The organism is Collimonas sp., assembly GCF_035566375.1.
Classification (GTDB): domain Bacteria; phylum Pseudomonadota; class Gammaproteobacteria; order Burkholderiales; family Burkholderiaceae_D; genus Collimonas.
In genome coordinates this window covers 56,727-113,006 of record NZ_DATMRK010000037.1, presented here as the reverse complement: position 1 = coordinate 113,006, position 56,280 = coordinate 56,727, and the positions used below count along the sequence as shown (strand labels likewise).

At 57.1% G+C, this 56,280-nt stretch carries 59 protein-coding genes and 1 other RNA gene (1 of these 60 cut by a window edge); 10 read left to right on the top strand and 50 right to left on the bottom strand.

Annotated features, from left to right (window positions below; genetic code table 11):
- The 3 genes in view from VNZ60_RS12280 to VNZ60_RS12270 are tightly spaced (at most 7 nt apart) and all read right to left on the bottom strand, a layout consistent with a single transcriptional unit that may run on beyond the window.
- Positions 1–801, bottom strand: the 5' portion of a protein-coding gene (locus tag VNZ60_RS12280; protein WP_325659500.1) for a COX15/CtaA family protein. Its footprint begins 360 nt before the window's first position; only the first 801 of its 1,161 coding nucleotides appear in the window; it begins with the start codon at positions 799–801; its stop codon lies beyond the left edge, outside the window.
- 7 nt (positions 802–808) lie between these two features.
- Complete coding sequence (locus VNZ60_RS12275; protein WP_325659498.1) at positions 809–1,450, bottom strand: SCO family protein; 642 nt, start codon at positions 1,448–1,450, stop codon at positions 809–811.
- Positions 1,404–2,180, bottom strand: coding sequence for an SURF1 family protein (locus tag VNZ60_RS12270; protein ID WP_325659497.1), 777 nt, complete (start codon positions 2,178–2,180; stop codon positions 1,404–1,406). The genes VNZ60_RS12275 and VNZ60_RS12270 overlap by 47 nt, the downstream gene beginning before the upstream one ends.
- A gap of 193 nt (positions 2,181–2,373) precedes the next feature.
- Here VNZ60_RS12270 and VNZ60_RS12265 point away from each other — a divergent pair, with 193 nt between their 5' ends.
- The gene (locus tag VNZ60_RS12265; protein WP_092394731.1) at positions 2,374–2,574 is read left to right on the top strand and encodes a twin transmembrane helix small protein; all 201 of its coding nucleotides are present in this window, start codon (positions 2,374–2,376) and stop codon (positions 2,572–2,574) included.
- 140 nt (positions 2,575–2,714) lie between these two features.
- Here the strand turns inward: VNZ60_RS12265 and VNZ60_RS12260 are convergent, their stop codons facing one another.
- From VNZ60_RS12260 to rnpB, 11 genes are all read right to left on the bottom strand, one after another.
- The gene (locus VNZ60_RS12260) at positions 2,715–3,581 is read right to left on the bottom strand and encodes a cytochrome c oxidase subunit 3 (RefSeq protein ID WP_414648823.1); all 867 of its coding nucleotides are present in this window, start codon (positions 3,579–3,581) and stop codon (positions 2,715–2,717) included.
- A gap of 51 nt (positions 3,582–3,632) precedes the next feature.
- Positions 3,633–3,848, bottom strand: a complete 216-nt coding sequence (locus VNZ60_RS12255; protein ID WP_092356017.1) for a DUF2970 domain-containing protein — start codon at positions 3,846–3,848, stop codon at positions 3,633–3,635.
- A 55-nt stretch (positions 3,849–3,903) separates the two neighbouring features.
- Positions 3,904–4,482 (bottom strand): cytochrome c oxidase assembly protein, encoded by a 579-nt coding sequence (locus VNZ60_RS12250; RefSeq protein WP_325659489.1) that lies wholly within the window; start codon positions 4,480–4,482, stop codon positions 3,904–3,906.
- Between the two features lie 159 nt (positions 4,483–4,641).
- Entirely contained in the window at positions 4,642–6,240 is a 1,599-nt protein-coding gene (ctaD, locus tag VNZ60_RS12245; protein ID WP_325659487.1) for a cytochrome c oxidase subunit I, read from the bottom strand.
- A 14-nt stretch (positions 6,241–6,254) separates the two neighbouring features.
- Positions 6,255–7,427, bottom strand: coding sequence for a cytochrome c oxidase subunit II (coxB, locus tag VNZ60_RS12240; RefSeq protein ID WP_325659485.1), 1,173 nt, complete (start codon positions 7,425–7,427; stop codon positions 6,255–6,257).
- A 176-nt stretch (positions 7,428–7,603) separates the two neighbouring features.
- Entirely contained in the window at positions 7,604–8,077 is a 474-nt protein-coding gene (locus tag VNZ60_RS12235; RefSeq protein ID WP_325399891.1) for a DUF2244 domain-containing protein, read from the bottom strand.
- A gap of 358 nt (positions 8,078–8,435) precedes the next feature.
- The gene (locus tag VNZ60_RS12230; protein ID WP_325659483.1) at positions 8,436–9,614 is read right to left on the bottom strand and encodes an enoyl-CoA hydratase/isomerase family protein; all 1,179 of its coding nucleotides are present in this window, start codon (positions 9,612–9,614) and stop codon (positions 8,436–8,438) included.
- A gap of 14 nt (positions 9,615–9,628) precedes the next feature.
- The gene (locus VNZ60_RS12225; RefSeq protein ID WP_325659481.1) at positions 9,629–10,423 is read right to left on the bottom strand and encodes an enoyl-CoA hydratase; all 795 of its coding nucleotides are present in this window, start codon (positions 10,421–10,423) and stop codon (positions 9,629–9,631) included.
- The gene (locus VNZ60_RS12220; protein WP_325659479.1) at positions 10,420–11,580 is read right to left on the bottom strand and encodes an acyl-CoA dehydrogenase family protein; all 1,161 of its coding nucleotides are present in this window, start codon (positions 11,578–11,580) and stop codon (positions 10,420–10,422) included. Before VNZ60_RS12220 ends, VNZ60_RS12225 begins: the two co-directional genes overlap by 4 nt.
- A gap of 172 nt (positions 11,581–11,752) precedes the next feature.
- Positions 11,753–12,337, bottom strand: coding sequence for a fasciclin domain-containing protein (locus tag VNZ60_RS12215; RefSeq protein ID WP_325659477.1), 585 nt, complete (start codon positions 12,335–12,337; stop codon positions 11,753–11,755).
- A 143-nt stretch (positions 12,338–12,480) separates the two neighbouring features.
- Positions 12,481–12,806, bottom strand: an RNA gene (rnpB, locus tag VNZ60_RS12210) — RNase P RNA component class A.
- A 218-nt stretch (positions 12,807–13,024) separates the two neighbouring features.
- On the opposite strand from rnpB, the gene VNZ60_RS12205 reads away from it, so the two are divergent.
- The 6 genes from VNZ60_RS12205 (at position 13,025) to VNZ60_RS12180 (ending at position 17,554) form a co-directional block, all read left to right on the top strand.
- A complete protein-coding gene (locus tag VNZ60_RS12205) occupies positions 13,025–14,293 on the top strand; it encodes a D-amino acid dehydrogenase (RefSeq protein ID WP_325659475.1) in 1,269 nt (422 codons plus the stop codon).
- Positions 14,294–14,316: 23 nt separating this feature from the next.
- The gene (locus VNZ60_RS12200; RefSeq protein WP_325659473.1) at positions 14,317–15,234 is read left to right on the top strand and encodes an ornithine cyclodeaminase family protein; all 918 of its coding nucleotides are present in this window, start codon (positions 14,317–14,319) and stop codon (positions 15,232–15,234) included.
- 132 nt (positions 15,235–15,366) lie between these two features.
- A complete protein-coding gene (locus VNZ60_RS12195; RefSeq protein WP_325659471.1) occupies positions 15,367–16,038 on the top strand; it encodes a MarC family protein in 672 nt (223 codons plus the stop codon).
- Between the two features lie 69 nt (positions 16,039–16,107).
- Positions 16,108–16,257: an entericidin A/B family lipoprotein gene (locus VNZ60_RS12190; protein WP_414648822.1), complete on the top strand. Its 150-nt coding sequence runs from the start codon at positions 16,108–16,110 to the stop codon at positions 16,255–16,257.
- 290 nt (positions 16,258–16,547) lie between these two features.
- Positions 16,548–16,832 (top strand): HU family DNA-binding protein, encoded by a 285-nt coding sequence (locus VNZ60_RS12185; RefSeq protein ID WP_325659470.1) that lies wholly within the window; start codon positions 16,548–16,550, stop codon positions 16,830–16,832.
- Positions 16,832–17,554: a septal ring lytic transglycosylase RlpA family protein gene (locus VNZ60_RS12180; RefSeq protein WP_325659468.1), complete on the top strand. Its 723-nt coding sequence runs from the start codon at positions 16,832–16,834 to the stop codon at positions 17,552–17,554. The genes VNZ60_RS12185 and VNZ60_RS12180 overlap by 1 nt, the downstream gene beginning before the upstream one ends.
- A gap of 45 nt (positions 17,555–17,599) precedes the next feature.
- On the opposite strand, the gene VNZ60_RS12175 is transcribed toward VNZ60_RS12180, so the two are convergent.
- The 7 genes from VNZ60_RS12175 to VNZ60_RS12145 all read right to left on the bottom strand — a co-directional run bounded on the left by VNZ60_RS12175 (position 17,600) and on the right by VNZ60_RS12145 (position 26,227).
- Entirely contained in the window at positions 17,600–18,364 is a 765-nt protein-coding gene (locus tag VNZ60_RS12175) for an enoyl-CoA hydratase (RefSeq protein WP_325659466.1), read from the bottom strand.
- A gap of 136 nt (positions 18,365–18,500) precedes the next feature.
- Positions 18,501–19,697 carry an acetyl-CoA C-acyltransferase gene (locus VNZ60_RS12170; protein WP_325659464.1) on the bottom strand — a complete coding sequence of 399 codons (1,197 nt, stop codon included), beginning with the start codon at positions 19,695–19,697 and terminating at the stop codon, positions 18,501–18,503.
- Positions 19,698–19,711: 14 nt separating this feature from the next.
- On the bottom strand, positions 19,712–22,099 hold the full coding sequence (locus tag VNZ60_RS12165) for a 3-hydroxyacyl-CoA dehydrogenase/enoyl-CoA hydratase family protein (RefSeq protein ID WP_325659462.1): 2,388 nt from the start codon (positions 22,097–22,099) through the stop codon (positions 19,712–19,714).
- Positions 22,100–22,185: 86 nt separating this feature from the next.
- The gene (locus VNZ60_RS12160; protein ID WP_325659460.1) at positions 22,186–23,976 is read right to left on the bottom strand and encodes an acyl-CoA dehydrogenase C-terminal domain-containing protein; all 1,791 of its coding nucleotides are present in this window, start codon (positions 23,974–23,976) and stop codon (positions 22,186–22,188) included.
- Between the two features lie 39 nt (positions 23,977–24,015).
- Entirely contained in the window at positions 24,016–24,678 is a 663-nt protein-coding gene (locus tag VNZ60_RS12155; RefSeq protein WP_325659566.1) for a TetR/AcrR family transcriptional regulator, read from the bottom strand.
- A gap of 340 nt (positions 24,679–25,018) precedes the next feature.
- Positions 25,019–25,405, bottom strand: a complete 387-nt coding sequence (locus VNZ60_RS12150) for an RNA-binding S4 domain-containing protein (RefSeq protein WP_325659458.1) — start codon at positions 25,403–25,405, stop codon at positions 25,019–25,021.
- Between the two features lie 45 nt (positions 25,406–25,450).
- Positions 25,451–26,227 carry a Nif3-like dinuclear metal center hexameric protein gene (locus VNZ60_RS12145; protein ID WP_325659456.1) on the bottom strand — a complete coding sequence of 259 codons (777 nt, stop codon included), beginning with the start codon at positions 26,225–26,227 and terminating at the stop codon, positions 25,451–25,453.
- Positions 26,228–26,323: 96 nt separating this feature from the next.
- Here VNZ60_RS12145 and VNZ60_RS12140 point away from each other — a divergent pair, with 96 nt between their 5' ends.
- Positions 26,324–27,490, top strand: a complete 1,167-nt coding sequence (locus VNZ60_RS12140; RefSeq protein ID WP_325659454.1) for a Do family serine endopeptidase — start codon at positions 26,324–26,326, stop codon at positions 27,488–27,490.
- Between the two features lie 44 nt (positions 27,491–27,534).
- Positions 27,535–28,221, top strand: coding sequence for a DUF2461 domain-containing protein (locus VNZ60_RS12135; RefSeq protein WP_325659452.1), 687 nt, complete (start codon positions 27,535–27,537; stop codon positions 28,219–28,221).
- A gap of 45 nt (positions 28,222–28,266) precedes the next feature.
- Here the strand turns inward: VNZ60_RS12135 and tatC are convergent, their stop codons facing one another.
- The 27 genes from tatC to VNZ60_RS12000 all read right to left on the bottom strand — a co-directional run bounded on the left by tatC (position 28,267) and on the right by VNZ60_RS12000 (position 53,269).
- Complete coding sequence (tatC, locus tag VNZ60_RS12130) at positions 28,267–29,052, bottom strand: twin-arginine translocase subunit TatC (RefSeq protein WP_325659450.1); 786 nt, start codon at positions 29,050–29,052, stop codon at positions 28,267–28,269.
- A 78-nt stretch (positions 29,053–29,130) separates the two neighbouring features.
- Entirely contained in the window at positions 29,131–29,628 is a 498-nt protein-coding gene (tatB, locus tag VNZ60_RS12125; RefSeq protein WP_325659448.1) for a Sec-independent protein translocase protein TatB, read from the bottom strand.
- A 61-nt stretch (positions 29,629–29,689) separates the two neighbouring features.
- Positions 29,690–29,905: a Sec-independent protein translocase subunit TatA gene (gene tatA / locus VNZ60_RS12120; RefSeq protein WP_325659447.1), complete on the bottom strand. Its 216-nt coding sequence runs from the start codon at positions 29,903–29,905 to the stop codon at positions 29,690–29,692.
- Positions 29,906–30,025: 120 nt separating this feature from the next.
- Positions 30,026–30,397: a histidine triad nucleotide-binding protein gene (locus VNZ60_RS12115; RefSeq protein WP_325659445.1), complete on the bottom strand. Its 372-nt coding sequence runs from the start codon at positions 30,395–30,397 to the stop codon at positions 30,026–30,028.
- A gap of 56 nt (positions 30,398–30,453) precedes the next feature.
- Entirely contained in the window at positions 30,454–30,831 is a 378-nt protein-coding gene (locus tag VNZ60_RS12110) for a phosphoribosyl-ATP diphosphatase (RefSeq protein WP_325659443.1), read from the bottom strand.
- A gap of 23 nt (positions 30,832–30,854) precedes the next feature.
- Positions 30,855–31,253, bottom strand: a complete 399-nt coding sequence (hisI, locus tag VNZ60_RS12105; protein WP_325659441.1) for a phosphoribosyl-AMP cyclohydrolase — start codon at positions 31,251–31,253, stop codon at positions 30,855–30,857.
- Complete coding sequence (gene hisF, locus VNZ60_RS12100; protein ID WP_325659439.1) at positions 31,250–32,014, bottom strand: imidazole glycerol phosphate synthase subunit HisF; 765 nt, start codon at positions 32,012–32,014, stop codon at positions 31,250–31,252. The genes hisI and hisF overlap by 4 nt, the downstream gene beginning before the upstream one ends.
- Positions 32,011–32,847, bottom strand: a complete 837-nt coding sequence (gene hisA / locus VNZ60_RS12095) for a 1-(5-phosphoribosyl)-5-[(5-phosphoribosylamino)methylideneamino]imidazole-4-carboxamide isomerase (RefSeq protein ID WP_325659437.1) — start codon at positions 32,845–32,847, stop codon at positions 32,011–32,013. Before hisA ends, hisF begins: the two co-directional genes overlap by 4 nt.
- Before the next feature lie 76 nt (positions 32,848–32,923).
- On the bottom strand, positions 32,924–33,562 hold the full coding sequence (gene hisH / locus VNZ60_RS12090; RefSeq protein ID WP_325659435.1) for an imidazole glycerol phosphate synthase subunit HisH: 639 nt from the start codon (positions 33,560–33,562) through the stop codon (positions 32,924–32,926).
- A 171-nt stretch (positions 33,563–33,733) separates the two neighbouring features.
- The gene (gene hisB / locus VNZ60_RS12085) at positions 33,734–34,330 is read right to left on the bottom strand and encodes an imidazoleglycerol-phosphate dehydratase HisB (protein WP_211460997.1); all 597 of its coding nucleotides are present in this window, start codon (positions 34,328–34,330) and stop codon (positions 33,734–33,736) included.
- Positions 34,331–34,530: 200 nt separating this feature from the next.
- Positions 34,531–35,319 carry a DNA-methyltransferase gene (locus tag VNZ60_RS12080; protein ID WP_414648826.1) on the bottom strand — a complete coding sequence of 263 codons (789 nt, stop codon included), beginning with the start codon at positions 35,317–35,319 and terminating at the stop codon, positions 34,531–34,533.
- A gap of 31 nt (positions 35,320–35,350) precedes the next feature.
- Positions 35,351–36,676: a histidinol dehydrogenase gene (hisD, locus tag VNZ60_RS12075; RefSeq protein WP_325659429.1), complete on the bottom strand. Its 1,326-nt coding sequence runs from the start codon at positions 36,674–36,676 to the stop codon at positions 35,351–35,353.
- A gap of 43 nt (positions 36,677–36,719) precedes the next feature.
- The gene (gene hisG / locus VNZ60_RS12070) at positions 36,720–37,367 is read right to left on the bottom strand and encodes an ATP phosphoribosyltransferase (protein ID WP_325659427.1); all 648 of its coding nucleotides are present in this window, start codon (positions 37,365–37,367) and stop codon (positions 36,720–36,722) included.
- Positions 37,364–38,614: a UDP-N-acetylglucosamine 1-carboxyvinyltransferase gene (murA, locus tag VNZ60_RS12065; protein WP_325659425.1), complete on the bottom strand. Its 1,251-nt coding sequence runs from the start codon at positions 38,612–38,614 to the stop codon at positions 37,364–37,366. The genes hisG and murA overlap by 4 nt, the downstream gene beginning before the upstream one ends.
- A 98-nt stretch (positions 38,615–38,712) precedes the next feature.
- The gene (locus VNZ60_RS12060) at positions 38,713–38,964 is read right to left on the bottom strand and encodes a BolA family protein (protein ID WP_325659423.1); all 252 of its coding nucleotides are present in this window, start codon (positions 38,962–38,964) and stop codon (positions 38,713–38,715) included.
- A gap of 58 nt (positions 38,965–39,022) precedes the next feature.
- The gene (locus tag VNZ60_RS12055) at positions 39,023–39,778 is read right to left on the bottom strand and encodes an ABC transporter permease (RefSeq protein ID WP_325659565.1); all 756 of its coding nucleotides are present in this window, start codon (positions 39,776–39,778) and stop codon (positions 39,023–39,025) included.
- The gene (locus VNZ60_RS12050) at positions 39,778–40,731 is read right to left on the bottom strand and encodes an ABC transporter ATP-binding protein (RefSeq protein ID WP_325659421.1); all 954 of its coding nucleotides are present in this window, start codon (positions 40,729–40,731) and stop codon (positions 39,778–39,780) included. The genes VNZ60_RS12055 and VNZ60_RS12050 overlap by 1 nt, the downstream gene beginning before the upstream one ends.
- Positions 40,732–40,906: 175 nt before the next feature.
- Positions 40,907–41,200, bottom strand: a complete 294-nt coding sequence (locus tag VNZ60_RS12045; RefSeq protein ID WP_325659419.1) for an STAS domain-containing protein — start codon at positions 41,198–41,200, stop codon at positions 40,907–40,909.
- 17 nt (positions 41,201–41,217) lie between these two features.
- A complete protein-coding gene (locus tag VNZ60_RS12040) occupies positions 41,218–41,847 on the bottom strand; it encodes an MlaC/ttg2D family ABC transporter substrate-binding protein (protein ID WP_325659417.1) in 630 nt (209 codons plus the stop codon).
- A 120-nt stretch (positions 41,848–41,967) separates the two neighbouring features.
- A complete protein-coding gene (locus VNZ60_RS12035) occupies positions 41,968–42,696 on the bottom strand; it encodes an MlaA family lipoprotein (protein WP_325659415.1) in 729 nt (242 codons plus the stop codon).
- Positions 42,693–43,166: an outer membrane lipid asymmetry maintenance protein MlaD gene (gene mlaD, locus VNZ60_RS12030; protein WP_325659413.1), complete on the bottom strand. Its 474-nt coding sequence runs from the start codon at positions 43,164–43,166 to the stop codon at positions 42,693–42,695. Before mlaD ends, VNZ60_RS12035 begins: the two co-directional genes overlap by 4 nt.
- Before the next feature lie 140 nt (positions 43,167–43,306).
- Positions 43,307–44,107 carry a lipid asymmetry maintenance ABC transporter permease subunit MlaE gene (mlaE, locus tag VNZ60_RS12025; RefSeq protein ID WP_325659411.1) on the bottom strand — a complete coding sequence of 267 codons (801 nt, stop codon included), beginning with the start codon at positions 44,105–44,107 and terminating at the stop codon, positions 43,307–43,309.
- On the bottom strand, positions 44,107–44,910 hold the full coding sequence (locus VNZ60_RS12020; RefSeq protein ID WP_325659409.1) for an ABC transporter ATP-binding protein: 804 nt from the start codon (positions 44,908–44,910) through the stop codon (positions 44,107–44,109). The genes mlaE and VNZ60_RS12020 overlap by 1 nt, the downstream gene beginning before the upstream one ends.
- A 238-nt stretch (positions 44,911–45,148) precedes the next feature.
- Positions 45,149–46,612, bottom strand: a complete 1,464-nt coding sequence (locus tag VNZ60_RS12015; protein ID WP_325659407.1) for a glutamate synthase subunit beta — start codon at positions 46,610–46,612, stop codon at positions 45,149–45,151.
- 113 nt (positions 46,613–46,725) lie between these two features.
- Complete coding sequence (locus VNZ60_RS12010; protein ID WP_325659405.1) at positions 46,726–51,414, bottom strand: glutamate synthase-related protein; 4,689 nt, start codon at positions 51,412–51,414, stop codon at positions 46,726–46,728.
- A 179-nt stretch (positions 51,415–51,593) separates the two neighbouring features.
- Positions 51,594–52,316, bottom strand: a complete 723-nt coding sequence (locus tag VNZ60_RS12005; RefSeq protein WP_325659403.1) for a transposase — start codon at positions 52,314–52,316, stop codon at positions 51,594–51,596.
- Between the two features lie 77 nt (positions 52,317–52,393).
- A complete protein-coding gene (locus tag VNZ60_RS12000; RefSeq protein WP_325659401.1) occupies positions 52,394–53,269 on the bottom strand; it encodes a LysR substrate-binding domain-containing protein in 876 nt (291 codons plus the stop codon).
- 129 nt (positions 53,270–53,398) lie between these two features.
- Between VNZ60_RS12000 and VNZ60_RS11995 the strand changes: the two genes are divergently transcribed.
- A complete protein-coding gene (locus VNZ60_RS11995) occupies positions 53,399–54,478 on the top strand; it encodes an NAD(P)H-dependent flavin oxidoreductase (RefSeq protein WP_325659400.1) in 1,080 nt (359 codons plus the stop codon).
- 55 nt (positions 54,479–54,533) lie between these two features.
- Here VNZ60_RS11995 and VNZ60_RS11990 read toward each other — a convergent pair whose 3' ends face one another.
- Both VNZ60_RS11990 and VNZ60_RS11985 read right to left on the bottom strand, forming a co-directional pair.
- Entirely contained in the window at positions 54,534–54,764 is a 231-nt protein-coding gene (locus VNZ60_RS11990; protein ID WP_325659397.1) for a hypothetical protein, read from the bottom strand.
- Positions 54,765–54,774: 10 nt separating this feature from the next.
- Complete coding sequence (locus VNZ60_RS11985; protein WP_325659395.1) at positions 54,775–56,268, bottom strand: AMP nucleosidase; 1,494 nt, start codon at positions 56,266–56,268, stop codon at positions 54,775–54,777.
- Positions 56,269–56,280: the final 12 nt, after the last annotated feature.

Sequence of the window (56,280 nt, the reverse complement as noted above, 5' to 3'; positions counted from 1 at the left end):
GGCAGTCATGCCCAGATGGCGCCATAGGGTGAAACCGTTGGCAAAATCCATCTGCGGCACCAGCTTGCCATGGCACAACGGGAAATCGGTACAGGCAAGCGCGGCATAGTTAGTACTTACCCATCCGCCCAGAGCAATCTGCAGAACCAACAGCAGCAGGCCGATCAGGGCCGGTTTCACCAGAGCGGCGGCGCCGGCTGCTACCGGGGCATGCTCGCTTTGCCGGGCGCCGAGCCAAGTCAGCATCGCCAGCAAGGTCAGGCCAAGCAACAAATGAGTAGTCACGATCACCGGCTGCAGTTTTTGCGTCACGGTCCAGGCGCCGAAAGCGCCTTGCAGGCAGACGAATAAAAACAGCAAGGTCGGATAGCGCGGCGAAAATCTGCTGTCCTGCTGCGTCGTCGACTTCCTGCCGGTAAACCAGCGCAGCCAGGCAATCGCCATCAAGGCAACGATCAGTACCCCGACTCCCATCGCAAAATATCGATGGGTCATTTCGATCCAGGCCTTCATTACTGTCACCGGGCCAGTCGGCATGGCTTCCTGGGCTGCGCTGATATGCGCATGTGCCTGCAGCGGATTGGCGTGTCCGTAGCAGCCCGGCCAGTCTGGGCAGCCGAGACCGGAATCGGTCAGCCGCGTGAAAGCGCCGAACATGATCAGGTCAAAGGTCAGGAACAGCGTCACCCATACCAGCTTGCGATATTTATTGGTATCGCTGGAAGCCCAGACCACGCAGACCGCCAGCAAGGCAACCAGCAATCCCATGCCGCCGAGCTGGATTAACAATGGGGTAGTCATGGCAAACTCATCCTATGGCCGAAGCCCGCAATAACTTGGACAGGTCTTTTTTGACTTTATTTGGGTCGGCGTCCTTGGGGAAACGCATCATCAGATGACCGAGCGGATCGATCAGGTAAATATGATCGGCAGCGCTGGTATCGGCTTCGGTCGGCAACCAGGCTTTCAGCAGTGCCGGCTTGACCCGCAACAGCCTGGTGCCGTCATATTCGCGCATCACCATGGTTGGCAAAGGTTGATCGTCGGTAATCAGCCAGACTCGCTCCACCCGCTCCATTTCCTTGCCCTGCATCAAACGCAGCTGGCGCATTTCGAACAGCTTGTCCTGGCAAGCCTTCAGGCAATCGCCGCCGTCGGCCTGCACCATCAGCCATTTGCCTTTGTAGTCATCCAGGGTGGCTGGCTTGCCATCCAGCGTGGTGCTACCCAGTTCAGGGACGGGATAGTCGCGCGGATCGAGCAGCGCGCCGTAGTTGTTGCGGCTTTGCGGCTTGATCACGTAATACGTGAAATAGGAGGCAATCATGGGCGCAGCGCATACTGCAATCACCGCGAACAATTTCCAGCGGCCGCTCTGGCGCTGCGGGTTATTGGCCGGACTATTAGCCGGATTGCTGGCCGGCTGGCTTGTTGGTGTTTTCTGATCCACGTCTAAATCCTGTCACAACAAAAAAAATGAACGCCATCACGGCCAGCGCATACCACTGGAATGCATAGCCGCGATGCTTTTCGATACCGAGCGAGGGCCTGGGCCAAGTGCGCAGCAAATGGTCCTCGGTGTTGCTGGTTTGCTCGATCACGAACGGCTGCAGCTTGAATTTACTGGCTGCGGCGAATTCGCCTATCGCCAGATTTTGCACAATTGCCTGGGGTCGCAACGAACCGGCGTCGCCTAACTGCAGGACATGGCCGAAATCGCGCCTGACCAGCCCTTCTATCTCGATCACGCCGGCCGGCGTCGGGTAGGACGGCAGCTTGCTGCGATCGGCCGGATCGCGCGGCAACCAGCCGCGCGCTACCAGCACGTAACTGTCCGCCCCCGTGACCAACCCCGGGGCGGGCGCCGCAAGCTTGAACGGCATTAGCACATAAAACCCGGCGACGCCGTTCAAGGGACGATTGTCGAGATAGACCGGCCAGCCGGGAATAAATTCACCGCGCAGCACCATACGCCTGAATTCGAGTTGATCGACATCCTGTACCTGTAAGGCAGCGCCGAGTTGCACGGCGGCATCGGCCTCACGTTGCAATAATTTGCTTTCGAGCGCCTGCTTTTGATCGCCGCGCCGCGTTTGCCATTGTGCCAACGCTACGCCTAGCACCACCAGCAACACAGTCACCACAAACGGAATCAGCCGAAACCGGAATCTGATTGGCATTACAATATCGCCTTAGTCAATATTAGTGTCCTGAGTTAGAAATTCGTCGAAGAAAAGCGATGAAACCGGCGCCATGCGTCGTTGCAAATACTCGCAAGGGACCGCACCCTTGCTCCGTTTTGCGCCTAGCCTGACACCGATTTCATCACTTTTCTCATTCAACGAACCTCTAACTCAGGACACTAGCCCAAAAATGAAAATCGTCGTCGCCATTGCCTTCATCCTGATTATCGGCAGCCTGGCCTCCGCACTGATATTCCTGATGCGCGATAAAGGTAAAAGTAACCGTACGGTGCAGGCGCTAACCATGCGCGTCGGCTTTTCGGTGGCCCTGTTCATCCTGCTTTTGGTCTTGTACAAACTCGGTTATATCCAGCCGACCGGGTTGCACTAAGCAAAGCGCTACAACTATCAAGCAGAGCGCTGCTGCTGAGCTTACAGAAAAAAAGGCCGCACCGAAGTGTGGCCTTTTTTATGTGCTCAATTATGCGCTCAATTCGGCGCTGATTTTATGCGCCGTCGCCGCTTTTGCTATTACAGCCAATACACCACGACGTACAAGCCGAGCCAGACCACGTCCACAAAGTGCCAGTACCAGGCCGCGCCTTCAAATGCGAAGTGGTGGTCTGGAGTGAAATGGCCCTTCAGCACACGGAACAGCACCACTGACAGCATGATGGCGCCGATGGTGACATGGAAACCATGGAAACCAGTCAACAGGAAGAATGTCGAACCGTAGACGCCGGAAGTCAGTCTCAGGTTGTAATCGTTATACGCTTCGATGTATTCAGCAGCCTGGAAGCCCATGAAAGTCGCGCCCAGCACAATAGTCGCGAAGAGCCAGAATGCAGTCTTGGCGCGATGGCCGGAGCGCAGTGCGTGGTGGGAAATTGTCAGGGTTACGCCGGAGGACAGCAGCAAAGCGGTATTGATGGTCGGGATCGGGAATGGTCCCATGGTGGTGAAGGCTTCAACCGTGCCGGCCGGACCGGCATTGCCCCAATGCGCGGCAAAGTCTGGCCATAGCAGCTTGTTGTCGAGATCGCCCAGCCATGGCATTGCAATGCTGCGGGCGTAGAACAAAGCGCCAAAAAACGCCGCAAAAAACATCACTTCGGAGAAGATGAACCAGCTCATGCTCCAGCGGAACGAGGTATCGATGCGCGCGCTGTACAAGCCGCCTTCGGATTCACGGATGGAATCGCTAAACCATTTGTACAGCACAATCAGGAACGACAGGATACCGATCCCGCACAGCTCAGGTCCCCATGCGACACTATTGACCCATGCGGCAGCACCAGCCATTGTCGCCAGTAGCGATACACCTCCCAGCACTGGCCACTTGGACGGGCCAGGGACGAAATAGTAAGGTGCATTACCTTGTTGAGAACTCATTTCCATCTCCCGATACAAATTTAGTTAGTTACTTGCTGTGAGTTACTGTACTGCATTTTATTTCGCGACGACCAGTTTCACGATGGTGATCAGGATCGCAATAAAAATCAAGGCGCCGAGTATTCCGGCTATCACTACATGCACCGGATTCAAGCCGGCTGCATCGCTTTCGTAATCTTTCCTTTTGCGCACCCCGAAGAACGACCAGAATACCGCTTTCATGGTGGCGCCGAATGAGGCTTTACGGCGGCTTGCTTCCTTCAGATCCGACATTGAGTACCCCAGGTTACGCTGCTAATCACGCTGTAATCAGCCGCGTTGAGTTGGTTTATCCGGCTGGCTTATCCGGCTGTCCCGCAATTTCAAAAAAAGTGTAGGACAGGGTGATCACCTTCACATCTTTAGGTATAGCAGGATCTATGTAAAACACCACTGGCATTTCCTTGGCCTGGTTCGGACCAAGGGTTTGCTGGGTGAAACAGAAACATTCGACCTTCTTGAAAAAAGCTGCCGCCTGCTGTGGCGCATAACTTGGAATCGCCTGTGCATCCATCTTGCGCGATTGCTTGTTCACCACCTCATACACCACTTGCGTCATTTCACCAGGATGCACCTGCAGACTGCTGACCGTCGGCCTGAAACGCCAGGGGCCTTGCGAATTGCCGTCGAATTCAACGGTAATCGTGCGGCTCTTGTCGACCTGGGTATTGGCCGGCGCTTCCACCGTTGCGTCTTTCGGTGTCAGGTAATTGACGCCGGTAATCTCGCAAATCTTTTTATACACCGGCACCAGGCCATAGCCGAAGCCGAACATCAGCACCGCGATCACCAGCAGCTTGCCCAGCATCTGCCAATTCAATTTTCTTGATTCGGCCTTCGCATCATTATTATCTGCAGGATCGCTCATCTACTTGAACCACAACATCTTGACGAAGATCGCAATGAAGAAACTCAAGGCAAGCAGACCTACCAGCAATCCGGTACGTACGTTATTAGGCTTTTTCGGCTGACTCATTTTGCTCAATCGCACAGAGTTGGCGGGCTTTATTACCACCCTCCGTTCCCATTATTTAAAGGTCGGTGGCGTTTCAAAGGTATGGAAAGGTGCTGGGCTAGGCACAGTCCATTCCAGGCCTTCGGCGCCATCCCATGGCTTGTCGGCTGCTTTCTTGCCGCCCTTGATCGATGGAATGATCACGAAGAACAGGAAGTAGACCTGGCTCAGGCCGAAACCCAGAGCGCCGATCGAAGCCAGCATGTTGAAGTCGGTGAACTGCGCCGGGTAATCGGCGTAGCGGCGCGGCATGCCGGCCAGGCCCAGGAAATGCATCGGGAAGAAAGTCACGTTGAACCAGATCAGCGAATTCCAGAAGTGGATCTTGCCGCGGGTTTCGTTGTACATGAAACCAGTCCACTTCGGACCCCAGTAGTAGTAACCGGCGAACAGCGCGAACAGGGAGCCGGCCACCAGTACATAGTGGAAGTGCGCTACCACGTAGTAGGTATCCTGCATCTGGATGTCGATCGGGGTGACCGCCAGGATCAGGCCGGTGAAGCCGCCCATGGTGAACACGAAGATGAAGCCGATGGCGAACAGCATTGGCGTTTCGAAAGTCATCGAACCGCGCCACATGGTAGCGATCCAGTTGAAAATCTTGACGCCGGTAGGCACCGCGATCAGCATGGTGGCGTACATGAAGAACAGCTGTGCAGTCACTGGCATGCCGGTGGTGAACATATGGTGCGCCCAGACGATGAACGACAGGATCGCGATCGAGGCAGTGGCGTACACCATCGAGGCATAACCAAACAATTGCTTGCGGGCGAAAGCCGGGATGATCTGCGACACGATGCCGAACGCCGGCAGAATCATGATGTACACCTCTGGGTGTCCGAAGAACCAGAAGATGTGTTGATACATCACAGGATCGCCGCCGCCGGCAGCGTTAAAGAACGATGTGCCGAAATGGCGATCGGTCAATGTCATGGTGATCGCGCCAGCCAGCACAGGCATCACGGCGATCAGCAGGTAAGCGGTAATCAGCCAGGTCCAGCAGAACATCGGCATCTTCATCAGCGTCATGCCAGGCGCGCGCATGTTGAGGATGGTGGTGATGATGTTGATCGAGCCCATGATCGATGAGGCGCCCATGATATGGATGGCGAAAATCGCCATGTCCATGCCTGGCCCCATCTGGGTCGACAGCGGTGCGTACAGGGTCCAGCCGGCAGCAGTTGCGCCGCCAGGAACCAGGAACGACGTCGCCAGCAGCAAGGCAGCCGGCGGCATCAGCCAGAACGAGAAATTGTTCATCCGCGCAAAAGCCATATCGGATGCGCCGATTTGCAATGGAATCATCCAGTTAGCAAAGCCGACGAAAGCCGGCATGATGGCGCCGAACACCATCACCAGGCCGTGCATGGTGGTTAGCTGGTTGAAGAATTCCGGCTTGAAAAATTGCAGGCCGGGCTGGAACAGCTCGGCACGGATCAGCAGTGCCAGCACGCCGCCTGACAGCAGCATGGTGAAAGAGAACCACAGATACAAGGTACCGATGTCCTTGTGGTTGGTTGCAAATAACCAGCGACGCCAGCCGTGTGGGTGGTCATGCGCGTGGTCGTCGTGAGAATGATCGTGTGCGTGATCGACTGCGGTAGTGCTCATCTCAATCTCCTAATTTACTTACGCGCAGCCAGCACTTCAGCTGGTTGGACAATATTTTCCTGGGCCTTGTTGGACCAGTTGTTACGGGTGTAGGTAATCACCGCAGCAATTTCGGTATCCGACAACAGGGCTTTCCATGGCGGCATTGTCAGGTTGCCGGTGATCTTGCCGTTCAACACAACATTGATCTGTTCAGCACGCGGGCCGTTGACGATCGGGTCGCCATCCAGTGCTGGAAATGCGCCGGGCACGCCCTTGCCGGTAGCCTGGTGGCAGACTGCGCAATTTGCTGAATAGACTTTTTCGCCGCGTTGTTTCAACTCGTCGATGGTCCAGGTCTTGGTTGGATCGTCCGCCTGTGCAGCCATTTCCTTTTTCTTGCCGTCAACCCAGGCCTTGTAATCGGCTTCGCTCAGGACGTTGACCACGATAGGCATGAAAGCGTGATCTTTGCCGCACAGCTCAACGCATTGGCCGCGGTAACTGCCGACCTTCTCTGCCTTGAACCAGGTATCGCGCACAAAACCGGGAATCGCATCTTGCTTGACGCCGAATGCAGGAATGCCCCAGGAGTGAATCACGTCGTTAGCCGTAGTGATGATGCGGACTTTCTTGTTGACCGGGACCACCATCGGATTGTCGACTTCGATCAGGTAGTTGTCGTTCTTGACCTTGGTCGAGTCAACCACCTGCTCATGCGGCGTCGACAGATTGGACAGGAAGGAAATGCCTGAACCTTCGCCGCTCAAGTAGTCATAGCCCCATTTCCATTGCATGCCGGTGACTTTGATCGTCAGGTCGGCATTGGAAGTGTCCTTCATCGCCACCACGGTCTTGGTGGCAGGCAGGGCCATGCCGATAACGATGAGGAAAGGAACCACGGTCCAGGCGATTTCGACGCCGGTGCTTTCGTGGAAGCTGGCCGACTTGTGGCCGAGCGATTTGCGATGCTTGAGGATGGAGTAGAACATCACCCCGAAAACGGCCAGGAAAATCACCAGGCAAATAATCAGCATCAAGTGATGCAGATCATAGATTTGCTGAGCAATTTGCGTCACCGGTGGTTGAAAGTTCATCTGCAGTACCGCTGGACCGCCCGGACTATCTACCACCGCCCATGACGGCATAGCTGCCGACAAGAGCGAGGCACCGAGCATCAACGATATAAGGCGCTTCGCATATTCCATGATTTCCTCAAAAGCCCAAAATTATAATTATGTCAACCGCCAGAGGCTTGTGTAGTGTTTCGTAAATGGGGGAGCCGCAGAAGTGCTGATTTTTTGTGTCAGGCTAGGCGCAAACCGGAGCGATAGCTAGACTATCGCGAGGATTTGCAACAACGCCTGGCGCGAAAAAGCAGCGCTTATGTGGTTTCATCATTTGCGAAGCACTGCACTAAGTTGCGCTGTAGCTCCTGCCGCAGCTCCAGAACAAACTCGCGCCGCTTTCGTTCCGTCAAAAACTGCCCTACTTCGACCCTGGCGCCAAGCGCCTCGATGTCTATGAGGCCCTTGTTCGTCTCTTGCACCGCAATCCGGATCGAACGTAAATCCAGCTTGAATTGTCGAATTTCCTGTGCCTGTATCAATTCCACAAGCAGATAATCGTCCAGCATCGCTATGTGCTCGCGGTCCGTGGCGTGCCGTGCATAGATCAGAAATGCGATCGCTACCGCAGACATTTCCAGAACCGCAAACAGTAATACAAACCAGGCGCCGCGCAAGGTAAAGCCGATTGCCACGGCAAACGATGTGGCGCAGAGGATCGCATAGAAAAAACCAAGCTGGCGCGGCGCAATTGCGCAGTTACGCCTCAAGTTCCATTCTCGCTTAATCATGTTGCACAATCGACACCTAGCAAGTGGTCCTACTCACAAGCTAAAACCTTCGAAGTATAAGGGGTAACTGAATATGTTATCAAGGAGAATCAAATGCCGGATACAGGCCGCTCGCTGGCCTGCAAAACTGCGTTTTTCCCCCTGTACGACGCCAGTTAGCCTCCTAAGAAACCACTAGATTATGGTCATCCCCATATGTTTCATATGGGAAATTTCTTATATTGACGAAGGGGTAGGACAAGCTGCAATGTAGTAAATTGACAACGCATGGCGAATTTCCACCGCCGCGTTTTGTCCTTATCAAACAAGACGTTGCCGCTGATTCTCTCTGCTCTGCGCTGATTGGCTGACTGGATAACTACCGCAAATCAGCCAAAGGATGTGACGCCGCAGTCCACGGGTCGTCGAAAAATCCATTTCCCCATTTGCTGTCCACCGCTGCCAGCGTTGCCGGCTGCCATTTCGGCTGGCGATCCTTGTCGATGATCAACGCCCGGATGCCTTCGGCAAAATCGGCGCGGGCGGCGCAATGCAAGGAAACCACATATTCCAGCCGAAAAATTTCCGCCAGCGACATATGCCGCGCCCGTTTTTGCAACGCGTGCGATAACCAGGCCGAACCCGGACTGCCTGCCGCCAGCGTAGCGATGCCTTTTTGCAGCCATGGATCATCAGTTTTTAATTCGACGATATTGCCCACAACTTCAGCCAGGGTCGGCGCACTGCACAGGCGGTTGATCAATTCAAAATGTTGCTGCAACGGTGTGCCTGCCGCCGCCCACGCCTCGGCGTCGGCCTCGGCGCCCAGACGTTCGGCATTTTGCAATACCCGGCTTAGTAAAACATCGTCCTGCTGCCCGTCCCACGGCTGGCTTAACAAGGTCGCCAGCACGGACTGCTTTTGCGCATGATTGATCTGGTAATCGGCCAGCCGGGCAAAGATGGCGTCGGCAGCACCTATGGAGGCGCCGCTCAACGCCAGGAACAAACCGAGCTGCCCCGGCATGCGGTTCAGAAACCAGGTGCCGCCCACGTCCGGATACAGGCCGATGGTAATTTCCGGCATCGCCAGCCGCGATTTTTCAGTCACCACGCGATGGCTGGCGCCCGCCATCAAGCCGATGCCGCCGCCCATCACGATGCCATGCGCCCATGCCAGGATCGGCTTGGGATAAGTATGAATCAGGTAATCCAGCCGATATTCGCGCTCGAAAAAATCGCAGGCGTAGCTGTTGCTGCGGATATCCTCTGGCCCACCGGCGGCATGCTGATCCAGCATGGTGCGATACAAACCCTGTAAATCTCCGCCGGCGCAAAAAGCCTTTTCTCCGGCAGCCTGCAACACCACCATCGCTAGTTGCGGATCAGCGGCCCACAGCCGTAATTGCTGGTCCAGCAAATCGACCATTTCCAGCGATATCGCATTCAGCGTCTTTTCGACATTCAGCGTGGCGACGCCGATGCGCTTGCCATTAGCGGCGGTCAGTTCTTCGAACAATGCGGGCGCCGCAGCTGCCGCCAAATTTGCTTCTGTCATCGTTGCTTCTATCTTCATTGGTTACCCCACACAGCGGGACGTTTTTGCAAGAAAGCATTCACGCCCTCCTTTTGATCCTGGGTATCAAACAGATCAAGGAACAATTCGCGCTCCACCGGCAGCAAGTTCGCCAAGGGATTGCTGCGCGCGCCCTGGATCAGCTTCTTGCAGGCGCTGATGCTGGAAGGACTTTGCCTGGCGACTTGTGCGGCCAGCGCCAGGGCGCGTTGCCTGGCCTCGCCTTTTTTTACCACTTCCTCGACTAGGCCGATGCGTAATGCGGTTTCGGCATTGACGCGCTCGCCGCACAAGATCATGCGCTTGGCCCAGCCTTCGCCCACCAGCCACGGTAGATTCTGGGTGCCGCCGGCGCACGGCAGCAAGCCGACCGCGGCCTCCGGCAACGCCATTTGCGCATGCTCCTCGGCGATCCGCAAATCGCAAGCCAGCGCGCACTCCAGGCCGCCGCCCATGGCGTAACCGTTGATGGCGGCGATCGAGACGCCGCGAAAACCGGACAGCGTTTCGAAGGCTTCGCCAAAACGACGCGCCATTTCCCGCGCCATGACCTTGTCGCCGTCGGCAAACAGTTTCAGGTCGGCGCCGGCGCTAAAGAATTTTTCGCCTTCGCCGGTGAGTACCAGGCTGTAAATATTCTTGTCCGCTTTGAGCGTTTGCACCAGCCGCGTCAGATCGCGCAAGGCCTCGCCGGTCCAGGTATTGGCAGGTGGATTAGCCATCGTGACGACGGCGGTATGGCCGATTATTTCCAGCCGCAGGTTGGTGTAGGTGGTGCTGTCGTTATTCATCGGATGTCCTCGTTGGTTGCGTTGCTCAGCAATTGGCGGGCAATGATCACACGCATGATTTCGTTGGTGCCTTCCAGGATCTGATGTACGCGCACATCGCGGAAATGGCGTTCCAGCGGGTACTCGCGGATATAACCGTAACCGCCGTGGATTTGCAGCGCTTCGTTACAGATTTGAAAACCGATGTCGGTGGCGAAGCGTTTCGCCATCGCGCAGTAGGTGGTCGCATTCGGATCCTTGGCATCCAGTTTGCAGGCAGCCAGGCGCACCATCTGGCGCGCCGCCACCAGTTCCGTCTGCATATCGGCCAGCTTGAATTGCAGCGCCTGGAAATCCGACAGCGGCCGGTTGAACTGGCGGCGCTGGCCCATATACGCATGTGCTGCATCCAATGCCGCCTGGGCAGTGCCGACCGAGCAGGTGGCGATATTGATGCGGCCGCCATCCAGGCCGCGCATCGCCAGACGGAAGCCTTCGCCCTCTTGTCCCAGCAGGTGATCGGCGGGAATCCGTACATCGTCGAAACTGATAGTGCGTGTCGGCTGGCTGTTCCAGCCCATCTTTTCTTCCTTGCGGCCATAGCTGATGCCGGGCGTATGGGCCGGCACCACGAACGCCGACACGCCATGCGCGCCGCCGGCGCCGGTGCGTGCCATCAAGACCAGGACATCGGTGGCGCCGGCGCCGGAAATAAACGCCTTGGAGCCGTTGATCACATACTCGCCGCCATCCAGCTGCGCGCTGGTTTTCAAGGATGCGGCGTCCGAGCCTGCGCCTGGCTCTGTCAGGCAGTAGGAGCCCAGCTTCTGGCCGCTCGCCAGCTTGCCGCACCAGCCCTCGCGCACTGCCGGCGTGGCCCAGTTGGCGATCATCCAGCTCACCATGTTATGGATCGTCAGGTAGGCCGTGGTCGAAGTGCAGCCGCGCGCCAGTTCCTCGAATACGATAGTGGCGTCGAGCCGCGACAATCCCAGGCCGCCCACTTCTTCCGGCGTATACAAGCCGCAGAAACCCAGCTCGCCGGCCTTGGCGATGACGTCGGTCGGGAAGATGCCTTCGGCGTCCCATTTGGCAGCGTGCGGCGCCAGCTCTCCGGCGGCAAAATCACGCGCGGTCTGCTGAAATGCGCGTTGATCTTCTGATAGTTCGAAATCCATGGTGGTTTGTCTCCAATGCGATGGGGGTGTCTGTTATTACTGCTGTCGGTAATATCTATCTCCGCAGAATAGCAATAATTGACGTTAACGTAAACGTCACCCAACCCATTGAGGCGAAAAAAAGGGCGACCTGCCGTCGCCCTTCCCCCTGCCACGCTGATGCGGCCTGTAGTTACTTAGGCAACAACACGGTGTCGATAACATTGATCACGCCATTCGACTGATAAACGTCGTAGGTGCTGATGTTGGCAACATGGCCGCCATCGTCCGTGACGTAGATGTTGTGCGGACCGTTTTGTGCAAAGCTCAGCATGCCGCCGCTGGCGGTTGGCAGTTCAGCCTTGCCATTGCCTTTTTTAATGGCGCTTTCCAGCTTGGCAAAGTCATATCGGCCTGGCACTACGTGATAAGTCAGGATTTTGGTCAAGGTAGCCTTGCTTTCCGGCTTGACCAGGGTTTCCACCGTGCCAGCCGGTAGTTTGGCAAAGGCGGCGTTGGTCGGTGCAAATACGGTGAACGGGCCCTTGCCCTTGAGGGTTTCCACCAGGCCGGCAGCCTTTACTGCGGCCACCAAAGTGGTGTGATCAGCCGAATTGACAGCGTTGTCGACGATGTCCTTGCTGGGCAACATATTCTGGCCGCCGACCATCACGGTATTTTCTGCGTAAGCCGAACTGGCGGCTAGCAAGGTCAGGGCTGCAGATAGGGTTGCAAATGAGGTTGCAAATAAGGTGAAAGCATAGCGAAGTTTGCGCATGATGATTCCTTTGAAAAAAAACCAGTTTTCGGAGCCTGCACAGTCATATACGCAACTGTCCCGAAACTGGATTCGCCGGATTCAAAAAATCATGCAAGAGGTTTGATGGCGATGCTGCCGCCAATACTGCATCTGCCGAAAGAAAATGAAGTAAGCCGATAGGCCGGATTCTGTTACGACGTTCAGGCTTGCGCCCTTGCGTTATGACAACCATTCCTCTAGGCGCTGGATTACTCCAGCGCTCAAGCTTCCTACCCGCACGCTCCGCGAGCAACATCAACGCGTGCCTATTTGGAATTGCTCCGAGTGGAGGTTACCGCGTTTCACCGTAACTTAATACGCTCGTCTCTGTGGCCCTATTCCTCGCCTCACGGCGGACGGCCGTTAACCGTCACCCTGCTCTATGGAGTCCGGACCTTCCTCCCGCCAACGCATTGCGGCGTCGGCCAGCGGCTGTCTGGCTTACTTCAGGCGGCATTCTACCGCAACGAGAGCGACAACTCGCGACATTTCACAACCCCCAGCCCGTCGGAGCCGTCCGACGATGCCAAAACGGCATGAGACAGAATATCCTTCGATACGTATAGTATTTAGAGATTTTTGCGCTGCAATATCGCAATGCCAGCGCTCCGGCTGCGTCGCCAAGCGCCATCATTGATCAGACACTATCGCAACAGGACAGAACAAATGCACATCTGCGTATTAGGTGCTGGCGTCATCGGCGTCACTTCCGCCTATCGGCTGCTGGAAGCCGGTCATCAAGTCACGCTGGTCGACGCTGCAGCGCTGCCGGGCAGCCAGACCAGCTTCGGCAATGGCGCGCAATTGAGTTACTCCTATGTCGCGCCTCTGGCTGATCCATCGGTCTGGCGCCATTGGCCGGAATACCTGTTCAGCGCCGACTCACCGCTGACGCTGCGGCCGAAAATGGATCTCGCGCAATGGCGCTGGCTCCTGAAATTCATGACGGCCTGCAATACCAAACGCGTCAGGCAAACCACCATCGATTTGTTGCGGCTGGCTTTCTTCAGCCGCGCACAATTGCAACAACTGCGACAAGCCGTCCGGCTCGACTTCCAGCACCGCAGCGCCGGCAAGCTGGTGATGTACGGCGACGCCAAAGGTTTGCAGGGCGCCCGCAAGCAAATCGAATTCCAGGCCCGCCATGGCTGCCAGCAGGAAATCGTCGACACCGCGCGCTGCATGCAAATCGAACCGGCGCTGGCCAATTCCAAACGCGACTGGGCCGGCGGCGTGTATACCGCGAGCGAAGAAGCGGGGGATTGCGCCCTGTTCTGCCAGCAGCTGGTAGACGCCATGTCGCAACAATCCGGCTTCCGCTTCGCCCACTCGCAACGTATCCATAAACTGGAAATGCGCGACGGCGCTTTGGTCGCAGTACATGCCGGCCAGGAACTGATAGCTGCCGACGCCTTCGTATTGGCGTTAGGTGCGGCCAGCGCCGATTTTGCTCACCTTGCCGGTTTCTCATTGCCGCTCTACCCGCTCAAAGGCTACAGCATCACGGTGCCGTTGGGCGACGCTGCCTCCCAGGCCGCAGCGCCGCAAGTATCCATCACCGACCTCTCGAAAAAAATCGTCTACGCACGGCTCGGAGACCGTCTGCGGGTGGCCGGACGGGTGGAACTGGTCGGCATGGATCGCAGCATACCAAACAGCGCCATCGACGAATTGAAACGCGGCGTGGCCGAATTATTTCCGGCTTGCGGCGATCTGTCGACCGGCGCAAACTTGTCGCCATGGGCCGGATTCCGTCCGGCGACGCCGAGCGGCGTGCCGTTGATTGCGGCAGCGCCGGTCAGAAATCTGTACCTGAATGTCGGCCACGGCAGCCTCGGCTGGACTCTGGCGCATGGCAGCGCAACGCTGCTGACGCAATTGATCGCGGGCGAAACTACTGCCATCGACGCCAGCCCTTTTTCATTTAGCGCCTAGCAAAGAAACCCAAAGGAAACCCCATGAAACTGATCACCAACCAGCAGGTCGCCGAGCTGATCAACACCGGCGACGCCATAGCCGCCATGCGCCAGGCTTTCGCCGGCATCGGACAGGGCGCGCAGCAGGCAAGAATCCGCACCAGCGCCGGACCCGTCATGATGTCTAGCATGGGAGCATTGTTACCCGCCGCCGGCATCGCCGGTTACAAGATCTACACCACGATCAATGGCAAATTTCATTTTGTCACCGTGCTGTTTTCCACCGAGGACGGGCGGCCGCTGGCGGCGATTGAATCCGACACCATGACCGGCTTGCGTACCGCCGCCGCTACTGCGGTTGCTGCCGATCATCTGGCGCGGCCGGATGTCGCTACGCTGGCGGTGATCGGCACCGGGGTCCAGGCGCACTCGCATGTGCCGGCCTTGCTGGAGGTCCGCAAATTCAAGGAAATCCTGATTGCCGGCCGCAGCGGCCAGCAGCAATTTGCGGAGCAGATCACGCAACAGACCGGGATTCCGGCACGCGCTGTCAGTATCGATGAGGCGGCCCAGGCCGGCGACGTGGTTGTTACCGTGACGCGCTCGGCCGAGCCGCTGTTTTCCGGCGACCTGCTGCAAGCGGGCGCCTTCGTTGCTGCAGTCGGCGCCAGCAAAGGCAATCTGCGCGAACTCGACGATCGCGCGATCGCCCGCGCCGATGCTTTGGTGGTCGAATGGAAGCCGCAGGCGCAACAAGAGGCTGGCGATCTGTTGCTGTGCAAGCCAGGCATCTTTGACTGGCAACAGGTGTGGGAACTGGGGCAGATTGTCGACGGCAGCAGCACTTACCAGCGCCAGCAAAACGATCTGGTGATCTATAAAGCGATTGGTGTCGGGGTCGAAGACATCGCCCTGTCCGGCCTGGTATACCGCCGCGCCTGCGAGCGTTTCGGCTGGTAGCCACCCACCGCGCACCCACGGCGCACAGCATTGCTTGCCGCCGTTATGCCGTCAGTCTAGAATCGGGCTCTCGCTTCAGGCATCCCGCAGGATTGCCTGAAGCCCACCGATGACTACTGACGACATGCACACATGGAATTCCACTTACTAAGCTTCCTGAAGACCGTGCTGTTTGTGCTCGCCGCACTATTGCCGATCATGAATCCGCCCGGCGGCGCGCCGATTTTCCACGCACTGACCATCACTGCGTCTGACGCCACCCGCAATTCACTGGCGCGCAGAGTCGCCATCAATTCTTTCCTTTTGCTGGTGGGAGGTATGTTCATCGGCACCCATGTACTGGCATTTTTCGGCCTGTCACTGCCGGTGGTGAAAGTCGCCGGCGGTCTGCTGGTGGTGGCCACCGCCTGGAAAATGCTGAACTCCGATGAAATGCCTAAAGGCGAAGCCGTGCCAGAATCGCTTTGGACCGAGGCGCTGGTTTCGAAGAAAGCTTTTTACCCGCTAGCATTTCCGCTCACCGTCGGCCCCGGTTCGATCTCGGTCGCCATCACCCTGGGCGCCGGCGTGCGCGTGCCGGATATTCCACTGCCGCTGTCCATGATTGCCGCCGTCGCAGGCCTTGCATTGGCGGCGCTGGCGGTTTATCTCAGCAACCGTTTTGCCGGTGTCTTGATCCGTTTGCTGGGCGATACCGGCACCACCGTCATGCAGCGCATGACTTCGTTCATCTTGCTGTGTATCGGCGTGCAAATTCTGTGGGATGGGGTTAGCGGCTTATTGATGTTATGGCAAGCGCACTGATTTACTTTTTCACCTCACGGAATTCTAGTGATAAGATCATTGCCTTACCAACCCATTAAGGAGCACACGATGCTGAAGAAGATAATGGTAGTTGCAGTATTGTTTGGCATGCTGGGCGCACTGTCGGCCTGTAACACGGTTGCCGGCGTTGGCAAGGATGTGGAATCCGGTGGCGAAAAAGTGAAAGACGCGGCGCAGGACGTGCAAAAGAAAATGTAATTTTCCGTAGCTGTCGCAGCATTACGCAGATACACAAAAACCCGACTTGGCGTCGGGTTTTTTATTCCGCAAAAAAAAGATTTAGTTATGGCAGGCGTTTCCTGCATCCCCCCCGAAAACGGCAGCAAGTTAAAATTTGTTGACGCAACAATGTGAACAATTGAAAATTCCACGTTTTGACAAACGCTCTTTCAGCGCATTGCAATAGACTGTGCGTTCGCCCAGGTCGCCGATTTAAAATAAGGCGCTGCTCGAATTTACGATTCACACCTTTTTAAGAAAATACCGCTATGAACAAAACTGAACTGATCGACGCCATTGCATCTGACGCCGACATCTCGAAAGCCGGTGCGCAACGCGTGTTGGATTCGTTGATAAATAATGTGATCAAGGCTGTAACCAGCGGTGACACTGTACAGCTGGTCGGATTCGGTTCCTTTTCTTCAGGCAAACGCGCCGCACGTGTTGGCCGCAATCCACGCACTGGAGAAGAGATTAAGATTGCTGCCGCTAAAACCGTCAAATTCACGGCCGGCAAGGGATTCAAAGACGCCGTAAATAAAAAGAATAAATAATGTCAGGCAAGCCTCTCGAAACCACTCCAGGGGCTTTTCTGTTTTGGCCGCCATTCCTACGCGCCCGCCATCTCATTTTATTGCTGGCAGCCGGTGCCGCCATCCCTGCCGGCGCCGATACAATTCCGAACAAATCTGCCGTGCATGGAGTGTCGGAAAAAGTATTAACAGCCGAAGGGGCAACCCCAGCTTCAGGCGCAATCCCTAATCCGTCTTTCTACAGCGAATCGATGCGGCCGCCAGTTCCTGATGCATCTGATGAAGGCATGCGCTTGCGTTCCGATCCAGGCACAGCTGTCCAGCGCGGCACGGCTTCCTGGTATGGTCCGGGTTTTCATGGCCGTAAGTCAGCAGGCGGTGAGCGCTTCAATATGCATTCGATGACGGCGGCGCACCCCAATCTGCCACTGCTCAGTTGGGTGCTGGTGCGCAATGTCCGCAACAACAAAGTGGCGCTGCTCAAGGTGACCGACCGCGGGCCATATCGCAGTAAACGGATACTCGATGTCTCTTACGCTGCGGCGAAACAACTGGGTTTCGTCCGCAACGGCACCGCGCAGGTCGAAGTCCGTCAGTTATCGCATAGCGAAGTCAGCTGGGTGCGTCGTCAACTCGATGAAGGAAGCGATGTATCGGCCGTAGATGCTCCCCACTCGTCGACCGACGCCAGCGACGAGCCAGCAGCTCAAGTACTGCAGCAGGGGTCGCTGTCTGGACATTAATCCCTGCGGGCAGGCGAATGCCAATTGCCTGCCCTACACGACACATCAGCAAAATTTGCTGAAATCCGGCTTCCGTTTTTCGAAAAAAGCCATGAATGCTTCTGCCGCTTCCGGCGCCTTCAGCATCGCACCGAAGTGCTCGATCTCCTGTTGCATCCGCGCTTCCACCGCAGCAGTCTGGCCGCCCTTCATCAAGCTCTTGGTGATGCGGATCGAGGCCGCAGGCAGAGCCACCAGCTTGGCTGCCTGCGCTTGGGCGAACGCCAGCAATTCTTCTGCCGGCAATACTTTGTTGACCAGGCCCATGGCGTTGGCTTCCTCCGCCGTAAACGCCTCGCCCAGCAACAGCTTCTCGGCCGCGCGCTGATAACCTGCGATTTGCGGCAATATCAGGCTGGACGCAGCCTCCGGGCATAAACCGAGTTGCGTGAACGGCATGGAAAAACGTGCATTGTCGGCGGCATATACCAGGTCGCAATGCATCAGCAAGGTAGTGCCGATGCCGACCGCGGCACCGGCCACCGCAGCCACCATCGGTTTGCTGGCATGGCTGATTTGCCACAGGAATTGAAATACCGGGCTGTCGCTTGAAGTCGGTCGATTCTTCATAAAATCTTCGAGATCGTTGCCGGCGCTGAATATCTGCGGCTTGCCGGTAAACAGAATCGCCCTTACGGCGCTATCGCTCTCTGCATCTTTCAAGGCATCGACCATGGTTTGATACATGGCGGCGGTGATCGCATTCTTTTTCTCCAGGCGATTGAATTCAATCGTCAGGATGCCGTTTTCCTTGCTAGTCAATATATCCATCTGTTACTCCAGTTCAGCACACGCAATACGCGGCACAGTGATTAAGTTTAAGAAGACAAAAAAGCCGTGCGGGGATAGCTGCACGGCTTCTTCGTTTTTTTACGATTGCTTATGACAATCTGCTTGATTCAAACAATTACATGCGCTCGAAAATACCTGCCGCGCCCATGCCCGTGCCGACGCACATGGTGACCATGCCGTATTTCTGGTTGCGGCGACGAATGCCGTGGATCGCGGTTGCCGCACGGATCGCACCGGTAGCGCCCAGCGGGTGGCCCAATGCAATCGCGCCGCCCAGCGGATTGACCTTGGATGGATCCAGGCCGAGGTCCTGGATCACTGCCAGCGCCTGCGCTGCAAATGCTTCGTTCAATTCGATCCAGTCCAGCTGATCTTGCGTGATGCCAGCGGCGCGCAACGCCGCAGGGATCGCTTCCTTAGGACCGATACCCATGATTTCCGGCGGTACGCCGCGTACTGCAAACGAGGCAAAACGCGCCAGCGGCGTCAGGTTGAATTGCTTCAGGATCTTTTCGCTGACCAGTATCAATGCACCGGCGCCGTCCGAAGTTTGCGAGCTGTTGCCGGCTGTGACGCTGCCCTTGGCGGCGAACACGGCTTTCAACTTACCCAAGGCTTCCAGGGTCGATTCGGCGCGCGCGCCTTCGTCACGATCAACGATACGGGTCTTGAGATCGATCTGACCTGTAGCCAGATTCGGGATTCGTTCGATGATCTCGACTGAAGTGGTTTCGTCTTTGAATTCGCCCGCCAGTTGGCCAGCGATCGCGCGGCGATGGGATTCCAATGCAAACGCATCCTGCGCTTCACGCGAGACTTTCCATTGCTGGGCGACTTTTTCCGCAGTCAGGCCCATGCCGTAGGCCATGCCGATGTTTTCATCCTTGAACACATCCATGTTGACCGATGGATGGAAACCCATCATCGGCACCATCGACATCGATTCGGCGCCGCCGGCGATCATCACATCAGCCTGGCCGACGCGGATACGGTCGGCAGCCATGGCGATTGCGGTGATACCGGATGCGCAATAGCGATTCACGGTAACGCCGCCGATGGTGTTCGGCAAACCTGCCAGCAACACGGCGTTACGCGCCATGTTCAAACCTTGCGCGCCTTCAGGGAAGGAGCAGCCGATGATGGCGTCTTCGATCAGTTTCGGGTCCAGGCCAGGCACTTGCGCCACGGCGGATTGGATTGCGCGCACCAGCAGATCGTCCGGACGCATGTTTTTGAACATGCCACGCGGCGCCTTGCCGATTGGCGTGCGGGTTGCGGCGACGATATATGCGTCTTGAAGTTGTTTGCTCATTTTGATCTTCCTTATTAGTTACGCACAGGCTTACCGGTTTGCATCATGCCCATGATCCGCTCTTGCGTCTTAGGGTTGTTCAGCAGTTCGACGAAAGCCTTGCGTTCCAGGTCCAGCAACCATTGTTCATTCACCACGCTGCCTTCGTTTACTTCACCGCCGCAAACGATGTTGGCAATCATGTGGCCCAGTTTGTAGTCATGCGCGGAGATGAAACCACCGTCACGCATGTTGACCAGCTGCGCCAGGATGGTGGCGATGCCATTGCGGCCGATGACCGGGATCTGTGCCTTCAGCGGCGGCCGATAGCCGGCGTCGAACATGGCGCGCGCCTCAACCTTGGCCACATGCAGCAGCTCGTAGGCATTGAACACGATCACATCGTCGGCTTTCAGATAACCCATGCTCTGTGCTTGCAAAGCCGATTTCGAAACATTGGCAGTCGCAGCGTTCATGAAAGACGTCTTCAGGAATTGCAAGATGTCGTTACCCTTGGCGTCGTTGGCGGCACGTACAGCTGCCTCCTTCAAACCGCCGCCGGCAGGGATCAAGCCAACGCCAACTTCGACCAGACCGATATACGACTCGATCGATGCCACGCGCTTGGCCGTGTGCAGCGCCAACTCACAGCCGCCGCCCAGCGCCAGGCCTGCCACCGCAGCAACTACCGGTACGCTGGCATACTTGAGGCCCATGAACGCTTGTTGCAACTCAGCGACCATCGGTTCGATCGCCTTGGCGCCGCCCGACATAAACAACGGCAGCATCGATTGCAGATCGGCGCCTGCCGAGAAGGCGCCGCCTTCGGCAGCATCCGCGTGCCACAGCACCAGGCCCTTGTAATTCTTTTCAGCTTCAGCAACCGCCTTGTTCAGGCCGGCGATGACTCCTGGCCCGATCACGTGCATCTTGGTCTTGAACGACAAGATCAGCACTTCATCGTTTTGATGCCAGGCGCGTACCGAGTCGTCCTCAAACACGGTGGTACCGGCAGTCTTGCCATCGGCCACGCCTTCACCCAACAACGGAGCACGGAACGCTTGGCGTTGATAGACCGGCAGCGTGGAGCGGGCAACATTGACTTTCTTTGCTGGCGAATAAGAACCGTCGGCAGCGTGCACGCCGGTACGGCCATCGAATACCCAGGCTGGCAGCGGTGCATTGCACAGCGCCTTGCCGGCGTCGATATCTTCCTTGACCCAGCCGGCGATCTGCTGCCAGTCTGCGGCTTGCCAGATTTCGAATGGGCCTACGCTCCAGCCAAAGCCCCAACGCATGGCGAAATCGATATCGCGTGCGTTGTCGGCGATAGCTTCCATATGGACCGCGATGTAGTGGAAGCCATCACGGAAGATGGACCACAGGAATTGTGCTTGCGGATTGGTGGATTCGCGCAGGGTCTTCATGCGCTTGACCGGATCCTTGTCTTTCAGGATGCGCGCCACCAGTTCGTCGGCCTTGCCGCCGCCGGTAACGTATTCGCCCTTGGCGGCGTCGATGCGCAGGATATCCTTGCCAACTTTTTTGTAGAAACCGGCGCCGGCTTTTTGACCCAGCGCACCCTGCTCAACCAGCTTGGCCAGCAGCGGCGGCGTTGCGTACACGCCGTAGAACGGATCGTCCTTCAGGTTATCCTGCATGGTCTTGATCACATGACCCATGGTATCCAGGCCGACCACATCGGCGGTACGGAAAGTACCGGATTTGGCGCGGCCCAGCTTGGCGCCGGTCAGATCGTCAACGACGTCAACCGACAGGCCGAATTTTTCAGCCTGGTGAACCGTCGACAAGATGCCGAACACGCCAACGCGGTTGGCGATGAAGTTCGGTGTATCTTTAGCACGTACCACGCCTTTGCCGAGTGTCGTCGCCAGGAAGCCTTCCAGCTGATCGAGGATCTCTGGTTTAGTGGTGGCGGTAGGGATCAGTTCGACCAGGTGCATGTAACGCGGCGGATTGAAGAAATGAACGCCGCAGAAGCGTGCTTTCAGTTCAGCGTCGAAACCTTCCGACAAAGCAGTGATCGACAAACCCGAAGTGTTGGAAGCGAAGATCGCGTTTGGCGCAATATGCGGCGCGACTTTCTTGTACAGATCATGCTTCCAGTCCATGCGCTCGGCAATCGCCTCGATGATCAGGTCGCAACCGGCCAACACATCCAGATTGTCTTCGTAGTTGGCGACTTCGATCAGCGCGGCGTCGTCCTTGTTGCCAAGCGGCGCCGGGCTGAGTTTTTTCAGGTTTTCGATAGCGCGCAGGACGATGCCGTTTTTCGGACCTTCCTTGGCTGGCAGATCGAACAGTACCACCGGTACTTTGGCGTTCAAGCAGTGGGCCGCGATTTGCGCGCCCATCACGCCGGCGCCGAGGACGGCGACTTTTTTAACGATGAAATTCGACACTTGTTTCTCCTTGGTCAGTCTGTTGGGAGTGCGGGCCTGCGCTGATCGCGCCAGGCCCGCCTTACGGCTTATTTAGAACAAATCCATTAGAACAAATCCGCGTCCAGCGCCATCAGGCTGCCCGAACCGGAACGTGCCTGACGAATCAACATTGCGGTTTCCGGCAACAGGCGGGCGAAATAGAAACGTGCGGTCGCCAGTTTGGAAACGTAGAACTTGTCGCCTGAATCTTGCTTGGCCAAAGCGATCTTTGCCATTTGCGCAAAGAAGTAGGCGTACACCAGGTGGCCAACTACGCGCAGGTAAGGTACTGCTGCTGCGCCGGCTTCGTCCGGATTCTGGAAAGCCTTCATGCCGATTTCCATGGTCAGCTTGCTGACCTTGTCGCCCAGATCGGCGAGTGGCGTGATGAATTCCGACAAGGCTTCGTCAGCACCGTTTTCTTCGATGAAAGCCTGCACCTTGGCGCCGAATTTCTTCAGCTTGGCGCCGTTGTCCATCAACACCTTGCGGCCCAGCAGATCGAGCGACTGGATGGTATTGGTGCCTTCATAGATCATGTTGATGCGGGCATCACGCACATACTGCTCCATGCCCCACTCGGCGATGAAGCCGTGGCCGCCGTACACCTGCATGCACTCCGATGTCGCAGTCCAGGCGTTGTCGGTGATGAAGGCCTTGATCACTGGCGTCAGCAGGGCGACTTCATCGGCGCAATCCTTGCGCACTTGTTCGTCCGGGTGGTTCAGCTCCTTGTCCAGCTGCAGCGCGACGTAAGAACAGAAAGCGCGCGCGCCTTCAGCATACGCTTTTGCGGTCAGCAGCATGCGGCGTACGTCAGGATGGACGATGATAGGATCGGCTGGCCGGTCTGGCGCCTTGATGCCGGACAGGCTGCGCATCTGGATGCGATCCTTGGCGTACACCAATGCGTTCTGATAAGCCACTTCAGTCAGACCCAGGCCTTGCATACCGACGCCGAGGCGGGCAGCGTTCATGAACACGAACATCGCGTTCAAGCCCTTGTGCGGGCCGCCGATGATCCAGCCGGTGGCGCCGTCCAGATTCATCTGGCAGGTCGAGTTGCCGTGGATGCCCATCTTTTCTTCGATCGCGCCGCAAGTAATAGGATTGCGCGCGCCCAGCGAGCCGTCTGCGTTCGGCAGGAATTTCGGCACCAAGAACAGGGAAATACCCTTGGAACCTTCCGGTGCGCCTGGCAGGCGCGCCAGCACCAGATGGATGATGTTTTGCGACATGTCGTGCTCGCCGGCCGAGATGAAAATCTTGCTGCCGGTGATGCTGTAGGAACCGTCGGCCTGCGGCGCGGCTTTCGAGCGCAGCATGCCAAGATCGGTGCCGCAATGCGATTCGGTCAGGCACATGGTGCCGGTCCATTCGCCGGACACCAGCTTAGGCAGGTACAGCGCCTGCTGCTCTGGCGTGCCGTGCGCGTGCAGGCACTCGTAGGCGCCGTGCGACAGGCCCGGGTACATGGTCCAGGCCTGGTTGGCCGAATTCATCATTTCGTAGAACGAATTGTTGATCACCAGCGGCAGGCCCTGGCCGCCGAATTCAGGATCGCAGGACAGCGATGGCCAGCCGGCTTCCACATACTGCTTGTAGGCTTCCTTGAAACCCTTTGGCGCGGTGACAGTGTGGGTAGCCTTGTCGTGGTGGCAGCCTTCACGGTCGCCCGAATGGTTCAGCGGGAACAGTACCTGGGAGGTAAATTTACCGCCCTCTTCCAGCACTTGATTGATGATGTCGGCATCGATCTCGGCATGCTTTGGCAATTGTTTCAGTTCATCTTCTACATGCAGCAACTCGTGCATGACGAATTGCATATCCCGCAGTGGCGCGACGTATTGACCCATGGTGCTCTCCTGATGATTGGATTTATTGGATTGATTCGATCAAGCCGCCGTTTTGGCAGCGATTTTTTGATTCGTTTGTGAGGATTTCTTTGCAGCCGAAAGTGGCCTGGGTTCAGCTTCGCGGTAACTGTCAATCAGGCGATCGAAGCCCTTTTGAGCGCGCTCCACGCTGCCGGCTTTTTTCAAGAAACGTGCATCGTGATGCAAACCCAGGATCAGGCCGTACATCTCGTAGACCAGCTGGTCGGCGTCGGTATCGGCACGCAGATGACCGGCTTCGATTGCTTGCACTGCGCAGCGATGCAAAGCCTGCTGCCAGGTCCGCACCATGGTCACCAGCTGCTCGCGGATCTCGCCTGGCCGGTCGTCATACTCGACGGCGCCGCTGATATAGATACAACCGGAAGCGATTTCAATCGTCACCTGCCGGATCCAGCGCGCAAACATGGCTTCCAGACGCGGCAGGCCGCGTGCTTCCTTGATGCTCGGATAGAACACTTCCTGCTCGAACTGGCGGTGGTACAGTTTCACCACTTCGATCTGCAAATCTTCGCGCGAGCCGAAATGGGCAAACACGCCGGACTTGCTCATGTTCATTTTTTCGGCCAGCAAGCCAATCGTCAGACCTTCAAGGCCGTCACGGCTTGCCAGCGTGATAGCGACGTCGAGAATCGCTGCGCGCGTCATTTCGCCTTTACGCATGAATTTCGGCGGCATGTCAGTATGTGCCACGATAGTCCTGTCTCTGTCTGGTTGAGTCTTGCTAATAAGTCTTGAAAATCAGTCTGGATAAATTCAACGCCGGCTTGCTTGCCGGCCGATGCCAGCGAGAATGCGAACGCTCGTACTATTATGCACCAGAATCGAAATGTCAAACAGCGACTTAGAGGGGCGGTTCTACCGAGAGCTCATTCGAAATTTGCCGGCGCTTTATTTACGCGGGCTGGTTCAGAGAAGTGGCGCTGCTTTCGTTCCGGGCGTCTCCAAATTAGCGGGAAAATGGCGGGAAAGCGATGTCAAATAGATATCTGGCAATGGCGCGCTACGATTGCGCCTTGTCCAGCAAACGGCGGTCGCGCTTGGTCGGTCGCCCTTTGATCTGCATGGTCGGCTCGCGGAAGAACTTGCGGTCTTCCGCCAGTGTTGCGCGCCGGGCCAGGCTTTCTTCCGTTTCCTGATACAAGGTCTGCGCAATCGCCGCTGAGCTGCGCTGATCGGCCAGTTGCAGCACCGCCACCTGCCAGACGCTGGCGCCATTATCAATCGCCAGGATATCGCCGGTCTTGAGATTGCGCGCCGGCTTGGTGCGCTCATCGTTCAACCTGACTTTGCCGTTATCGACGGCGTCGCCCGCCAGCGTGCGCGTCTTGAAAAACCGCGCCGCCCAAAGCCACTTGTCGATACGTACTGCTTCGACTGTTTTACTCATGCTGTGATCTGCCACCTGAATCAATAGTCCGCGCTCAATATGCGCTTAAACCGGGTTGTCGATATCGATGAACTGATGTTGCAAGCCGAAGCGCTCCGCCAGATGGCGCCCCAGGGCTTGCACGCCATAACGCTCGGTGGCGTGATGACCGGCCGCCAGGTAAGCCACGCCGGCTTCACGCGCAAGATGCACGGTCGGCTCGGAAATCTCGCCACTGATGTATACCCCGGCGCCGGCGGCAATCGCATCGCCCAGCAAGTTTTGCGCGGCGCCGGTGCACCAGGCGATTTGCGCCAGGCGCTGGGAGGGGTCGCCGATCAGGATCGGGGCACGATGCAATTGGCGTTCGATCACGCCAGCCAATTCACCCACCGTGCTTACCTGCGGATCGCTCACGCTGCCCAGCCAGCCCAGGTTATCGTCGCCGAAGCGGCCGTTGGGCGACAGGCCCAACTGCTGCGCCAGTTGCACATTGTTGCCAAAATCCGCATGGGCGTCGAGCGGCAAGTGATAGGCAAATAAATTGATATCGTGTGTTAACAACAATTTCAGGCGTTTGTGTTTGGGGCCGATGACACGCATATCCTCGCCGCGCCAGAAATAACCGTGATGCACCAGGATGGCGTCTGCGCCACTGTCCACGGCTGCTTCCAGCAAAGCCAGGCTGGCAGTGACACCCGTCACCAGGCGCCTAATTTCAGCGCGTCCTTCCACCTGCAAGCCATTTGGGCAATAATCACGGAACTGTGTAATATTTAATGCTTCGGCAAGATATTTTGCGAGTTCGATACGACTCACCGGATTTACCGATTCTTGATTCACGATTTTCGACTCCCGATTTTTGATTTCCGACTTTCGACCCTGATTTTTGATTCCCGACTTTCGACCCCGATTTTCGATTTCACATAAGACTTCACTATGCGACGTTTCTGGCTGTTATTTGCGCAAACCATCACTATCGGTTTAGCGCTCTGGTTCATTGTAACGACCCTGAAGCCGAATTGGCTAAACGGCGCTTTGACCAGTTCGCCTTTGCATATCTCTGCCTCCAAGGTGCCGCTGCAAGAAGCTGCGTCGGGAACTCCTGCGCCGGGGTCATATCGTCAGGCGGCGCAAAGGGCGATGCCGTCAGTGGTCAATGTTTTCACCAGCAAAGACGCCAAGCCGGTCAGCCCTGAAATGCTGGAAGATCCATTGCTGCGGAAATTCTTCGGCGATCGCGGCGACGATGCGGAAGACAAGCAATCCAGTCTCGGCTCAGGCGTCATCGTCAGTTCACAAGGTTATATCCTGACCAATAATCATGTGGTGGAAGCCGCCGATGAAATCGAAGTGGCGCTGGCTGACGGCCGCACCACCACTGCCAAGGTGGTCGGCACCGATCCGGAAACCGACCTGGCCGTGATCAAGATCAATCTCCCGAACCTGCCTGCGATCACGCTGGGCCGTGCCGACCAGGCCAGTGTCGGCGACGTCGTGCTGGCCATCGGCAATCCGTTCGGGGTCGGCCAGACGGTCACGATGGGGATTATTTCGGCGCTGGGCAGAAGTCATCTCGGCATCAATCAGTTTGAAAACTTCATCCAGACCGACGCCGCAATCAATCCCGGCAATTCCGGCGGCGCCTTGATCGACACCAACGGCAACCTGATCGGCATCAATACCGCAATCTATTCGCGCACCGGCGGTTCGCTCGGGATCGGCTTCGCCGTGCCCATGACCACGGCAAAAGCCGTGATGGAATCCATCATCAACACCGGCCACATGGTGCGCGGCTATATTGGTGTGGAACCGCAGGACATCACACCGGAACTGGCGGAAAGCTTTGGCTTGAACAGAAGCACCGGCGCCATCATCGCCGGCGTGATCAAGAATGGCCCGGCCGATAAGGCGGGCTTGAAACCGGGCGATATCCTGGTGGCTATCGAAGGCAAGCCGATCGCCGACAGCACCGACATGACCAATCTGATTGCCCAGTTGCAGCCAGGCAGCAAAGCGAAATTGACGGTGTTACGCAAAGCCAAGGAAGCTACGGTGGAAGCGGTTATCGGCAAGCGGCCGCCGATGAAACGTGAAGCAGAATAGATGGGCGCCGCTGCCCACACGCAATCGCAAAAAGGAAAGCCGTAATGCACGTACGTGATCTGACCCAATACCTCGCCGAACTATCGGAGAACAACAACCGGGCCTGGTTTGTCATGAACAAGCCGCGCTACGATATCTTGCGCGCAGAATTCCTCGAGCTGGTGGTGCGCCTGATCGCTCAGATCAGCAAATTCGATCCGGCGATCGCCGGCTGCAATCCAAAGAAAGCGCTATTCCGGATTAACCGCGATATGCGCTTCTCGGCAGACAAGAGCCCGTACAAGACCTATTTCTCGGCCTCCATCACAGCCAGCGGCTTGAAGAAACCCAGCCAGGGCGGCGGCCCGGCTTATTATTTCCATATCGACGCCGCCGGCACCTTGCTCATCGCGGGCGGTGAATACATGCCGCCGGCTGATCGCTTACGGGCGATTCGCCTGCAGGTGATCGCCGATGCAAGCGGCTTTGGCAAGCTGTTGAAGAACAAGAAATTGATGGGGACTTACGGCGATCTGCAAACCGAAGGCCAGTTGACGCGTCCACCCAAAGGTTTTGACGCGGACTCGCCGCACATCGAATATATCAAGCTGAAAAACTTTATCGTCTGGAAAGAGCAGGCGCTGAAGAAGATGTTGTCGGACGCGCTGGAGAAAGAACTGGTGGCGGGCTTTAAAGACGCCTACCCATTGGTAAGCTGGCTGCGGCAGGTCAAAACCCCGAGCGCCGAGTGATGCAGAGCGCTGAGCAGTCAGCGCTGAGGCAGCCGCTCAGGCGGTTCAGGTAGTCTCTTCCGATTCGGCCGGCGCCTGGGTCGCTTTGACGAACAGCGGCGCCACCAGCAGGCCGATCTCGTACAGCAAGCATAGAGGCACTGCCAGCAGCAATTGACTCATGATGTCCGGTGGCGTCACGACTGCCGCCACCACGAAGGCGCCGACAATCACGTAAGGGCGGATCGATTTCAGCTTTTCCAGCGAAACCAGGCCCATGCGCACCAGCACGATCACCACGATAGGCACTTCAAAAGTCATGCCGAAGGCGAGAAACATGGTCATCACAAAATCGAAATAACTATCGATATCCGGTGCCACCGAAACCGATTTCGGCGCAAAGTTGTTGATGAAGTGGAAGATCACGCCGAACACCAGGAAATAGCAAAAGGCGACACCGGCGACGAATAATAGTGACGATGAAATCACCAACGGTGCGACCAGTTTCTTTTCATGCGCATACAAGCCTGGCGCAACAAACGCCCACAACTGGTACAGCACCCACGGCAGGGCAATGACAAAAGCCAGCAGCAGGGTTACCTTGACCGGGATCAGGAACGGCGTGATGACGCCGGTGGCGATCATCTTGCTGCCCACCGGCAAAGCCGCCAGCATTGGCGCCGCCAGCAAATCGTAGATATGCGCGGCCCAAGGCATCAGGCACAGGAAAACCACGATCACCGCGATCGACGCCTTCATGATGCGGTTGCGCAATTCCACCAGATGCGAAATGAACGTCTCTTCGACGCCGCTGGTTTTGTCGAAACCGCTGGATTTCTGTTCTTCAGTCATGGGAGCACGGTGTTTTGCAAACAAGCGAATTTGCGGATATCAGCATTGGCCCCGATTGCCTTGAGGCGAAGCATGAAATCATGAAAAAAATGAACCGGACGCCTTGCCTTGGCCGGCCGGACGAAATTTCGCCACACGCGCAGCGCCGGACAAAACGCGCGCCTTTTGGCCGCTTTGTTGTTTGTACCAGGCGGGAATGGCGCTGCTGCGCGCCAGCTTTTTCTTGCGAAAACTCTTGGCTTTGAGCGCCAGTTGCTCGACGTTAAAACTGTCGCTGGAGGAGTTGACGCTGCTATCGTTCCAGGCCGCATGCAGCGAGTCTTTTACATCTGACACGCTACTAGAGATGCTTTGCTCGATATCGCTGGCAGCTTCCTGCACCTCTTGCTGCATCTTGCGCAATTCTTCCAGTTCAATCTCACGACTGACTTCCGATTTGACTTCATTGATGTAGCGCTGCGCACGGCCGAACAGAGACCCCGCCATGCGGGCTACGGTCGGCAATTTTTCCGGCCCGATAACAACCAGTGCAACGACGCCGATCAGAGCGAGTTTAGTAAGACCAATATCGATCATGGAGAGCTGCGGCAAATCTCAAGTCGGGCCGACGCCATAAACCTGCGCCGGCAGCCATGACTCAGTTGCCGGACTTGTCCTTTTCTTTGGCGGCGACGTCAATCGTCGACTTGTCGGCGGCCGGCTTTTCTTTTTCTTCTTCGCCCTTGACGCCATCCTTGAAGCCTTTGACTGCCTTGCCTAGATCGGAACCCATATTGCCGATTTTTTTGGTGCCAAATACCAGCATGACGATAACCAGCACGATCAACCAATGCCAAATACTGAACGAACCCATTTCTTTCTCCTTGTCGGGCAAATACCCGATCCTGCTAAGTCAAATAAACCGTTAAATACTTACACACGCAATCTGTCGTTTTCACCGCCGCTGAAGGCGAATCCGGCGGATTCAGCCGGTTCAGCGCTGTCCACGCCACGGCCTAGGTCCGCCGATAACGTGCATATGCAAATGGTACACCTCTTGGCCACCATCCGGCCCGACGTTGAATATCGTCTTGTAGCCGCCGCTGGCATGGCCCTGCTCGTTCAACTGGTAACCGCAGCCCTGTTCTTGCGCCAGGCGCGGCGCCAGCAGCGCCATTTTACCCAACAAAGCGGCGTGCGCCTCACTGCAATCGGCGAGCGTCGCGATGTGCTGCTTGGGCACGATCAGGAAATGGATAGGCGCGGCCGGATTGATGTCATGGAAGGCGATCAGGTCGTCATCTTCATAGATCGCCTTCGAGGGAATCTGCTTGGCGGCAATTTTGCAAAAAATACAATTTTCCAAATTATCTCCGGGTCTTCAACGGGGCTTCAACAATTCTTAAATGCTTCTGCATCGATTCAGCTCTTGTGTTGATCGGCTTCTTGCTGCTCGCGCACCGTCAGTTTGCGATTGGCTTTCTCCTCGATCCCGGATAAACCTTCGCGCCGCGCCAGTTCTTGCAGCACGTCTTGCGGCGTCAGATTGAACTGGGCCAGCATGATCATCGAGTGGAACCACAAATCGGCACATTCGTACAGCACATGGGAAACGTCGCCGTCTACCCGTGCGTCCTTGGCGGCCATCACGGTTTCCGTGGCTTCTTCGCCGATTTTTTTCAAAATCGCGTCGTCGCCCTTGGCGAACAGACGGGCGACATACGATGTTTCAGGATCGCCGCCGTTAGCCGGTTTGCGCGATTCGATGACCGCAGCCAGGCGTTGTAGAGTTTCACTCATGATTGTTTCAGATCCGCTGATGGTCAAGGTTGCTTGTAAATATCATCCGGCTCTTTCAACACCGGTTCAACCGCTTCCCAGCTCTTGCTATCGCTTTCAAATTTCTGAAAGAAACAGGAATGGCGGCCGGTATGGCAGGCAATATCGCCGGCCTGAGTCACTTTCAGCAACACCACATCCTCATCGCAATCGAGGCGGATTTCATGCACTTTCTGCACATGGCCGGACTCTTCGCCTTTGTGCCACAGTTTCTTGCGCGAGCGGCTCCAGTAAACCGCCTCGCCCAGCGCTACCGTCTTCGCCAGAGCGTCGCGATTCATCCAGGCGAACATCAATACGTCATTCGACCCGAGCTCCTGGGCGATCACCGGCACCAGGCCATGCTCATCCCATCTCACCTTGTTTAACCAGAGCGCACTCATGCTAGCCTCATTGGAATCTGTTGTGCCGCCATGAATTGCTTGGCCTCCTGCACAGTATGTTGGCCATAGTGGAAAATACTCGCTGCCAGCACCGCATCGGCGCGGCCGATCTTGATGCCGTCAGCCAGGTCTTGCAAACCGCCGACACCGCCGGAGGCGATCACTGGAATCGTCACGGCGTTGGAGACACTGCTGGTCAAGGCCAGATCGAAACCGACCTTGGTACCGTCGCGGTCCATGCTGGTGAGCAGGATTTCACCTGCTCCCAGTTGCTCCATCTTTTGCGCCCACTCGATTGCATCGAGACCAGTGGCCTTGCGCCCGCCATGGGTAAACACCTCCCATTTGCCCGGTGCGACCTGCTTGGCGTCGATCGCAACCACGATGCATTGCGAACCGTATTTGGCGGCGGCGTCGGCCACCAGCTGCGGATTGGTGACAGCGGAAGTATTGATGCCGACCTTGTCGGCGCCGGCGTTCAGCAAACGCCGCACGTCTTCCACGGCACGCACGCCGCCGCCCACCGTCAGCGGGATAAAGACCTGCGAGGCGACCGCTTCGATAATCGGCAAAATCAGATCACGTCCATCGGACGAGGCGGTGATATCGAGAAAAGTAATTTCATCGGCACCCTGTTCGTCATAGCGGCGAGCGATTTCGACCGGATCGCCGGCATCGCGCAATTCAAGAAAATTGACGCCCTTGACCACGCGACCATTGGTGACGTCGAGACAGGGAATGATACGTTTGGCGAGAGTCATGGCTGGCCAGCGTCGGGCTGCTCCGATAAATCTTCATCGCTGAATTCGCCGCTCAGCTCATCGCTCAACGCATCGCTCAATTCGTCGGCCCGTTCCTGCGCCGAACGCAAATCGAGCGTGCCTTCATAAATCGAACGGCCGCAAATCACTGCTTCGATGCCTTCATCCTGCACCGCGCACAACGCTTCGACATCCTTGACGTTATGCACGCCGCCGGAAGCGATCACCGGAATCGTCATGCTTTGCGCCAGCTTGACGGTGGCTTCGATGTTGACGCCGCCCATCATGCCGTCGCGGCCGATGTCGGTATAGACAATCGAGGCGCAACCGTAGTCTTCGAATTTCTTGGCCAGGTCAATCACTTCGTGACCTGATAATTTGCTCCAGCCGTCGGTGGCTACCTTGCCATCCTTGGCGTCCAGGCCAACGATGATCTGGCCGGGAAATGCGCTGCAGGCATCGTGCAAAAAGCCGGGGTTCTTGACTGCGGCAGTGCCGATGATGATGTAGCTCAGGCCGTCGTCCAGATAGCGTTCGATGGTGTCCAGGTCGCGGATGCCGCCACCCAGTTGCACCGGAATTTCTTCAACGCCGTTGAGCAAGGCAAACTCGCGCACCGCCTTGATGATGGCCTTGACCGCCGGTTCATTCTTGGGCTTGCCGGCAAACGCGCCATTCAGGTCAACCAGATGCAGGCGGCGTGCGCCTTGCATCAGCCAATGGCGGGCCATTTCGCCCGGGTCGTCGGAAAACACAGTGGCTTGGTCCATATCGCCTTGTTTCAGGCGTACGCAGTGACCGTCTTTGAGGTCGATGGCAGGTATGAGCAGCATGGCTACAGTAGTATGAGGTCAGTTAAAAATCTGAATAAAGTATAGGGACAAATCCTGGAACAGGCACTGGTAAAACTCAAGGTTTCCATTGCACAAAATTCTGGTACAACTGCAAACCGGCGCTGGCGCTTTTTTCCGGATGAAACTGCGTCGCAAAAATATTATCACGCCCGACCGCGCAGCTAAACGCGGCGCCGTATTCGGTCTCGCCGAAAGTATGGGCCGCATCGGCCGGTACGGCGTAATAACTATGCACGAAATAAAAATAGTCCTGGTCGGCAACGCCATTCCAGAGCGGATGAGACTGCGCCTGGCGGACCCGGTTCCAGCCCATCTGCGGTACTTTGAAACGCGAACCATCGTCTTGCAACTGGCCGTCTAGGCGGAAGCGCACTACCTTGCCCGGCAACAGACCCAGACCGGGAGTATTGCCTTCCTCGCTCAAGTCGAACAACATTTGCTCGCCGACGCAAACACCCAGCAGCGGCTTGTTGCGCGCCGCATCCAGCAAAGCCTCCTGCAGCCCGGATTCACGCAAGCTGCGCATGCAATCCGGCATCGCTCCCTGGCCAGGCAAGACCAGGCGATCAGCGGCCTGGATATCGGCAATCGTACCTGAAATCAGGACCTCGGCTTCCGGCGCCACCTGACGCAGTGCTTGCGCCACCGAGCGCAAGTTGCCCATGCCATAGTCAACCACAACAATTTTGTTCATGATAAAGATTCAAGTCCGGGAAAAAAGCCCGGGTAGAAGTCCGGGTAATTAAGCTTTTGCGCCAACCACGTCACCAGCAAAAACCTGCAACACGCAGACGGCGGCAAAGGATTGAAGCGCCATATTACTGATAAATTGGCGATTAATTAACTCTACTTAAAGCAACTCTGCTTAAAGGCTGCCTTTAGTCGAAGGAATGGTGCCGGCGGAACGCGGATCCAGCTCGGCAGCCATGCGCAGCGCGCGGCCAAACGCCTTGAAGACGGTTTCGCATTGATGATGGGCATTTTCGCCGCGCAGGTTGTCGATATGCAAAGACACCAGTGCATGATTGACAAAACCCTGGAAAAATTCGTGGGTGAGATCGACGTCGAAGCCGCCTATCATGGCGCGCTTGAACGGTACGTGGAACTCAAGTCCGGGACGGCCGGAGAAATCGATCACTACGCGCGACAGCGCTTCATCCAGCGGTACATAGGAGTGGCCGTAGCGGCGGATGCCCTTCTTGTCGCCGATCGCCTTGGCAAATGCCTGCCCCAAAGTAATGCCAACATCTTCCACCGTGTGATGGGCGTCGATATGCAGGTCGCCGTTAGCTTCGATATCCAGGTCGATCAAGCCATGCCGCGCGATCTGATCCAGCATATGGTCCAGGAACGGCACGCCGGTATTCAGTTTTTGCTGGCCGCTGCCGTCCAGATTGATGGAGACGCGGATTTGCGTTTCGTTGGTATTGCGCGTGATCGATGCAGTTCGAGGCGTAGACATGTTGAGCTTGAGACCAATTTACTATGTGGTGACGCACAGGCGTCATGGAGGTAAGTGTACTAAATATTACCGCTTCTCCGTTATCGAAGCTTGATTGGCGCAGCCTTTTGAGTCGCTGCCGCCATTTTACCGGGATTTTGGCGCTTTCCAGCAAAGACCTGCCCTGATAATCCTTATCGATGTTGTCATCTAATGCAACATCAGGCCCTCACCCGTTGGTCCGGCTCTTCACTATCCAGTTGCGCCAGCCGCTGTTCAATCAAGGCGCAATACTCAGGATTCAGCTCAAAACCGACAAACCGCCGGCCGCAGCGGCGCGCCGCCACCGCGGTGGTGCCGCTGCCCATGAAGGGATCCAGCACTATCCCGCCGGGCGGACAGGAAGCCTTGATCATGCGCTCGACGATTTCCAACGGCTTCTGGGTCGGATGATCGGCCCGCTCGCGATGTTCGCGGTGCAGGCGCGAGACGCTCCAGACATCCTTCGGGTTGTAACCCAGCTCCAGCCATTTGGCGCCGACAAAAATCGAGCGCGAGCGCGCTTTCTTGGTTTCTGCGTCGTAAGGAATCCGAATCGCGTCAAGGTCGAAGTAATAGTCCTTGGCGCGGGCAAAGAAACCGATGGTGTCATGCACCGATGAAAAACGCCGAGTGCCGCCGCCCATCGACGGCACTCGCCGGTCCCAGATGATTTCATTATTCATGATCATGCGCTGCTTCAGCATGACAAAAATTTCCGGCGAGAAACGCCAGGTCAAAAAAATGTAGAGACTGCCGTTCGGTTTCAGTTTCGGCAAGGCGGCGTCTATCCATTCTTCGGTCCAGCGTAAATAAGCCGCCGTATCGAGTTTGTCGGAATCGTTACCGTAATCCTTGCCCAGACCGTAGGGCGGATCGGCCAGCAGCAGGTCTACCGAACCGTCCGGAATACGCTGCAAGCCTTGCAGCGCGTCCTCGCCATAGATGCGATCGATCCAGTCGTCGCTCATCGCTGCCACGCAGTCGCAGCTGTAGCCACTGTCATTGGGGACCATCTTTCAAGCGGTATTCCGCGGATCGGGCATGCGCTTGCAAACCTTCGCCGTAAGCCAGTTCCGCCGCCACTTTGCCCAGCGTCTGGGCGCCAGCCTCGCTGATGTTGATGATGCTGGAACGTTTCTGGAAATCGTAGACGCCAAGCGGCGACGAAAAACGCGCGGTGCGTGAAGTCGGCAACACATGATTCGGTCCGGCGCAATAATCGCCCAGTGCTTCCGACGAAAAACGACCCAGGAACATGGCGCCGGCGTGACGAATCTGCTCAGCCCAGTGCTGCGGATTTTCAGCAGAGATTTCCAGATGCTCAGCGGCGATGTCGTTGGCAATTTCACAAGCTTGCGCCATGTCGCGCACCAGCACCAGCGCGCCGCGGTTGGTAAGCGAAGTGCGGATCACTTCATGCCGCGGCATCAGCGGCAACTGACGGTTGATGCTGGCTTCGACAGCAGCGATATACGCCGCGTCCGGGCACAGCAGAATCGACTGCGCCAGCTCATCGTGCTCCGCTTGCGAAAACAGATCCATCGCGATCCAGTCAGGATCGGTAGTGCCGTCGCACAGCACCAGGATTTCGGAAGGCCCGGCAATCATGTCGATGCCGACCGTGCCGAATACCCGGCGCTTGGCGGCGGCAACGTAGGCGTTGCCAGGGCCGACAATCTTGTCGACCTGGGGAATGGTGGCGGTGCCGTAGGCCAGCGCCGCAACCGCTTGTGCGCCGCCGATAGTAAACACGCGATCGACACCGGCGATGGCGGCGGCCGCCAGCACCAGTGGATTTTTAATCCCGTCCGGGGTCGGCACCACCATGATGATTTCCTGCACGCCGGCGACCTTGGCCGGAATCGCATTCATCAATACCGATGAAGGATAAGCCGCCTTGCCGCCGGGGACGTAGATGCCGACGCGGTCCAACGGCGTGACTTTTTGTCCCAGCACGGTGCCGTCGGCTTCGGTGTAGCTGAAGCCATCCGAACCGCATTCGATTTTCTGGCGCTGGTGATAGCTGTGCACGCGGTCGGCTGCGGTCTGCAAGGCGCTGCGGCGTTCCGGGGAAAGCTCGGCCAGCGCCGCCTGCAGTTCCTGCCGGCCGATTTCCAGCAAGCTGACGTTGTTGGCGCTGAGGCGGTCGAAACGATTGGTGTATTCCAGCACGGCGGCGTCGCCGCGCGCCTTGACGTCGGCCAGGATGCGCGCTGCGGCCTGGTCGATGGCTTCGTCCTCGCTCGCCTCGAACGCCAGCAGCGCGGTCAGTTGCGCCTGGAAATTCGGCAGCCCTGCATCGAGTTTTCTGATTGCTATGCTCATGTTGCTTCCAGTTTGCTGTGTGCGGTTTCTTAAAGGCGGTGTCTTATTGAACCGAAGCTTTTTCGAAAGCGTCCAGGATCGGCTGCAGCCGTTCACGCTTCAGTTTCAACGCCGCCTGGTTGACCACCAGCCGCGATGAAATATCCATGATGTGCTCGACTTCAACCAGATTGTTGGCGCGCAAAGTGCCGCCGGTGCTGACCAGATCGACAATCGCATCCGCCAGCCCGACCAGCGGCGCCAGTTCCATCGAACCGTACAACTTGATCAGGTCGACGTGCATGCCTTTGGCCGCGAAGTGCTCGCGCGCGGTCAGCAGGTATTTGGTGGCAACCCGCAAACGCGCGCCTTGCCGGATCGCGCTGGCGTAGTCGAAGCCGGCCGATACCGCCACCGACATCCGGCATTTTGCGATTTCCAGATCGATCGGTTGATACAGGCCCTCGCCGCCATGCTCGAGCAACACGTCCTTGCCCGCCACGCCGAAATCGGCAGCGCCGTATTGCACATAGGTCGGCACATCGGAAGCGCGCACGATAATCACGTTCACTTGCGGATCATTGGTCGACAGGATCAGCTTGCGCGAAGTTTCAGGATCTTCGGTGACCTCGATGCCAGCCGCCTTCAGCAGCGGCAAGGTTTCTTCAAAGATGCGGCCTTTGGACAGGGCCAGGGTTAATTTCTGGCTCATTTAATTCTTTCGATATTGGCGCCGACTGCCGACAACTTGCGTTCCATCTGGTCATAGCCGCGATCCAGATGATAAATCCGTTCGATCAGGGTTTCGCCCTGCGCCACCAGGCCGGCGATCACCAGCGAAGCGGAAGCCCGCAAATCGGTCGCCATGACCGGTGCGCCGACCAGCTTGTCGACGCCTTTGATGATGGCGGTATTACCCTGGACATCAATGGCGGCGCCGAGGCGATTCATTTCCTGCACGTGCATGAAGCGATTTTCAAAAATCGTTTCAGTGACGTGGCTGGTGCCGTCGGCAATGCTGTTCAGGGCCATGAACTGCGCTTGCATGTCGGTCGGGAAACCCGGGTATTCGGTAGTGCGGAAACTGACCGCCTTTGGCCGCGCCGCCATTTGCACGCGTATCCAGTCTTCGCCGGAAGTCAGGATCACGCCGGCTTCGCGCAGCTTGTCGAGCGCGGCGTCGAGGATATGGCTGCGGGTGTTTTTCAACATGACGTCACCGCCGGTTGCCGCTACGGCACACAAGAAGGTGCCAGTCTCGATGCGGTCGGCAATCACCGCGTGTGCGGCGCCGTGCAATTTGTCCACGCCTTGAATCGTCAGGCGATCGGTGCCAATGCCGTCGATCCTGGCGCCCATCGCCACCAGCAAATTGGCCAGATCGGTGACTTCCGGTTCGCGCGCGGCATTTTCCAGAACCGTCTCGCCATCGGCCAAAGTAGCCGCCATCAGCAGGTTTTCGGTGCCGGTGACGGTAATCATGTCGGTCACCACCCGGGTGCCCTTCAGTTTCTTGGCTTTGGCATGGATGTAACCGGCTTCGATGGTGATCTCTGCGCCCATCGCCTGCAAACCTTTGATGTGCTGGTCGACCGGGCGCGAACCGATGGCGCAACCGCCCGGCAGCGAAACGCGGGCTTCGCCAAAACGCGCCAGCAGCGGGCCCAGCACCAGGATCGATGCGCGCATGGTTTTCACCAGCTCGTATGGCGCTTCCAGGCTGCTGATGGCGTCGCCCTGCAACATCACCAAGTGGCCGTCCTGGGTTGCCTTCAATCCCAACTGGCGCAGCAACTTCAACATGGTCGACACATCGTGCAGGTTCGGCACATTGCTCAGTTGCAGCGGATCCGCGCTCAGCAAACCGGCGCACAAGATTGGCAGCGCCGCATTCTTTGCGCCGGAAATGGTGATTTCACCGGAAAGGCGGTTGCCGCCTTTGATCAATAATTTATCCATGGTTACTTTTCGCTGTAATTTATTCGTTGTATCTGGTCAGTTGGGGGACAGAATAATTCGCCACAGGGTTAGCCGGGCGACGGCTGTTAAGTTAAAAATTAAGCCTTGCCCTGAGATGAATCAAACTCTTCAGGGGTCAGTGTCTTCATCGACAAGGCATGAATTTCTTCGCGCATGCGGTCACCCAGCGCCGCGTAGACGATTTGATGGCGCTGAATCGGGCGCTTGCCGGCAAACGCTGCGGACACTATCACCGCCTTGAAATGCTGGCCGTCGCCTTCGACCTCCAGATGCGAACATGCGAGGCCGGCGGCGATGTAACTTTTGACGAGATCGGGTGTAGGGAACATGATATTTTTTACCGGCAAACTGAAAAAACGTGAACAAACGGAAACGTAATGACTTGGCTTAGTGGCGCAGCTTGTAGCCGCGTTTCAGCATCTGCACCGCCAAGGTCGACAGCAGCGCCAGCGATACGCAGATGACAGCCAGGCTGACCAGCGGATTGATATCGGACTGGCCGAAGAAACCGTAGCGGAAGCCATCGATCATATAAAAGAACGGATTCAAATGCGACACGGCTTGCCAAAACGGCGGTAACGACTTAATCGAATAAAATACACCGGCGAGAAAGGTCAGCGGCATGATCAGGAAATTCTGGAACACCGCCAGCTGATCGAACTTGTCAGCCCAGATGCCGGCGATCAAACCCATGGTGCCCAGCAGCGCCGCGCCGAGGAAGGCGAAAATGACTATCCACCATGGCTCCACGAACGACAAATTGCCAAACCAGGCGGTGATCACGAATACGCCGAAGCCGACCGCCAAGCCACGCACCACCGCGGCCAGCACATAGCCGCCATACAATTCCCAGTGCGACAACGGCGGCAACAGGACAAACACCAGATTGCCGGTCATTTTCGACTGTGTCAACGATGACGAGGTATTGGCGAAAGCATTTTGCAACACACTCATCATGACCAGGCCGGGGATCAGGAACGCTGTGTACTGCACACCCGGATAGACTTCGACGTGATCTTTCAGCGTGTGGCCGAAAATCAGCAGGTACAGCATGGCTGTCAGGATCGGCGCGCCGATGGTTTGCGTCGCGACTTTCCAGAAACGCAGCACCTCTTTGTAAAACAGCGTTTGAAAACCGACCATCATTTGACACCGCCTGCGTTGTATTCGTCAGCGTAGACATTGAAACCGTTGGCGCTGACTTTGCTATCCATGATCTGCAGGAACACATCCTCCAGGTCAGCTTGTTGCAACTGCATGTCATCAATCACTACGCTGGCCTGGCGCAAGGAGGCGAGGATCGGTTCGACATCGGCATATTCATTGACGCGCAAGGCGAATTTGCCGCCGTCTGCATGCAAGACCAGATGTTGCAAAGCCGCCGGCAGGCTGCCCCCGGACAAATGGATCAGCAACTGCGAACCGGCGATCCGTTTGATCAACGCCGACGTGGTGTCGAGCGCCACCACCTGGCCCAGCTTGAGCATGGCAATCCGGTTGCACTGTTCCTGCGCCTCTTCCAGATAATGGGTAGTCAGGACCACGGTGTGGCCTTCGCGATTCAGGCGCGAAATGAAGCGCCACAAGGTCTGCCGCAATTCGACGTCGACGCCGGCGGTCGGCTCATCCAGCACGATCACCGGCGGCTTGTGCACCAAGGCCTGCGCCACCAGTACGCGCCGCTTCATGCCGCCCGACAGGGCGCGCATATTGGTATCGGCCTTGTTGGTCAGATCGAGGTTTTCCATTACCTCGTCGATCCACTTGTCATTATTTTTCAGGCCGTAATAGCCGGATTGCATGCGCAAGGTTTCGCGCACTGTGAAAAACGGATCGAACACCAGCTCTTGCGGCACCACGCCAAGATTACGGCGCGCGGCGCGATAATCGCTGACGACATCGTGGCCGTGAATCGTGACGTTGCCTGAATCAGGCCGATTCAAACCGGCGATGATCGAAATCAAGGTGGTTTTGCCGGCGCCGTTAGGGCCCAGCAAACCGAAGAATTCGCCTTCTTCGATGGTCAGGGAAACGCCACCCAGAGCCTGCAAGGACTGGTAACGCTTCTTGACATTGGTGATTTGAATGGCCGCCATAGTGCCTTGCTAAATATTCTTTAATTAGGGACGCCGCAGCAATGCTGCCGATTCGCCGCTGGAGCCAAGCTGGCCCCTGACGATGGCGTAACCCTTGATTATATTGGATTTTTGCTGCGAGGGCCGGGCGACAGCGACAAACCCGGGATACTACGGGGGGAGGAGAAGGTGGAGCTCAATGATGCAGTGTACTGGCGGCAACAGCCACGCCGGTGGGCGCAAGCAGCTCTGTCACGCCGTATAAATCGATCAGGCTTTCCAGATTGGCAGGCAAACTGGAGAAATGCAGGTTCAGTCCTTGATTTAGGGCGGCGCATTGCCATGCCAGCAAGGTAGCGACGGCGGCCGAATCGACCGCCACCACATCGCCCAGGTCGATCTCGGTCTCGCCCCCGGCGATCGCGCGCAAGCCCTCTTCCAGAGTGACTTTGGCGTTACCGACAGTAAGCGAGTGAGATGGTCTGAACATGATAGTCAATCAACAAATTATTTAAGGCCGCGGGCAGCGCGCTGCTTGTTCTTTTCCGTCAGCGCTTTGATCAGGCCGTCGATGCCGGATTTGCCGATTTCCGAGGCAAAAGTACCCTTGTACGATTCAACGAGCCAGGCGCCCAATACGTTGACATCATAGATCTTCCAACCTGTGCCTGATTTTTCCATGCGGTAATTCAGCTGGATAGGCTCGCCGCGCGGCTGGATCACCTGCGAACGCACTTCGACGTCGGTATCGGCCGGATCGCCGCGCATTGGCTTGAAATCAATTTTCTGGTCGCGTACTTGCGACAGGGCGCCGGAATAGGTGTAGATCAGCAAGCTGCGGAACTGGGTGATCAGCTGTTTCTTTTGATCGTCAGTTGCATCGCGCCAATAACGGCCGGCCGCCAGCGAAGTCATGCGCTCAAAGTCGACGAACGGGATGATCTTTTCTTCAACCAGGGCCAGGATGTGTTGCTGATTGCCACCTTGAATGCTTTTATCGTTCTTGGCGGTATCCAGCACGTCCTGGCTGATGCGTTTGACCAGCGCGTCAGGCGCTTCCTGGGCCTGGGCCGCTGCAGTGAACAACAGGCTACCGACGGTCAGCGATAACGCTAGGTATTTTTTAAGAATTTTCATAGGTGTTTTAACAATCTCAGTAGTTGTCAGAAGATGATTCAGATGCCCGCCTCGGACGCGGTGTATATGCTGCCCTAAGACGACAATTTCAAGCGCCGGTTCCAAAACCGGCGCCGATAATCATTCAGGCTTGGCTTTGGCTGGCTTGTCCGCCTTCTCACCGCTATCGTTGTCGTCGGTATTGCCGCGGATCTGGCTTTGACGGCGCTGAGTGTAGGCGTCGCGCATAAATTCATACTTGTCCAAGGCCGCATCTTCCAGCAAATCACCGGCGTCCAGCAAATTGGCGCGCTTGTCGATCAACCGTACCACGGAACCGGTATTGCGCCAGCGCACCGGGTATTTGTATGACCAAATGTCGCCGTAGAAATCAACCGGCAAGGCGGCAGCGTCACGAATATTCGATGGCCCGAACAGCGGCAACACCAGGTAAGGACCGGAGCCGATGCCCCACTTGCCCAGAGTCTGGCCAAAATCCTTGTTGTGTTTCTGTAAACCGGCTTCCGAGCCGATATCCAGCAAACCGCCCAGGCCAAGCGTGGTGTTGACCGCAACCCGCATCACGTCCGATGTACCGTCTGCAACATTTCCTTGCAAAAAGCCGTTTACCGAACTCCAGACATCGCCCAGATTACCGAAAAAGTTGTTGATGCCGGTCAGGACAAAACTTGGCAGCCAGGAGCGGTAGGCAGTCGCGACCGGTTTCAGAGCAACCTTGTCCAGCGTGTCGTTGAAACTGAACATGGCGCGATTAAAGCCCTCCAGCGGGTCTTGCGGATTGCTGGTGGTGGCGCAGCCGGCCAGCGCTGCAACCAGGGCCAGCGAGCCCAGGCGGGTCATGATTTTCATTGTTCTGTGTCCTTTACATCCGCAGCTTTGCTGTACAAGAACTGACTGATCAGGTTCTCCAGCACAATTGCGGATTGCGTTAATTTAATACGGTCGCCGGCCACCAGATTCTTGGTGGCGCCGCCCGCTTCGATACCGATATATTGCTCACCCAACAAGCCTGCTGTCAGGATTTTAGCCGAACTGTCTTCTGGAAACTGGTAGCGCTGGTCCAGATTCAAGGTCACCACCGCCTGGAAATTCTTGTCGTCGAAATTAATCGAAGCAACCCGTCCGACCACTACGCCGGCGCTTCTGACCGAAGCGCGCACTTTGAGGCCGCCGATATTGTCGAACTTAGTGGTTACCGGATAGGTTTTGTTGAAAGTCGAGCTGCTCAGGTTGCCGGCTTTCAGCGCCAGAAAGCCCAAAGCCAGTATCCCGATCAGAACAAATATGCCTACCCATACGTCTACGGTTTTTTGTTGCATGATTCATCACCTTAAAAATACCACCGCGGATAAAATCCCGGGAAGAAAATAGTAACGAGAAGTAAAACGCGCTGCAGCATTTGAAGCTGAATTCACGCCTAGTTCACGCTTGATCCGCGCCTAATCCGGCGCGCAAATATTTAATTAAACATCAAAGCGGTCAGCAGGAAGTCCAGCCCCAATACTGCCAGCGATGCAATCACCACGGTGCTGGTGGTTGCCCTGGAAACACCTTCCGGCGTCGGCTTCGCTTCATATCCCTGCCATACCGCAACGAAAGTCACGGCGACGCCAAATACAATACTCTTCAGCACACCATTGGCGACATCTTGCCAGACATCCACTCCGCCCTGCATTTGCGACCAAAACGCGCCTTCGTCAACCCCGATCAACTGTACCCCGACCAGATAGCCGCCAAAAATACCCAAGGCGCTGAACAAGGCCGCCAGCACCGGCATCGCCACCACGCCGGCCCAGAAACGCGGCGCCACCACCCGTTGCATCGGGTCGACCGCCATCATTTCCATCGCCGACAATTGCTCTCCTGCTTTCATCAAGCCGATTTCTGCAGTCAGGGAAGTACCGGCGCGGCCGGCGAACAAGAGAGCGGTCACTACCGGCCCCAGTTCACGTACCAGCGACAGCGCCACCAGCAAACCCAGCGCCTGCTCGGAACCATATTTATTGAGCGTGTAATACCCCTGCAAACCCAGCACGAAACCGACAAACAAGCCCGATACGCCGATGATGATCAGCGAGTAATTGCCAATGAAATGGATCTGATCGGTAATCAGCCGAGGACGCCGCCACAGGCCGAGCGAGGCGCGCAAAATCGCAAAGAACATGCGCGTCGCCATGCCCAGGCCGGTGACCGACTCGCGCAAGGTGCGCCCTATCGCAGCCAGACAGCAGCTTACAAACTTAGTTACACCATTACCCATTAAACCTGCCCCTTCAATCCCATATCCTCGGCCAGCGACTTGCCCGGATAATGGAATGGCACCGGACCATCAGGTTCGGCGTTGACGAATTGTTTCACGTACGGATGGGTCGACGCCTGCATCTCTGCCGGCGTGCCTTGCGCCACGATTTCTCCCTGCGACAGGAAATACACGTAGTCGGCAATCCCGAACGATTCATGGACGTCGTGCGACACCAGGATGCTGGTCGAGCCGAGCGCGTCATTCAGCTTGCGAATCAGATTGGCCGTCACGCCCATGGAAATCGGATCGAGGCCGGCGAACGGCTCGTCATACATGATCAGCGACGGATCCAGGGCAATCGCCCGCGCCAGCGCTACCCGCCTGGCCATGCCACCGGAAATCTCGGACGGTTTCAGTTGCGCCGCATTGCGCAAACCTACCGCGTTCAATTTCAGCAGTACCAGTCGGTTTAATAAATCTGGCGACAAATCGGTATGCTCGCGCAGCGGAAACGCTACATTCTCAAATGCCGTCAGGTCAGTAAACAACGCCCCGCTCTGAAACAGCATGCCCATCTTGCGCCGCAGCGCATACAAGGCCGAGGTTGAAAGTGTGTGCACCGTTTCGCCGTCGACCTTGACGCTACCTGCCTGCGGACTCAACTGGCCGCCGATCAGCCGCAATATGGTGGTCTTGCCGGAACCGGAGCCGCCCATGACGGCGATCACTTTGCCACGAGCAAAGTCCATGTTGAGGTTCGATAAAATCGACCTCTCGCCATAGCTGAATTGCAGATCACGAATTTCGACGATATTTGCCACACCATCCACCGAATAAATCAAAGGGGCTATTGTAGTGCAAATGCGACAATCGTTCAGAGCCTGGCAATAGTAGACAGACTGATATGTACCGCCATTACAACAGTTTGACTATTGCCTGAATGCATGCGCAAACGCCGTTGCAGAAAAAAAAGAGCACGCCGGTGTTATCACTGACATGCTCTTTCTCTGGATGCCGCAAAACCGCTGCGGCGATGTTGCTGCAATCGCTAACGCAATATTACCGCGGCAAAACAGACGCCCCCATCAGGAATTCGTCGACTGCGCGTGCACATTGACGGCCTTCGCGGATCGCCCAAACCACCAGCGACTGGCCACGACGCATATCGCCGGCTGCGAACACTTTATCGACCGAGGTCTGGTAGCAAGCGTCACCGTCGGTAGTCGCCTTGGCGTTGCCGCGCGCATCCTTGTCGACGCCGAACGCCTCCAGCACCTGCGCCACCGGCGATACGAAACCCATCGCCAGGAACACCAGGTCGGCCTTCATTTCGAATTCCGAATTCGGCACTTCCTGCATCTTGCCGTCCTTCCATTCGACACGGGCGGCGATCAGTTTTTCGACCTTGCCGTTCTTGCCTTCCAGGCGTTTGGTGGCCACCGCCCAGTCACGATCGCAACCCTCTTCGTGCGAAGACGAGGTGCGCAACTTGGTCGGCCAATACGGCCATACCAGCGGCTTGTTTTCCAATTCCGGCGGTTGCGGCATCAGCTCAAACTGCTGGATCGATAGCGCGCCCTGGCGGTTGGAAGTGCCGACGCAATCGGAACCGGTATCGCCGCCGCCGATCACCACCACATGCTTGCCGCCGGCCAGGATCTGGTCCTTGACCTTATCGCCGGCGTTGATCTTGTTTTGCTGCGGCAGGAAATCCATGGCGAAATGCACGCCCTTCAACTCGCGCCCGGGTACTGGCAGGTCGCGCGGCTGCTCGGCGCCGCCGGCAATCACCACGGCGTCGAATTCAGCCTTCAACTCTTCTGGAAAAATGGTTTTCTTGGCCCAGTTATTCACATTGGCTGGGAAATCCTTGCCGACCAAAACGCTGGTGCGGAAAGTCACGCCTTCGGCTTCCATCTGCTCGACGCGACGATCAATATGCGATTTCTCCATTTTAAAATCGGGAATCCCGTAACGCAGCAAACCGCCAATCCGATCGCTCTTTTCAAACACGGTGACGTCGTGACCGATACGCGCCAGCTGCTGTGCCGCGGCCAAACCGGCAGGACCGGAACCAACCACGGCAACTTTCTTGCCGGTTTTGACCAAGGCCGGTTGCGGCACGATCCAGCCGTTTTCCCAGCCCTTGTCGACAATGAAATGCTCAATCGACTTGATACCTACCGGGTCGCTATTGATACCGAGAGTGCAGGCGCTTTCGCAGGGCGCCGGGCAGATGCGGCCGGTGAATTCCGGAAAATTATTAGTCGAGTGCAGGGTCTCCAGCGCCTCGTGATAAGCGCCGCGATACACCAGATCGTTCCAGTCCGGAATGATGTTATTCACCGGGCAACCGTTGTTGCAGAAAGGAATCCCGCAATCCATGCAACGCGCGCCCTGAGTCTTGGCCTCGCTATTGCTCAGACTGAGGATGAATTCCTTATAGTGCTTCTTGCGTGCCTGCGGCGCTTCATACGTTTCGCCGACCCGCTCAAACTCCATAAATCCTGTTACTTTTCCCATTTTTTACTCACATTTGGCTGCAGGATGCGCCGCGACCTTGTGCTCCAGGTCGGCGGCGATCCTTATCGTTGCTTGGCTTGAACGCTTGCGTAATCTATTAGGCAATCTATTGATTACGCGGCGACTTTTTCTTTGGCTGGCGTTGCGCTACGGGCCGCATTCAATTCGCCCAGCGCCCGCTTGTATTCAGTCGGGAACACTTTGACAAATTTACCGCGCGAGGCAACCCAGTTGTCCAGCAAGTTGCGGGCACGCGTGCTGCCGGTGTACTTGAAGTGGCGTTCGATCAAGCCCTTCAGGATCGCCTCGTCAGCCTGTACTTCGCCGCCGCGCACGGTACTGTGCCAGATCGCTTTGTCGATCGTGGCTTCCTGCTCGCCCTGGCTCAACACCGGCTCCAGCGCCACCATCGCCATATTGCATTGCGCCGCAAATGTGCCGTCCGGATCGTAGACATAAGCCAGGCCGCCAGACATGCCGGCGCCAAAGTTGCGCCCCGTTTCGCCCAGCACCACCACCGTGCCGCCGGTCATGTATTCGCAGCCATGATCGCCGGTGCCTTCCACCACTGCGATCGCGCCAGAATTACGCACTGCGAAGCGCTCGCCGGCGACGCCGTTGAGGAAAGCTTCACCGGCAATCGCGCCGTACAGCACCGTGTTGCCGGCGATGATGTTGTCGACTGCACGGCCGCGGAACTCGGTATTCGGACGCACGATAATGCGGCCGCCCGACAAACCCTTGCCGACATAGTCATTGCCCTCGCCAACCAGATCCAGCGTCACGCCGTGCGCCAGGAACGCGCCGGCCGACTGGCCCGCCGTCCCTTGCAACTGAATGTGGATGGTGTCGTCGGGCAGACCCTCGTGACCGTATTTTTTCGCCACTTCGCCTGACAGCATGGCGCCGACGGTACGGTTCAGATTCTTGATCGGCGAAATGAACGAAACGCGCTCACCCTTATCCAGCGCGGCTTTGGCTTGCGCAATCAATTTGTGATCGAGCGCCCGATCCAGGCCGTGATCCTGTTCTTCGGTGTGGTAATACACGCCGCCTTCAGGCAGTGCCGGTTGATAGAAGATGCGGCTGAAATCCAGGCCCTGCGCCTTCCAGTGCGTGATCGCCCGCGATTTGTCGAGCAGGTCGGCGCGGCCGATCAGTTCATTGAAACTGCGGATGCCCAGTTGCGCCATGATCTGCCGCACTTCTTCAGCGATGAAGAAGAAGAAGTTGACCACATGCTCCGGCTTGCCAGAGAACTTGGCGCGCAGCACCGGATCTTGCGTGGCAACGCCTACCGGGCAAGTGTTCAGATGGCATTTGCGCATCATGATGCAGCCTTCGACCACCAGCGGCGCGGTGGCGAAACCGAATTCATCGGCGCCCAGCAAAGCGCCAATCACAACGTCGCGACCGGTCTTCATCTGGCCATCGGCCTGGACCCGGATACGATTCCGCAAACCGTTCAACACCAGCGTTTGCTGGGTTTCCGCCAGGCCCAGTTCCCAAGGGGTTCCGGCATGCTTGATCGACGACAGCGGCGAAGCGCCGGTACCGCCGTCATGGCCTGCGATCACCACGTGGTCCGACTTGGCTTTGGCAACACCCGCAGCCACGGTGCCGACACCCACTTCAGATACCAGCTTGACCGAAATCGAGGCACGTGGATTGACGTTTTTCAAATCGTGAATCAGCTGCGCCAGATCTTCGATCGAATAAATGTCATGGTGCGGCGGCGGCGAAATCAGGCCGACACCCGGCACCGAGAAACGCAGCTTGGCGATGTACTCGGATACCTTATGTCCTGGCAACTGGCCGCCTTCGCCCGGCTTCGCGCCCTGCGCCATTTTGATCTGGATCTGGTCGGCAGAAATCAGGTATTCGGCAGTCACGCCGAAACGGCCGGACGCCACCTGCTTGATGCGCGAACGCAGCGAATCGCCGGCCAGCAAAGGAATATCGACTTCGATCCGATCCTTGCCGATCACCGACGCCAGGGTTTCGCCTTGCTTGATCGGGATGCCCTTCAGTTCCTGGCGATAGCGGTTCTCGTCCTCGCCGCCTTCGCCAGTGTTGGACTTGCCGCCGATACGGTTCATCGCCACTGCCAGCGTGGCATGCGCTTCGGTCGAAATCGAACCGAGCGACATGGCGCCGGTAGCAAAACGCTTGACGATTTCCTTGGCCGATTCGACTTCATCCAGCGCGATCGCCTTGCTTGGATCGATCTTGAATTCAAACAAACCGCGCAAAGTCATGTGACGCTTGGACTGATCGTTGATCAGCTGGGCGTACTCTTTATAGCTGTTGAAATTGTTGGCGCGGGTCGAATGCTGCAATTTGGCAATCGCATCCGGGGTCCACATATGCTCTTCGCCGCGGATACGGAATGCATATTCGCCGCCGGCGTCGAGTGCGTTGGCCAACACCGGATCGTCGCTGAAGGCAGCGCGATGCAGGCGCAAGGCTTCTTCCGCCACTTCAAATACGCCGATGCCTTCAACATTCGATGCAGTGCCCTTGAAATACTTCTGGGTCATGCTCTTGTTGAGGCCGATCGCTTCGAAAATCTGCGCACCGCAATACGACATATAGGTCGAGATGCCCATCTTCGACATGACCTTCAGCAAGCCCTTGCCGATCGCTTTCTGGAAATTGTAGATGGCTTTTTCTGGCGACAACGCGCCCGGCAAGCCATGCGCCAGTTCGGTCAGGGTATCCATCGCCAGGTATGGATGGATGGCTTCGGCACCGTAACCGGCCAACAGCGCAAAGTGATGGGTCTCGCGCGCCGAACCGGTTTCGACTACCAGACCGGTTGAGGTGCGCAGCCCCTTGCTCACCAGATGCTGGTGGATCGCGGAAGTGGCCAGCAATGCCGGGATCGCCACCTGCTCGGCGTCGACCTTGCGGTCCGACACGATCAGGATGTTGTGACCGGATTTGACCGCATCGACCGCCTTGGCGCACAACGACGCCAAACGCGCTTCGATGCCTTCCTTGCCCCACGCCACCGGATAGCAGATATTCAATTCGTACGATTTGAACTTGCCGCCGGTATGGGCGCCGATATTGCGCAGCTTGGCGATATCGTCGTAGTTCAGGATCGGCTGCGAGACTTCCAGGCGCATCGGCGGGTTGATGTTATTGGTGTCCAGCATGTTCGGCTTGGGTCCGATGAAGGACACTAGCGACATCACCATCGCTTCGCGAATCGGATCGATAGGCGGGTTGGTGACTTGCGCGAACAGTTGCTTGAAGTAGTGATACAGCGTCTTGTTCTTGCTCGACATGACCGCCAGCGGCGAATCGTTGCCCATCGAGCCGATCGCTTCTTCAGCGGCGGCCGCCATCGGCGACATCAGGAACTTGATGTCTTCCTGGGTGTAACCGAACAGTTGCTGGCGGTCCAGCAGCGGGATGGTCGAACCCGATTCGGAAGGTTCCGATTTCAGTTCGTCCAGCTTGACCCGCACCGATTCAATCCATTGCTTGTACGGCTTGGCGTTGGCGAAAGTGTCTTTCAATTCCTTATCGTCGATGATGCGGCCGGCGTCGAGGTCGATCAAGAACATCTTGCCCGGCTGCAGACGCCATTTCTGGATGATCTTGGATTCCGGGATCGGCAAGACGCCGGATTCCGAAGCCATCACCACGAAGTCATCGTCGGTGACGATATAACGCGCCGGACGCAAGCCGTTGCGATCCAGCGTGCCGCCGATATGACGGCCGTCGGTAAACGCCATCGCTGCCGGGCCGTCCCACGGCTCCATCATGGCGGCGTGATATTCGTAGAAAGCGCGGCGGTTGTCATCCATGGTTGTGTGGTTTTCCCACGCTTCCGGGATCATCATCATCATCGCTTGCGCAATCGGATAACCGGCCATCAGCAACAGTTCGAGCGCGTTGTCGAAACAGGCGGTGTCGGACTGGCCTTCATAAATCAGCGGAAACAATTTGTGCAAATCGTCGCCCAGCACGTGCGACTTCATCACGCCTTCGCGCGCGCGCATCCAGTTGAAATTGCCCTTGACCGTGTTGATTTCGCCGTTGTGCGCCAGCAGGCGATACGGGTGGGCCAGCGGCCATTCAGGAAAGGTATTGGTGGAGAAACGCTGGTGCACCAGCGCCAGCGCCGACAGACAGCGCGGGTCTTGCAAGTCTTTATAGTAGACGCCGACCTGATCGGCCAGCAGCAAGCCCTTGTAGACCACGGTGCGCGCCGACATCGACGGCACGAAGAATTCCTTGCCGTGCAGCAGGTTCAACGCCTGGATCGCGTGGCCTGACGATTTACGGATCACGTACAACTTGCGCTCCAGCGCATCGGTCACCATGATGTCCGGGCCGCGGCCGATAAAGATCTGGCGAATCACCGGTTCCTTGTCGCGCACAGTCGGCGACATCGGCATCTCGATATCCACCGGCACATCGCGCCAGCCCAACACCACCTGGCCTTCCGCCAGCACCGCACGTTCGATTTCCTGTTCGCAAGCGATGCGCGAAGCGTTTTCTTTCGGCAGGAACACCATGCCGACGCCAAATTCGCCCGGCGGCGGCAAGGTCACGCCCAGCTTCGCCATTTCTTCGCGATAGAACTGATCCGGCACCTGGATCAGGATCCCGGCGCCGTCACCCATCAGCTTATCCGCCCCGACCGCACCCCGATGGTCCAGATTCTTCAGGATCAGCAAACCCTGCTCAATCACCGAGTGGCTCTTCTTGCCTTTGATATGAGCAATAAAACCGACGCCACAGGCATCATGTTCATTAGCCGGATCGTATAAACCTTGCGCATGCATAACGTTGCTCCACCACTTTGAGAGTAAGGACATTAAGAATAGTGCAGACAGTTCCAGACTTCAATCACAATAAATGGGGTCAGAGTCAAATTAATCTAGTTAATTTTTGCACCAAAATTAAATGGGGTCAGAGTCAATTTAGTGCATTTGATGCTTTTGTTTTCCCGCTGGCCATTTTTTTATTTGTGCTTTGCTGAAGGATCAGCCGCTTCAGGCAACACCTTAAAAGGACGCCCCCGCCTAGCCGGACGGACTCTTTGATTGCCCTGCTTCTCAAGATTTGATTTGAATTTTTCCGAGCCCAGCGGCCAGCCTTTGTTGGTCGCCTCCATCAGCTGGCCCGCTTGAGCGGGGGTAAGCGCTTGCTCTGCCATTTGCTTATACGCAGCTTCGCGATCGAATGGGGTATTGCCCAAAGCCCAATACAGGGCGTGATCCACTACCAGCGGATCCGGCTTGGCCCCAACATGGTGCAAATAACTCGACCACTGGTACTCACCTGGATTCGCAACAATCCCTGCGCGCACCGGATTCTGATCGATGTAGCAGCTGCACAACATAAAATATGGCTCTGAATCGATCGCCGTCGCCCTGTAGCGTCCCTGCCACAAAGTCCCGACTCGCCCATATTTCTGATTGAAATAAGGCACGTAGTAGCGCCCCACCCATTGCATCATCTTTGCCAAACCTTCGGCATCGGAGGGGGTTGCCAGCAAATGCACATGATTGCTCATCAACACGTAGGCATGAATGGCCACTTTGAATTGCTTGGCAGCATCGCGTAAACGACCAAGAAAATTCACATAATCTTCCGTCTCACGGAAAATTGCCTGGCGATCGACGCCACGCTGAATCAGGTGGTGCGGCTGGTTGGGAATGACGAGTCGAGGCAAGCGGGCCATAGGGAAAGGAGGCAGGTTGGTGATGCGCTTATTTTACCGATTAATTCGACTCTGACCCCAATTAATGCTGACCCCAATTAATGTGGTTGATTGGCGGTTTTCAGGATCTGGCTCAGGGCGTCGAGAGCTGGGGAGCTGTAGTCGTGGCGGCGGATCAGGTAGGTGGTGATTTTGCCTTGGGGGCCGATGGGGTACATGGCTAGGCTTTGGCTGCAGTTGTGCAATTCGAGCACGGATCTGGGGGCCAGGGCGATGCCGGCGCCGGCGGCGACGCAGGCTAGCATGGCGTGGTATGAGCCGAGTTCCAGGATCCGGTCCGGCCGGCGGCCGGCGACGCTGCCGGAGGCTAGCCAGTTTTCGGCGTGGCGGCGGTAGGCGCAACCGTTTTCGAAGGCGATCAGGGTGCGGCTTTGCACATCGTCGGGGCTGTGGATCGGCGGGTGGCTGCGTGCGGCTATTACTACCAGCTCCTCTGGATACAAGGGCAACATGTCGAACAGCGGATCATCCAGCGGGCCGGCGACCAGGGCTGCATCCAGGGTAAATGCCCGGACCCGGTCGATCAGTTGCTGGGTGGGGGCGGTGCTGAGTTCTAGTTGTACTGCTGGCCACTCCTGGTGGAAACGCGCCAGCGGCAACGGCAAACGGCTGGCGGCGGTGCTTTCCATGGAGCCGATGCGCAAGCGTCCCTGTGGGATCGCGGGTTGCACCGCCTCGCGTGCTTCGCCTGCCAGATTCAAGAGACGTTCAGCGTAGCCGAGCAAGGTCTCGCCGGCCGGCGTCAGCACCAAACGCTTGTGATCGCGTGAAAACAGGGGTACGCCCAGAGATGCTTCCAGCTGCCGTATGCGGGTTGTCACATTCGACTGCACCCGGTGCAATTGCTCGGCAGCGCGGGTAATGCCGCCTTCGCGGACTACGGTGCGAAAAATTTCGAGAGATAACAAATCCATAATTCATCTCATATAAAGATGGATAACATTTTTATTATTCATTTTTCAGAATGATACTGTCAAGGTAGCATGGGCAATACCGGCTGCCAGCAGCCTCCCCTCCCCCACTCATCTATCAGGAGCATCAGCATGTCTGACACCAACAGGAGCCCGGCGGCATTTGCGGCCGCGCTCGGTATCCGTTATCCGATCGTGCAAGGTCCGATGAATGGCGCCTCGCCGATTGAGCTGGTGACTGCGGTCAGCAATGCCGGCGGCCTGGGTTCATTTGCCGCCGCCCTGCTGTCGCCGGCGGCAATCATTGAAGCCGTGAAAAAAATCCGCGGCCTGACCTCGCAGCCGTTCAACGTCAATTTATTCATTCTCGATCCGATCCAGCCGAGCGCCGCCGAACTCGATGCAGCACAAGCCCTGTTACTGCCGTTCCGCACTGCGCTCGGCCTCGGCCCGGCGATAACTCCGCAGAAATTCAGTGAAAATTTCAAAGACCAGCTGGCCGCTTTGCTGGAAGCGGCGCCGCCAGTTGTCAGTTTCACCTTTGGCATACTCGATGCCGATACAGTGGCGCAGTTCCAGCACAAAGGCTGCAAGGTCATCGGCACTGTCACCAACGTTGCCGAAGCACGCGCCTGGGAACAAGCCGGCGCGGATTTCATCTGTATACAGGGTGGCGAAGCCGGCGGCCACCGGGCGACCTTTCTCGGCGATATCGAGCAATCCTGCATCGGCTTGATGACGCTGATTCCACAAGTGGCGGCGGCAACCAAAGTGCCGCTGATCGCCGCCGGCGGCATCATGGATGGCCGTGGCATCGCTGCCGCCATGCTGTTGGGTGCGCAGGCGGCGCAACTTGGTACAGCTTTCCTGGCCAGCCCGGAATCGGGGATAGCGCCAGCCTGGCGAGAACAGCTGGCAAGTGCGACAGACGACAGCACGCGCCTGACCCGCAGCTTTTCGGGTAGATATGCACGCGGTATCGTCAATTCCTTCATGGAACAGATGCGGCCGCATGAAAGCGCAGTGCCGGCTTATCCGGTTCAAAATGCGCTGAGCGGTGAAATCCGCCAGACTGCCACCAAGCTTGGCCGGCCGGAATTCATGTCGCTATGGGCCGGCCAAGGCGTGGCAATGTCGCGTCCGATGCCCGCAGCGCAATTGCTGGCAACGCTGGTGACCGAGCTGCAAGCCGCAGGCAATCAACAGGCTTAGAGAAAAACAGGATGGAAATGGATTCCCGCGTTCGCGGAGAAGACAGACAAGAGCGCTACTCGGCAGCAAATTCAGCGGCCGCCTTGGCCGTCCACAATGCCTTGTTGTAACTAGCGAACGGCGCATCGTAGCTATCGACTGCGCCGTTCTCGCCAACAAAGTGGGTCCACCAGCCGGCGTCATCCTGGACCAGGGCGATATCGCCGGCCTTGCAAAATTCGGCGATAGCCTCGCCGGCAGCCAGCGTCACGATCCTGATGTTTCTGTGCTTGATGACGGTGGCCATAGAAAAACACTCAACGGAAGGCCGGCTCGCTGAAGCTGCGCAGCTTGCGGCTGTGCAGTTGCTCGACGCCCTGGTTGCGCAGCAGTTCCAGCGCCTTGATGCCGATCTTCAGATGCTGGTTGACGCGCTGTTCGTAAAAACGATTGGCCATGCCGGGCAATTTGATTTCGCCGTGCAGCGGTTTGTCCGAAACGCACAGCAGAGTGCCGTAAGGGACGCGGAAACGGAAACCGTTGGCGGCCACCGTCGCGCTTTCCATATCCAGCGCAATCGCCCGGCTCTGATTGAAGCGCAGCAAAGGCTTGCGATGATCGCGCAGCTCCCAGTTGCGATCGTCGATCGACGCCACCGTGCCGGTGCGCATGATGCGTTTCAGTTCATAACCTTCCAGCTGGGTAATCGCCGCCACCGCATCCTGCAAAGCCAGTTGCACCTCGGCCAGCGCCGGCACCGGCACCCACAGCGGCAGGTCGTCATCCAGCACGTGATCGTCGCGCACATAAGCATGCGCCAGAACGTAGTCGCCCATCCGTTGCGAAGTCGACAAACCGGCGCAATGGCCCAGCATGATCCAGCCATGCGGGCGCAATACAGCAACATGGTCGGTAATGGTTTTGGCGTTCGACGGGCCAACGCCGATATTGATCAGCGTGATGCCGGAACCGTCGGCGCGTTGCAAATGATAGGCAGGCATCTGCGGCTGGCGCGCCGGCGCAATCCCGGTGAGTGCGCGGTCGGCTGGCAGATCGTCGAGGTTGGCGTTCCAGGTGGTCAGATCGCCCGGCTCGACAAAAGCCGTGTATTGCTGGCGATATTCGCGCTGCTCCGGATCGCTGCTGGCTTGCATCAACTCGCGCCCCATGCGGATGAATTCGTCGACGTAGAACGCGTAGTTGGTAAACAAAACATAGCGCTGGAAACGATCGGGCGAGGTCGCCGTGTAGTGCTTCAGCCGGTGCAGCGAATAATCGACGCGCGGCGCAGTAAACAAGGATAGCGGATGGGGATCGCCCGGCAGCTCTTCTAGAGTGCCGTTGACGATGCGGTCGTCCATGGTCGCCAGGTTCGGCAGGTCGAATACATCCGGCAGAGTCCGCAGATGATCGGGATCGAGATTGCCCTCGACATGGATGCCTTCTGGGAAGGCAAAGTGCACCGGGATCGGCATCTCGCTGACGCCGATTTCGAGCGGCACGTCATGGTTATCGCGCAACAGCTTGAACTGGCTGACCAGATAATTGGTGTACAGCTCCGGCCTGGTCAGCGTAGTTTCATAGACGCCGGGGCCGGACACAAAACCGAAGGACTGACGGGTGTCGGCGCGGGTATTGAATTCTGTCGTGACGCGCACAAACGGGTAGCAGGCGCGCACCCGTTCCGGCAAATCTTCACCGCTCGAAAAGCGCTTGAAAGCTTCACGCAGCAAGGCGGTGTTGTGCGCATAGATTTCATGCACGCGGGCGACGGCGGCATGGGGGTCGGTGAATTGCTCAGTCGGGAACATTGAATCTCCGTA

Bases quoted from the DNA above. Each gene is read 5' to 3' on its own strand.
- VNZ60_RS12170 (WP_325659464.1), bottom strand. From the start codon at position 19,697: ATGAGCAAACAACTTCAAGACGCATATATCGTCGCCGCAACCCGCACG.
- tatC (WP_325659450.1), bottom strand. From the start codon at position 29,052: ATGACTGAAGAACAGAAATCCAGCGGTTTCGACAAAACCAGCGGCGTC.
- VNZ60_RS12225 (WP_325659481.1), bottom strand. From the start codon at position 10,423: ATGAATAACGACAGCACCACCTACACCAACCTGCGGCTGGAAATAATC.
- VNZ60_RS12060 (WP_325659423.1), bottom strand. From the start codon at position 38,964: ATGTTCCCTACACCCGATCTCGTCAAAAGTTACATCGCCGCCGGCCTC.
- hisB (WP_211460997.1), bottom strand. From the start codon at position 34,330: ATGTCTACGCCTCGAACTGCATCGATCACGCGCAATACCAACGAAACG.
- VNZ60_RS12000 (WP_325659401.1), bottom strand. From the start codon at position 53,269: ATGGATTTGTTATCTCTCGAAATTTTTCGCACCGTAGTCCGCGAAGGC.
- VNZ60_RS12235 (WP_325399891.1), bottom strand. From the start codon at position 8,077: ATGATTAAGCGAGAATGGAACTTGAGGCGTAACTGCGCAATTGCGCCG.
- coxB (WP_325659485.1), bottom strand. From the start codon at position 7,427: ATGGAATATGCGAAGCGCCTTATATCGTTGATGCTCGGTGCCTCGCTC.
- mlaE (WP_325659411.1), bottom strand. From the start codon at position 44,107: ATGGGTAATGGTGTAACTAAGTTTGTAAGCTGCTGTCTGGCTGCGATA.
- VNZ60_RS12055 (WP_325659565.1), bottom strand. From the start codon at position 39,778: ATGGTCGGTTTTCAAACGCTGTTTTACAAAGAGGTGCTGCGTTTCTGG.
- hisH (WP_325659435.1), bottom strand. From the start codon at position 33,562: ATGAACAAAATTGTTGTGGTTGACTATGGCATGGGCAACTTGCGCTCG.
- VNZ60_RS12035 (WP_325659415.1), bottom strand. From the start codon at position 42,696: ATGAAAATCATGACCCGCCTGGGCTCGCTGGCCCTGGTTGCAGCGCTG.
- murA (WP_325659425.1), bottom strand. From the start codon at position 38,614: ATGGATAAATTATTGATCAAAGGCGGCAACCGCCTTTCCGGTGAAATC.
- VNZ60_RS12215 (WP_325659477.1), bottom strand. From the start codon at position 12,337: ATGCGCAAACTTCGCTATGCTTTCACCTTATTTGCAACCTCATTTGCA.
- VNZ60_RS12255 (WP_092356017.1), bottom strand. From the start codon at position 3,848: ATGTCGGATCTGAAGGAAGCAAGCCGCCGTAAAGCCTCATTCGGCGCC.
- VNZ60_RS11995 (WP_325659400.1), top strand. From the start codon at position 53,399: ATGTCTGACACCAACAGGAGCCCGGCGGCATTTGCGGCCGCGCTCGGT.
- VNZ60_RS12190 (WP_414648822.1), top strand. From the start codon at position 16,108: ATGCTGAAGAAGATAATGGTAGTTGCAGTATTGTTTGGCATGCTGGGC.
- VNZ60_RS12045 (WP_325659419.1), bottom strand. From the start codon at position 41,200: ATGTTCAGACCATCTCACTCGCTTACTGTCGGTAACGCCAAAGTCACT.
- VNZ60_RS12220 (WP_325659479.1), bottom strand. From the start codon at position 11,580: ATGGATTTCGAACTATCAGAAGATCAACGCGCATTTCAGCAGACCGCG.
- VNZ60_RS12260 (WP_414648823.1), bottom strand. From the start codon at position 3,581: ATGGAAATGAGTTCTCAACAAGGTAATGCACCTTACTATTTCGTCCCT.
- VNZ60_RS12230 (WP_325659483.1), bottom strand. From the start codon at position 9,614: ATGACAGAAGCAAATTTGGCGGCAGCTGCGGCGCCCGCATTGTTCGAA.
- hisG (WP_325659427.1), bottom strand. From the start codon at position 37,367: ATGAGCCAGAAATTAACCCTGGCCCTGTCCAAAGGCCGCATCTTTGAA.
- VNZ60_RS12050 (WP_325659421.1), bottom strand. From the start codon at position 40,731: ATGGCGGCCATTCAAATCACCAATGTCAAGAAGCGTTACCAGTCCTTG.
- VNZ60_RS11985 (WP_325659395.1), bottom strand. From the start codon at position 56,268: ATGTTCCCGACTGAGCAATTCACCGACCCCCATGCCGCCGTCGCCCGC.
- VNZ60_RS12205 (WP_325659475.1), top strand. From the start codon at position 13,025: ATGCACATCTGCGTATTAGGTGCTGGCGTCATCGGCGTCACTTCCGCC.
- VNZ60_RS12270 (WP_325659497.1), bottom strand. From the start codon at position 2,180: ATGCCAATCAGATTCCGGTTTCGGCTGATTCCGTTTGTGGTGACTGTG.
- VNZ60_RS12185 (WP_325659470.1), top strand. From the start codon at position 16,548: ATGAACAAAACTGAACTGATCGACGCCATTGCATCTGACGCCGACATC.
- mlaD (WP_325659413.1), bottom strand. From the start codon at position 43,166: ATGCAACAAAAAACCGTAGACGTATGGGTAGGCATATTTGTTCTGATC.
- VNZ60_RS12140 (WP_325659454.1), top strand. From the start codon at position 26,324: ATGCGACGTTTCTGGCTGTTATTTGCGCAAACCATCACTATCGGTTTA.
- VNZ60_RS12015 (WP_325659407.1), bottom strand. From the start codon at position 46,612: ATGGGAAAAGTAACAGGATTTATGGAGTTTGAGCGGGTCGGCGAAACG.
- VNZ60_RS12160 (WP_325659460.1), bottom strand. From the start codon at position 23,976: ATGGGTCAATACGTCGCGCCACTGCGGGATATGCAATTCGTCATGCAC.
- VNZ60_RS12175 (WP_325659466.1), bottom strand. From the start codon at position 18,364: ATGGATATATTGACTAGCAAGGAAAACGGCATCCTGACGATTGAATTC.
- VNZ60_RS12250 (WP_325659489.1), bottom strand. From the start codon at position 4,482: ATGAGCGATCCTGCAGATAATAATGATGCGAAGGCCGAATCAAGAAAA.
- ctaD (WP_325659487.1), bottom strand. From the start codon at position 6,240: ATGAGCACTACCGCAGTCGATCACGCACACGATCATTCTCACGACGAC.
- hisA (WP_325659437.1), bottom strand. From the start codon at position 32,847: ATGCTGCTCATACCTGCCATCGACCTCAAAGACGGTCACTGCGTACGC.
- hisD (WP_325659429.1), bottom strand. From the start codon at position 36,676: ATGAGCATAGCAATCAGAAAACTCGATGCAGGGCTGCCGAATTTCCAG.
- VNZ60_RS12080 (WP_414648826.1), bottom strand. From the start codon at position 35,319: ATGAGCGACGACTGGATCGATCGCATCTATGGCGAGGACGCGCTGCAA.
- VNZ60_RS12135 (WP_325659452.1), top strand. From the start codon at position 27,535: ATGCACGTACGTGATCTGACCCAATACCTCGCCGAACTATCGGAGAAC.
- hisF (WP_325659439.1), bottom strand. From the start codon at position 32,014: ATGACTCTCGCCAAACGTATCATTCCCTGTCTCGACGTCACCAATGGT.
- hisI (WP_325659441.1), bottom strand. From the start codon at position 31,253: ATGAGTGCGCTCTGGTTAAACAAGGTGAGATGGGATGAGCATGGCCTG.
- VNZ60_RS12180 (WP_325659468.1), top strand. From the start codon at position 16,832: ATGTCAGGCAAGCCTCTCGAAACCACTCCAGGGGCTTTTCTGTTTTGG.
- VNZ60_RS12265 (WP_092394731.1), top strand. From the start codon at position 2,374: ATGAAAATCGTCGTCGCCATTGCCTTCATCCTGATTATCGGCAGCCTG.
- VNZ60_RS12005 (WP_325659403.1), bottom strand. From the start codon at position 52,316: ATGGCCCGCTTGCCTCGACTCGTCATTCCCAACCAGCCGCACCACCTG.
- VNZ60_RS12195 (WP_325659471.1), top strand. From the start codon at position 15,367: ATGGAATTCCACTTACTAAGCTTCCTGAAGACCGTGCTGTTTGTGCTC.
- VNZ60_RS12200 (WP_325659473.1), top strand. From the start codon at position 14,317: ATGAAACTGATCACCAACCAGCAGGTCGCCGAGCTGATCAACACCGGC.
- VNZ60_RS12150 (WP_325659458.1), bottom strand. From the start codon at position 25,405: ATGAGTAAAACAGTCGAAGCAGTACGTATCGACAAGTGGCTTTGGGCG.
- VNZ60_RS12040 (WP_325659417.1), bottom strand. From the start codon at position 41,847: ATGAAAATTCTTAAAAAATACCTAGCGTTATCGCTGACCGTCGGTAGC.
- tatA (WP_325659447.1), bottom strand. From the start codon at position 29,905: ATGGGTTCGTTCAGTATTTGGCATTGGTTGATCGTGCTGGTTATCGTC.
- tatB (WP_325659448.1), bottom strand. From the start codon at position 29,628: ATGATCGATATTGGTCTTACTAAACTCGCTCTGATCGGCGTCGTTGCA.
- VNZ60_RS12010 (WP_325659405.1), bottom strand. From the start codon at position 51,414: ATGCATGCGCAAGGTTTATACGATCCGGCTAATGAACATGATGCCTGT.
- VNZ60_RS11990 (WP_325659397.1), bottom strand. From the start codon at position 54,764: ATGGCCACCGTCATCAAGCACAGAAACATCAGGATCGTGACGCTGGCT.
- VNZ60_RS12155 (WP_325659566.1), bottom strand. From the start codon at position 24,678: ATGCGTAAAGGCGAAATGACGCGCGCAGCGATTCTCGACGTCGCTATC.
- VNZ60_RS12110 (WP_325659443.1), bottom strand. From the start codon at position 30,831: ATGAGTGAAACTCTACAACGCCTGGCTGCGGTCATCGAATCGCGCAAA.